Here is a 54348-nt window from a genome sequence, read left to right on the forward strand (position 1 = left end):
ACTGCAGGGGGGACCCTGTGGGAGAGTAGGACGCCGCCGAACAATTCTTAGAAGGGGAAAGCCCCGTGCCATTCGGCACGGGGCTTTCCGCGTTTCCCGTTGTGTTTATGACGGCTCCACCAGCTGTGTGTCGTAGGCCAGGATCACCGCCTGGATGCGGTCCCTCGAGCCCGTCTTCGCGAGGACGCGGCTGACGTGGGTCTTCACCGTCGATTCGGCGAGGTGGAGGCGGGTGGCGATTTCCGTGTTGGTCCAGCCCTGGCCGATGACGGTGAGGATCTCGCGTTCGCGTTCGGTGAGGGTGTTCAGCCGTGGGTCGGTGTACGGGGCCGTGGGTGTGGAGGGGTCCTGGCGGGTGGATGTCGGCAAGTGGTGGGCGTAGGCGTCCAGGAGACGGCGGGTCAGGCTGGGTGCGACGACCGCGTCGCCGGTGGCCACGGAGCGGATGCCGGAGAGGAGTTCCTCCGGTTGGGCGTCCTTGACGAGGAAGCCGGAGGCGCCGGCGCGGAGGCCTGCGTAGGCGTACTCGTCGAGGTCGAACGTGGTGAGGATGAGGACGCGGGTGCGGTCGCCGGCGGCGACGATGTGGCGGGTGGCCTCGATGCCGTCCATGCCGGGCATGCGGATGTCCATCAGGACGACGTCGGGGTGCAGTTCGGCTGTCATGCGGATCGCTTCGCTGCCACCGGACGCCTCGCCGAGGACCGTCATGTCGTCCTGGCTCTCCAGCAGCATGCGGAAACCGAAGCGCTGGAGGGGTTGGTCGTCGGCTATGAGGACGGTGGTCACTGCGGGGTTTCCTCCGGGAGGTGCAGGTGGACGCGCCAGCCCTGTTCGGGGCGGGGGCGTGGGCCGGCCTCAAGTGTGCCGCCGTACAGGGCGGTTCGCTCACGCATTCCCGGGAGGCCGCGGCCGTCGGCGGGAGTGTCCGTTCCGGCGGTGCCGGTTCTGGTGCCGGTGTCGGTGATCGTGGCCGTGACGGCGCCCTGGTCGCCGTAGACGAGGGTGATCTCGGCGGTGGTGTCCGGGCCGGCGTGTTTGAGGGTGTTGGTGAGGGCTTCCTGAATGACGCGGTAGACGGTGAGCTGGCGGCCGGCGGGGAGGTCGGCCCGGCCTTCGACCGTGGTGTGGACGGGGAGGCCCGCGGCGCGGACGCCGTTGATGAGGTGTTCGAGGTCGGTGAGGGTGGGCTGGGGGGTCAGCTCGGCGGGGTGAGGGCCGGTCTCGTCGTCCCGCAGGACGTCCAGGAGGCGGCGGAGTTCGCTCATGGCCTGGCGGCTGGTGGTGCCGATGGCGTCCAGTGCCTGGGCGGCGCGTTCCGGGGACTTGGTGGTCGCGTACTTGCCGCCGTCGGCCAGGCCCGTGATGACGGAGAGGTTGTGGCCGATGATGTCGTGCATCTCGCGGGCGATACGGGCGCGTTCCGCGGCGGTGGCGAGCTGGGCCTGCTGGTCGCGTTCGGTCTCCAGACGGCGGGCGCGGTCCTCCAGGGCCTCGGTGTAGTTCTGGCGGGTGCGGACCGTGACGCCGATGAGGGCCACCACGACGACGGAGGTCAGCTGCGAGCCGATCTGCTGACTCCACTCGCCCTCTCCGTGGCGGGCCGTGGAAACCGCGACCGGGGTGAGGACGAGGGCGGTCGTCCACCACAGGTTGCGCAGCGGGAGGCGCAGGGCGACGTGGTAGACGGCGACGAGTTGCAGCAGGGCCGCCTGGAGGGCGGCGCCGGTCCAGGCGTTGACCAGCGCGAACGGGGCCATGGCGAGCAGGATTGCCGCAGGGTGGGTGCGACGCCGCAGAAGAGGGGCGGACAGGCCGAGGCTCAGGACGAGCAGGAGCCAGCCGGGGGTGTCCGGGTTGTGAGTGATGTTGCGCCAGCCGCCGCTGGTGTAGTCGATGAGGGCGGCCATCACCCAGAAACCGGTGAAGTGCAGGTCCCACAGCAGCGGGTGGCGCCGGTCGAAGGCGCGCACCCGCTGGTTGAGGCGTTGAATGTACTGGGTGAGGGGCTCTGCCGGTGGTTCCTCCGTCGGCGCCTCCAGGTCGTCGTTCGCCACGGGGTTCATGGTGGTGGGCCCGTCGGCCGGAGGGAACCCGAGGGGTGGCACGGGTCAGACGTCCCGGCGGCGCAGGGTCACCGCCGCTGCGGCGAGGGAGGCCGCCGCCCACAGGGTCAGGGCGAGCAGCGCGGCGCCCGGTGCGGCCGCACCCGGGCCGTGCTGGGCCGCGGTGAGGGATTCCAGGGCCTTGGCGGGGAAGTAGCGGACGGCGTCGTCGACGGCGTACGGGAGCATCCGCAGGACCTCCGGGACGATCATGACGAGGCCGATGTAGGCGCCGGTCGCGAGGGGGATCGAGCGGGCGACGGCGCCGAGTCCGAGGGCCATGACGGCGAGGAGGGTGAGGCCGGCCGCGTTGCCGGCCAGGCCGCGCAGGACGCCCGGGTCGCTGAGGGCCGCGGCCTGGTCGGTGCCGGTGAGGAAGAACTGGGCCAGGGGGAAGGTGAGCAGGTTGGTCCACAGGCTGAGGACGAAGGCGACCGCGGCCAGTACGGCGGCCTTGGACCACAGGACGGGCAGGCGGCGGGGGACCGCGGTCATCGTGGCGCGGATCTGGCCGGTGGAGTACTCGCCCGCGGTGGCGAGTATGCCGAGGACGGCGAGGTTGATGGTGGCGAACTGGGTGCCGAGGAGAACGAAGACGACCGTGTCGAGGCCGCCTTCGCCACTGCCGTCGTAGGCGGCGCTGATGCCCGCGCCCATGCCGAGGGTCAGGACGGCGGTGGCGGCGAGGTTGATCCAGGTGGAGCGGAGCGTCCACAGCTTGTGCCATTCGGAGCGCAGGACGCGGTACGGGGTCACTCGGTGCGCGGAAGTGATGGCGACAGAGGCGGTGGTGGTCATGCTGCCGCTCCTTCCATGGTGGCGGTGTACTCGACCGTGTCGTGGGTGAGGTTCATGAAGGCATCCTCCAGGGAGGCCGTGTTCGGGGTGAGTTCGTACAGGGGGATGCCGTGGGCCGCGGCGGTTCGGCCGATGTGTTCGGCGTTTGTGCCGCGTACGGCGAGGCTGCCGGGGGCGTCGGTGGTGAGGGTGACGCCGGGGGCGGCGAGGAGGCCGGCCAGGGCGGCGGCGTCCGGGGTGACGACCTTGACGGTGCCCGTGCCGGACCGGCGGACGAAGTCGGTGACGGTGGTGTCGGCGAGGAGCCGGCCGCGCCCGATGATGACGAGGTGGTCGGCGGTGAGGGCCATCTCGCTCATCAGGTGGGACGAGACGAGGACCGTACGGCCCTCCGCGGCCAGGGACTTGAGCAGGGTGCGGATCCACAGGACGCCCTCGGGGTCGAGGCCGTTGACCGGTTCGTCGAGGACGAGGGCGGCCGGGTCGCCGAGCAGCGCGGCGGCGATGCCGAGGCGCTGGCCCATGCCGAGGGAGAAGCCCTTGACCCGGCGGTGGGCGACCTCGGTGAGGCCGGTCCGGTCGAGGACGTGCTCGACGCGGCTCCGGGGGATGCCGTGGGTGTGGGCGAGGGCCTGGAGGTGGTGGTGGGCGGTGCGGCCAGGGTGGACGGAGCGGGCCTCCAGCAACGCGCCGACCTCGGTGAGCGGCGCGGGGTGGGCGGCGTAGGAGCGGCCGGACACGGTGGCGTGGCCGCGGGTGGGGGCGTCCAGGCCGAGGAGCATGCGCAGGGTGGTGGACTTGCCGGCGCCGTTCGGGCCGAGGAAGCCGGTGACGGTGCCGGGGCGGACGGTGAAGGACAGGTCGGTGACGACGGTCCGGTCGCCGTAGCGTTTGGTGAGTTCCTGTGCCGTAATCATGCTTCGATGCTCGTCCGCGAGGCGGCACCGGGCGTCGGACCAGGGGCAGTATTCCGGGTGAGGACGGTCGTACTCGGGTACTACGGTGGCCGGTATGAGTACTACGCCTTCCGGGGAAGCTCTCAGCACCGTTTTCGGGGAGTACGTGGTCCGGTCCGTGCGGTCCGGGGAGTGGGCCGCGGTGAAGGCGTTGCGGCTGGCCGCGCTGCGGGACCCGGTCGCGGACATCGCGTACATGGACACCTACGAGGGGGCGGCTGTGCGTCCCGACGCTTACTGGCGGGAGCGGACGGCGAACGCCGCCGAAGGGACGGGCGGGGTGCGGCAGTTCGTCGCCCAGACGGCGGACGGTGCGCTGGTGGGCACGGTGGCCGTGGTGGTCGAGGAGGCCGGTACGACGGACTGGGCCGGGATGTCTGTCGAGCGTCGGCAGGGGCATCTCGTCGGGGTGTACGTGGCGCCCGAGCACCGGGGGAGCGGGCCCAGCGGGGCACTGTTCGAGGCCGCGCTGGAGTGGGCCTGGAGGGAGGGCCTGGACAGGGTGCGGCTCATTGTGCACTCGGAGAACGCGCGGGCTCTGGGCTTCTACCGGAAGGCGGGGTTCACCGAGAGCGGGGTGACTGTGCCGCTGGAGGGGAAGCCCGACGAGCACGAGCTGGAGATGGTGGTCGAGCGCTGAACGCTCCCGCTCGGCCTGTCTTCGTCGTTCACACCGGGAGTTCGTCGTGGGGCCAGCGGGAGCGGGACTGTTCTCGGGAGCGGAGGAGGGCCAGGGTGGGCATGCCCCGGTCCGGGCCGGTGGTGAGGAGGTCCGGGAGCTGGGGGAGGGGGGCCACGGCCGCCACGTCGTCCAGGATCAGGGTGAATGGTGGGTCGAGCCGACCGAAGGATGACCGTTCGGCCATGCGTCGGCCGTGCTCGACCACGCTTGAGGTGAGGGCCGTCAGTAACGGCATCGCACCCGGACGGGTGCGGGGATCCTCGATGGATTCACCCACCACATAAAGTGTGCCCCCTTCGTGGACGAAGGAATCCAGGGCGAGCGCATCAGTTCGGTTGGGTGTGCAGGCCTCACGGACGTTGACCGTGGACAGGGCCGACAACGCACGCGTCGTCAGCTGCTGGGCGATGTCCCGGCGTTCGGGGTACGCGGTGAGGGTCGCCTCGAGTTCGCCCGCGGCGCCCGGGGCGGCCTTCGGGTGGGTGCGCAGGATGCGTACGGCGTCCTGGACCTGGGTGCCCTGCGCCCAGCGGTGGATGTGGCGGACGGTACGGCCGTCGATGGCGGCGGCGTGCAGATAGCTCCGCAGGAGGAGCTGGGCGGTGTCGCTGACGGCCTGGTCGAGCCGGGAGGCGGGGCGGACCGGGGCCAGCAGGGCGGCGGCGCGTGCGACGGCCGTGTCCTTGTTCTCGCAGCCGCTCGTGGGCGACCAGTGCAGACGGGCCGGGGTGTCGCAGCGGTGGGTCGGGTCGTAGAGGCGGGTGGGGCCGAGCTTGGCCCGTCCGTCCTTCGTCTCCTCCCAGAGGGCGGGATTCGAGGTGAGGACGAGGACGGGGCCCTCCGCGTCCCGTACGGCCGCTGCGGCGGTGGTGCGACGGGTGTCCGGGGGGCCGTAGAACACCGGATGGACCGAGGGCGTCGAGACCGTCGAGGGCGCCGGAGGTGCCGGGTGCGGCGACTCCTTCGAGTTCGCCGAGTTCCCTGAGAAAGAGCGGGTTTCGGCGGGGGCGGCTTCCTGCGGCGGTGTCATGACGGTCAGCGGTGCGGTGACGGGTGGCGGTGCCGTTTCCCGCTCCCGTACGGGTTCAGGACCGGGCTCGGGGGCCGTTCTCGGGGTCGGTACCTCGTGCTGGATCGGCTTCGGTTCCGGCTCTGGTGCCGCGGTCGCGGCCGCCGCGCGTCCTGCCGCCCGCTCCGCCTTCTGCCGGGCTCGTACGGCCCGCCAGCGGGCCACCGTGCCCAGGACGAAGACGGTGAGGACGACGAGCAGCATCAGCTGGCCGATGAACAGGCCCCAGAACAGCCCGTACCCCGAGAGGGCGGAGGCCGGGGTGTCCGGCCAGGCGCCCGGGATGTCGTGGGGTTCGGAGATGAGGTGGCGTATGGCGACCGGGGCGCGGGTGAAGGTGACGCCGGACGGCCAGGAGCCGCGGGCGAAGAGGCCCGCGAGGCCCGTGGCCGTCCACACCAGCAGGGTGATGCCGAGCAGGAACGCGAGCAGCCCGACCAGCAGCCCGTCCGGGATGCCGCCCTGGCCGCTCCGTCCCTGGCCCTGTCCGCCGCCGTGACCGTCCGGTCTCACGTGGATCCCTTCCCCCTACGCCACCGTCGATTCGGAGTCGCCGACGTGCTGTTCCACGAAGGCCGCCGCCCGCTGCTCCGCCTCCAGCTCGGCGGCGCGCAGGGCGTCGTCGGCGGCGGCGAAGTCGAGGGAGGACTCGGTCATCGCGCGGTCGGTGAAGACCAGGGGGCGTTCGGTGTCGGTGATGAGGTGTTTGACGACCTGGACGTTGCCGTTGACGTCCCAGACGGCGATGCCCGGGGTGAGCGAGGGGATGATCTCCACCGCCCACCGGGGCAGGCCCAGCACTCTGCCCGTCGCCCGTGCCTCGTCGGCCTTCTGGGCGTAGATGGTCCGGGTCGACGCCATCTTGAGGATGGCCGCCGCCTCCTTCGCCGCCGCCCCGTCCACGACGTCGGACAGGTGGTGGACGACCGCGACGAACGACAGGCCCAGCCGGCGTCCGAACTTGAGCAGCCGCTGGAACAGCTGGGCCACGAACGGGCTGTTGATGATGTGCCAGGCCTCCTCGACCAGGAAGATGCGCTTCTTCCGGTCGGGGCGGATCCAGGTGTGCTCCAGCCACACGCCGACGATCGCCATCAGGATCGGCATCGCGATGGAGTTGCGGTCGATGTGGGACAGGTCGAAGACGATCAGCGGTGCGTCCAGGTCGATGCCGACCGTCGTCGGGCCGTCGAACATGCCGCGCAGGTCACCGTCGACGAGCCGGTCCAGCACCAGGGCGACGTCCAGGCCCCAGGCCCGTACGTCGTCTATGGCGACGTTCATCGCCTCCGCCGACTCCGCCTCGGGGTGGCGCAGCCGCTCGACGATGTCGGTGAGGACCGGCTGGCGTTCGACGATCGTCTCGGTGACGAAGGCGTGCGCGACCTTCAGCGCGAAGCCGGCGCGCTCGTCCAGACCGTGCCCCATCGCGACCTCGATGATGGTGCGCAGCAGGGCGAGCTGACCGGTCGTGGTGATCGACGGGTCGAGCGGGTTGAGCCGGATGCCGTGGTCCAGGGCGGCCGTCGGGTCCAGCCGGATGGGAGTGATGCCGAGTTCCTGCGCGATGAGGTTCCACTCGCCGACACCGTCCTCGCCCTGGGCGTCCAGGACGACGACCTGGCGGTCGCGGAAGCGCAGCTGGCGCATGACGTACGTCTTCTCCAGCGCCGACTTGCCGTTGCCGGACTCGCCGAGGACCAGCCAGTGCGGTGCGGGCAGCTGCTGGCCGTAGAGCTGGAACGGATCGTAGATGTAGCCCTTGCCGGAGTAGACCTCGCGGCCGATGATCACGCCGGAGTCGCCGAGGCCGGGGGCGGCGGTCGGGAGGTAGACGGCCTGTGCCTGGCCCGTGGAGGTGCGCACCGGCAGCCGTGTCGTCTCGACCTTCCCGAACAGGAACGACGTGAAGGCGTCGGTGACGACGGACAGCGGATCCCGCATCAGAACTCAGCCCCTACCTTCGAATGCCGGTGGCGAACGGGAGTGTGTTCACGAAGGCGCGGTGGTGCTCGCGGTCGCACCACTCCAGCTTCAGGTACGACTTTCCGGCCGAGGCCCTGATGGTCCGCTTGTCGCGGGCCAGCGCCTCGGGATTGCGGGAGGAGACGGTGATGTAGCCGACGAGGTTGACGCCGGCCGCGCCGCTGGCGAGGTCCTCGCCGCGCTGGTCGAGCCGGCCGTGGGCGGCGATGTCGCGCGGGTCGACCGTGCGGTTCATCTTCGCGGCGCGGGACGCCTCGGCCTCGTCGTTGGTCTTCTCCGTCAGCATGCGCTCGATGGCGACCTCGGTGGGTTCCAGGTCCATCGTCACGGCGACCGTGCGGATCACGTCCGGGGTGTGGACGAGGAGCGGCGCCAGGAAGTTGACGCCCACCGGGGTCATCGGCCATTCCTTCACCCAGGCCGTGGCGTGGCACCAGGGGGCGCGGGTGGAGGACTCGCGGGTCTTGGCCTGGAGGTAGGTGGGCTCCATGGCGTCGAGTTCGGCCGGCCAGGCGTTGCGCTTCGTCATCGCCTGGATGTGGTCGATCGGGTGGTCCGGGTCGTACATGGAGTGGATCAGCGAGGACAGGCGGCTCTGGCCGAGCGGCTGCCGTACGCGGATGTCGGCCTCCTGGAGCCGGGAGCAGATGTCGGTCAGCTCACGGGCCATGACGACGGCCAGCCCGGCGTCCCGGTCCACCTTGCGGCGGCTCTGGGTGCGCACCGCGCGCGCCATCGCGTTGGCCTCGGCGGCCAGCTCGCGCGTGTAGTGCATGCAGGCGACGAGGTACGCGCGGTGCTGCTCGCTGCTGGTCGACACCATGGACTGCAGCTGGTCGTACGACTGCTGGAGCCAGTACGGCGCCTTGTCGTCCCCGCGCTGGGAGACGTCCTTGGCGTGCGCGTCGGGGTCGGCGGGCAGCGTGCGGGCGAGCATCTGGATGCGGGTGACGAAGCCGTCGCCGTTGGCCACGTGCTTGAGCAGCGTGCCGAAGCGGTCGACGAGCGCCTCCTGGTCCTCGGAGTCGCGCAGGCCGACGCCGGGGCCCTCGATCTCGATGGCGGCGGTCACCGTCTTGCGGTCCGCGTGCAGCTGTACGGCGATCTCGTCGGGCCCGAAGGGGGCGGCGAGCCAGGTGATCCGGCCGATCCCGGGCGGCGGCCCGACCTCGACCTCCCGGCCGTCGAGCCGGATGCCGGCCTCGACGACGCCCGAGCGGTACGTCGTGCCCTGGCGCAGGGTCCGCTTGTAACTGCGGTTGATTTCGAACCACTTGTAGAAGGTGCGGCCCTTGTACGGGACGTACACGGCCGCCAGCGCGATCATCGGGAGGCCTGCGAGCAGCACGATCCGCAGGGTCAGGACGGGGACGAGGAGACCGGCCATCATGCCGAGGAACGCGCCCACGACGATCAGCGCGATCTCGCCGGTCTCACGATTGCGGCCGACGATCGCGTTCGGCCGGGCCCGGCCGATCAGATACGTACGGCGGGGCGTGACCGGATGGGACACGTGTGCTTCGGTCGTCAACGCCCTTCACCTCCCGTGCTGTTGTTGCTGCTGTTGCGGTTCCCGTGGGGCGTGCTCACCGGGCTGCCCTGACGGGGGGCGGGTGCGGCGGAGGGGACAGATCCGCCGCCGCCGTTCGAGGTGCGCGCGCTGTGCGCGGCGACTCCGCCGGAGACGGGGTTGGACGAGCGGGCGCCGCCGCCGGACGACTGGCCGCCGCCCGAGCCGTTGTTGTCGGCGCGCGTGCTGTGGGTCTTGATGCCCTGCGCGACCATGGTCGCCGGGGAGCTCATCACGGCGGCGGCCTTGCCTTCGGCGCCCTGCATGAGACGGTTGTTGCGCGAGTTCGCGATCTCGTCGCCGAAGCCCGGCACGAAGCGGTAGATCATCGCACTGGCGAAAATGGCGAGCAGGATGATCGCCAGGCCGGACACCACGGCGGAGAACGCGTTCGGGCCGTCCTCGTTGGACAGCGCGCCCGCCAGGCCCAGCACTATGACGATGACCGGCTTCACCAGGATCACCGCGATCATGATGCCCGCCCAGCGCCGGACGTGGCCCCACAGGTTCTTGTCGACCAGACCCGCGTACACGACCGTGCCCAGCAGCGCGCCCACGTAGAGCAGCGCCGCGCGGATGACCAGCTCCAGCCACAGCACACCGGCCGCGACGATCGACACCAGCGAGACGACGATCAGCATGATCGGGCCGCCGCCGATGTCCTCGCCCTTCTCCAGGGCGCCGGCGAACGTGCCGAAGAACGTGCTCGTCTGGTCGCCGGTCGCCTTCGCCAGCACGTCCGTCACGCCGTCCGTGGCCGACACGATGGTGTAGAGGATCAGCGGGGTGAACGCCGAGGCCAGCACCGTGAGCCACAGGAAGCCGATCGCCTCGGACAGGGCCGTCGTGAGGGGGACACCTCGTACGGCCCGCTTGGCGACCGCCATCAGCCACAGGAGCAGCGTCAGGATCGTCGACGCGGCGAAGACGACCGCGTACTGCTTCAGGAACGTCGGGTTGGTGAAGTCCACGGTCGCCGTCTCGTCGACGGCGGCGCTGAGCTTCTTGATCGTCCAGCCGGCGGCGTCGGCGCAGCCCTGGGCGAGGGAGCCGAGGGGGTCGAGGGCGGAGGTGGGGTCGTTGAGGGAGCCGGCTCCGCCGCCGGAGCCGCCGGAGCCGCCGCCGTCTCCTCGGTCGCAGTAGTCCTTGGCGGGTCCGCGAATCAAGTCGCAGGGGTCGTTGCTGTCCTCGGGGGTAGGCGTGGGCGCAGCGACGGCGCGTGTGGCGAGCAACACCGCGGCGGCTTGTACGACGGCGATAGCGGCTGTGAGTTTGAGGAAGCGGTGGTTAGCGCGCATACGTGAACCCTCCGAATTCCTCGACAGCCTTCGTCATGTCGTCGGCGGTGGAGGCTTGCTGGTCGCGCCCGACTGGGACGGGGCCGTCCTTCTGCTGGAAGTCCGTGATCTTCCAATCGTCCTCCACCCATGACAGCTGATACGTGGTGGTGTACCAGCTCTCCGTCACAGGGTTGGTCGAACCCTCGCCGGAGAGACCGAACAGGGAGGTGTACCAGACCTCGACAGTGGCATCGTTCTCGGTCGATTTCGTGACCTTGGTTCCCACTGGGATCACACGAGAGACGAAGGTCTGTCCGGCGGGAGCCTTGCCGGCCTTGTCGAGGCCGATGTTCGTCAGGAACTCCTCGTTGGAGTACGCCCGGTCAAGGTCCGCCTGCCGAGCCGCGGCGACATCGGGGGCATAGACGGCCGTGACGATGTCACGCCGACGGCCGGCATCGAACAACTCCGCCGAGCCAAGCACGACGGAGTAGTTCGCCGCCGCGCTCTCCGCCCCCTGGCGGTCGTGGGCGAAGCCGGAGGGGATGCCGGCGTTCGCCGACCGGACCGGCTTCTCCCCGGAGGGGGCCGTTGCCGCCGTCTTCGGGGAGTCGTCGCCCTCGTCCGTTGAGGAATCCTCTCCTCCACGGTTCGCGAAGGCGATCGCGGCGATCAGGAGCACCACCACGCCGACCACCGTGACCAGGCTGCGGGACGACGTGCGGCCGCCTCTGCGCCCGCCGCCGTGCGGACCGCCGCCGCTCTCCGGCATGCGGGTGCGGGTCTGGCCCGTGCCGCCGTACCCGCTGGTGTTCTCGTACTCGTCCCCGAGACTCATACCGCGTGCGCCCCCTCAGCGTGGTGCGGAAACACCTCGTACTCCGCGTACTCCTGGTACGACGGTAGCCGTGCTGGTCCCCGCGCGGACGCGGTGTTATGAGTCGACATCAGGGAAACGCAACCTCAGGCGGTGGGCGCGACGGACGGGTGGGGTGGAGGGGAGGCCGGGCATGCCCGGTCAGACGCATGAGGCGGCGCCCTACACGGCCATTCCGTACACGATGGTGAACACCGTGCCCAGTGAACCGATGATGAAGACGCCTGTGAGGCCGGCGATGATCAGGCCCTTGCCCTGCTCCGCGCTGAACGTGTCCCGCAGCGCCGTCGCACCGATGCGCTGCTTCGCCGCGCCCCAGATCGCGATGCCGAGGCAGATCAGGATGGCGAGCGCCATGACCACTTCGATCATGACCTTGGCCTCGTTGCCCAGGCTGCCGAAGGGACCCCAGTCGGGAGCGATCCCGCCGATGATGGTGTTGATGTCTCCCTCGTCGGCCGCGAAGAACATGTAAGTCACCGCCCCTGTCGGGTTGTTCCGTGCCTCTGCGGGCATGCAGAGGTCAGGGCCCATTGTCGCCGACGATGACGCCGTCGCATGCCGACTCGACGTCATTAGTTGGCGGGTTTCGTATGAACAATGGCTGTCACCGGCGCGCGCCGGTCCCCGAGAGGGGCGCGGGTCGGTGGGTGATGAATCGTATCGTCACTCTGTGTATCACGGTCGTGCCGCGAAATGCTCGAACTCACCCACGCGCACGCCCAGGACAGGCCCAGGACAAGGTGTCCCACTCACGTCGGTCCGTGGTGACGGTGGTGTCGGGGGCCGCGGTGGCGCGGATACGGACCGTGTCGTCGTCGCCGACGACCACCTCGATGCCGGTACGCCGGCCCTCCGCCATCTGCCGCTCCGCCTTGAGCGACTGAATGAGGGTCAGGGAATCGTCAGGGGTGGCGGTGCGTATCGCTCCGCCGGGGTCGGTGGACTCCGTCGTGCGTCCCGGCCCGCGTGACGCGTCCGTTGCTCCCTTCACATGATCACCCCGGAGAGGGGTGCCCGCCTCTACACTGACCCCGGACGTGGGCGGCGGACTCCTGGACGACGAGGGGCGGTTGACGGTGCGTAAGGCATGGATCGCGGCAGGGGTGGCCGGGGGTTCCGTACTCGCCTTCGTCATGCTGCTCGCCGTCGGGGTCTATGTCGTCGCGGGGAACCTCGCGGGCGGGGTCGGCGGCGGGGCCGCCAAGGCGCTGGCGAAGGGCGCCGTACCGGCCGCGTACCAGCAGCTCGTGCAGACCTGGGGCAATCTCTGCCCGGCCATCAACCCGGCGCTGCTCGCCGCCCAGCTCTACCAGGAGAGCGGGTTCAACCCGAAGGCGCAGAGCCACGCGGCGGCGCAGGGCATCGCCCAGTTCATCCCCGGCACCTGGGCCACCCACGGGGTGGACGGGGACGGGGACGGGGACCGGGACGTATGGGACCCGAACGACGCGATTCCGTCGGCCGCGACGTACGACTGCGCCCTCGCGGGCTATGTGAAGGACGTCCCGGGGAATCCGACCGAAAACATGCTGGCCTCCTACAACGCGGGGGCGTACGCGGTCATCAAGTACAGCGGGGTGCCGCCGTACAAGGAGACGCAGAACTACGTCCAGCGCATCCTCTCGCTGGAGAAGAGTTTCGCCGCTCCGGTCGGCCGCGTCGACCCGTCCAAGCAGGCCGCCGGAGCCATCGCCTACGCTCAGAAGAAGCTCGGCACGCTCTACCTCTGGGGTGGTAACGGCACCGCTGACCAGGGAGGACGCTTCGACTGCTCGGGGTTGACGAAGGCCGCGTACGAGAGTGTGGGGATCACGCTGCCGCGGGTGGCGAACGACCAGTACAACGCGGGACCGCATCCCGCGCGGGACGAACTGCTCCCCGGCGATCTGGTCTTCTTCTCGGACGACCTCACCAATTCGCGGGCGATCCGGCATGTGGGCATGTATGTCGGTGGCGGGTACATGATCAATGCGCCCCGTCCGGGAGCGGTGATCCGATTCGACCCGATCGACACACCTGATTACTTTGGTGCCACCCGCGTCACCGAAGATGGCGCGAAAGCGCTCCCCACGACGGTCTGAGCAGCCGCTGAAGCACCCCTCTGAGCTGCGAAGACGTATCTCTCTTCGATAACGTCTGCGTGATCATTCAGTGGAGTTGGAACGTACGGGCAAGAGTCATGCGTTCCTGTTGTCGTAGCCCGAACAGTCAGCGGAACTACACACCACGGGGGTGGCGGAGCGGCGTATCTCACTGTGCGCCGAGAGAGATGACGAAGGGGCCTCAGCACCAATGGCTGGACTCGCCGACTCCGGGTCGAACCCCGACGTCGACCTGCTGTATGACATCAACGGCCTGGCGAAGGCCGCGCCACCGTGGCTCGACCACACCATGGAGTTCGTGGGCGAGTTCGGCCTGCTGTTCGCCCTGCTGGCGATGCTGGTGTGGTGCTGGTGGGGTGTCAGGAAGCGGGGCGGCGAGGACGCGGCTCCGACGGTGGCGGCCCTGGTGTGGGCTCCGCTCGCGGCGGGCGTCGCGGTCCTGATCAACGTGCCGATCCGCGAGTTCGTGGAACGGCGCAGACCCTTCCTCGATCACGAGGGGCTCGAGGTCCTGGTCGACGGCAAGACCGACTATTCGTTCGTCAGCGACCACGCGACGCTCTGCATGGCGCTGGCGGTGGGGTTGTTCCTGGCCAACCGCCGACTCGGGATCATCGGCCTGGCGTTCGGCGTGCTGGGCGGGTTCATCCGGGTCTACATGGGCGTGCACTACCCGACGGACGTCGTGGGCGGACTCGCGCTCGGCACGGCGGTCGCGCTGCTCCTGTCGCCGCCCGCCATGGCGCTGTTGACCCCGCTGATGCGGTCGGTCGAGCAGTCGCGCCGGGGGGCGTGGCTGATCAAAGGACGGCAGGCCGACGCACGGATGATGCCCGGAGAGTCGCGGTCGTCGGAGACGGGGAGGCGGGACCTGGCGGCGTAGGCCGCGCGGCGCGCCTCCCCCCGTACTGATCGCAGATCATGGGGGAGCAGGGCGCGGACCTGTCGGTGGGGTGACCCCCGGGTGCGTACCCGGGAAGGTCACCCCATCGCGTGTTTCCGGCCCTCGGTGCGGGCGAGACTCCTGGCTCTTCGCGCGGGGCCGCGCCAGCCGCAACTGCAGCGGGCGAAGCAGAAAGGTCCCAGTTCGGCGGTGGTGATCCGGTGCTCCGGGGAGTGCTCCTTGGTGTCCTGCTGTTCCACCCGACCACGGTACCGCCCGGCCGGGGCCGCGTGACACGGCCCGTGAAACGGCCCGCGACGGGGTCCGTGACGGGGTTCCCTACCGGTCGTTAACCCTGAAAAAGGGATAGCCCGTGTCGGACGTAGCGGGGGTGGGCGGACCATGGCTGGACGGCAACTGCGGCGTACGCGAATCGGTGATGCGGCCGTTGTTCTCGGGGTGGCCGGCGGGCTGGCCCTCGTGGGTGTCTCGGGGTGCGGCCGCAGCGGGGCCGCGACCGGGGGCGGGGGCGGCGGCACGGCCGCCGGGGAGGTGGCGGCGGCCGTGCGGGAGGCCGCGGACGTGCTGGTGGACGCGGGCAGCTCCAAGGCGCGTACGTCCATGGAGATGGCCACCGGCGGCACCCGCGTGACCATCCGCGGAGAGGGCGTCTACGACTACCGGAAGAGGATCGGCCGGCTGAAGGTGCTGCTGCCGCAGGACCCGTCCGGGGCGCCGGTGCGCCGGCCCATCACCGAGCTGCTCGCGCCGGGCGCGTTGTTCATGAAGAACCGGGGCGCCGGAGTGCCCGCCGACAAGTGGGTGCGGGTGGACACCGGGACCCTGTCCGACGGGAACCTCGTCACCGGCGGCGTCACCGACCCGTTCACCGCCGCCGAACTGCTGCGCGGGGTGCGGACGGCGACGTACGTGGGGAGGACGGAGCTCGCGGGTGCCGCGGTGCGCCACTACCGGGGCACCGCGGATCTGCACGAGGCCGCGCAGGCCGCCTCGGAGGCGAACAGGAAACCGCTCGGCGCTGCGGCGAGCGGGTTCGCCACCCCCGAGGTCCTCTTCGACGTCTACCTCGACGACCAGGGGCGCATCCGCAAGGTCCGGCACCGCTTCAGCTTCGTGAACGAGGAGCGGTCCACCCCGGTCGCGGTCGCCTCCACCACCCTGCTCTACGACTTCGGCACCCCGGTCGACGTACGCCTCCCGAAGGCCGGCGACATCTACGCGGGCCGGATCGCGGAGGAGCGGGCCGGGGGAGTGGGCCGGAGCGCGAGCCGAGAGTGACCGGCGTGAACTAGCCCTTACGTGCCATGCGCGGGGCCCATGAGGCTGCCTACGCTAGGGAGTCTCTGGCCGTATGACCGTATGGACGAGGTGACGTGCGTGGCTCCGCTCGGCGGTGGGATGGTTCAGGACCATGTGGCCCTCGCCGAGATCGAGCTGTGCGGAGAGCTGATCATCGCCGCTTCCGCCGCCCAGGGGCCGCTCAGCCTGGAGAGCATCGACAAGGTGCTGCGGGTGGCCGAGGTGCGTACGGAGCCGGTGGCCGGGGTGCGGGTGCGTCGCCCGTACCGGTCCGGCCCGTACCGGCCCGGCTCGTAGGTCGGGTCCGGAGCCGGGGGGTCAGGTGCGGAGCATGCGGGCGATGGCCTGGGTGGCTTCCTTCACCTTGGCGTCGATCTCGTCGCCGCCCTTGAGGGCCGCGTCCGCCACGCAGTGGCGCAGGTGCTCCTCCAGCAGTTGCAGCGCGAAGGACTGCAGGGCCTTGGTGGAGGCGGACACCTGCGTGAGTATGTCGATGCAGTAGACGTCCTCGTCGACCATCCGCTGGAGGCCCCGGATCTGGCCCTCGATGCGGCGCAGACGCTTGAGGTGTTCCTGCTTCTCGTGGTGGTAGCCGTGGATGCCCCGGTCGTGATCGGTCACGACGCCGGGGGCGGAGCCGGGTGCGGAGCCGGCCGACACGCCGGAGGACTTGTCCGTCGGATCGATCACATTCGGGGCATCATTGATGCTTTTCGTTCCGGTGGTGGCCGTTACGTGCGTCACGTCCGTCCCGTCCGGGGAGGGGGGCACGTCCGCGCCGGTCTCGGTGGTCGTCATCGCGTCCTCCTGTGCAATGGCGGGCGACATATACCCCTGGTGGGTATATGGTACCGAACTTTGCTGGGTATAGGGACTGTGGCCGGTGCCGTCGGTACCGGCCGTGGCACAGCCGGGGCCGCCCCCGTGTCTGTCGTGCTGTCTGATGGGTGACACTGGTGGGCGGCCCGTAGTCGTGGCTGGATGGTGCGCCTAGCATCAGCCACACCGAACCCGATGCACCCCGAGGACCCCACGTGCGCTTTCGTCTGACCCCCCGGGAGACGAGCTTCTACGACATGTTCGCCGCCTCCGCGGACAACATCGTCACGGGCTCGAAACTCCTCATGGAACTGCTCGGGGCGGACACCCCTGCCCGGGGTGAGATCGCCGAGCGTATGCGGGCTGCGGAACACGCAGGTGACGACGCCACCCATGCGATCTTCCACCAGTTGAACTCCTCGTTCATCACGCCCTTCGACCGCGAGGACATCTACTCCCTCGCGTCGTCCCTCGACGACATCATGGACTTCATGGAGGAGGCCGTCGACCTGGTCGTCCTCTACAAGGTCGAGGAACTTCCCAAGGGCGTCGACCAGCAGATCGAGGTCCTGGTGCGAGCCGCCGAGCTCACCGCCGAGGCCATGCCGAACCTGCGCACCATGGACAGCCTCACCGAGTACTGGATCGAGATCAACCGCCTGGAGAACCAGGCCGACCAGATCCACCGCAAGCTCCTGGCCCACCTCTTCAGCGGCAAGTACGACGCCATCGAGGTGCTCAAGCTGAAGCAGATCGTGGATGTACTCGAGGAGGCGGCCGACGCCTTCGAGCATGTGGCGAACACGGTGGAGACCATCGCCGTCAAGGAGTCCTGAGCCCCTTCATGGACACCTTCGCTCTGATCGTGACCATCGGGGTCGCGCTCTTCTTCACGTACACGAACGGCTTCCACGACTCGGCGAACGCCATCGCCACCTCGGTGTCGACCCGTGCGCTCACCCCGCGGGTGGCGCTCGCGATGGCAGCCGTCATGAACCTGGCCGGCGCGTTCCTCGGGTCCGGGGTCGCCAAGACCGTCAGTGAGGGGCTGATCCAGACCCCCGAGGGCTCGACGGGCATGGGAATCCTGTTCGCCGCGCTGGTCGGCGCGATCACCTGGAACCTCATCACCTGGTACTACGGCCTCCCGTCCTCCTCCTCGCACGCCCTGTTCGGCGGCATGGTCGGAGCGGCGCTGGCCGGCGGGACGACGGTGTACTGGGACGGGGTGCTCGAGAAGATCGTCATCCCGATGTTCGTGTCGCCGGTCGTGGGCCTCCTCGCGGGGTACCTGGTCATGACCGGAATCATGTGGATCTTCCGGAACTCCAATCCGCACAAAGCCAAGCGGGGCTTCCGCATCGCGCAGACCGTGTCGGCGGCCGGCATGGCGCTCGGCCACGGTCTCCAGGACGCGCAGAAGACGATGGGCATCGTGGTGATGGCCCTCGTCATCGCCGACGTCGAGGAGTACAGCGACCCGATCCCGGTGTGGGTGAAGCTCGCCTGCGCCCTGATGCTGTCGGCGGGTACCTACGCCGGCGGCTGGCGCATCATGCGGACGCTCGGGCGGAAGATCATCGAGCTGGATCCGCCGCAGGGCTTCGCGGCGGAGGCCACCGGCGCGACGATCATGTTCGGGTCGGCGTACCTGTTCCACGCCCCGATCTCGACGACGCACGTGATCACCTCGGCGATCATGGGTGTCGGCGCGACGAAGCGGGTGAACGCGGTGCGCTGGGGCGTCGCCAAGAACATCATCCTGGGCTGGTTCATCACCATGCCCGCGGCGGCCCTGGTGGCGGCGGCCTCGTACGGGCTCGTGTACCTGGCATTCCTGTAGCCGGCGCCGGCGCCTGACATCGCCCGGCATTTCGCGCCTCGCGTCCGGCACCGTACGGACCAAGGAAGGGGCCCGCCCCCGGTAGTGGGGGGCGGGCCCTTTTCGTCCTCGCGGTGGCACCGCCATGCAGCACCGCGAGGGGTTCGGATCAGCCGAAGCGGCCGGAGATGTAGTCCTCGGTGGCCTGGACCGACGGGTTGGAGAAGATGCGCTCCGTGTCGTCGATCTCGATCAGCCTGCCCGGCTGGCCGACGGCCGCCAGGTTGAAGAACGCCGTGCGGTCCGAGACGCGCGCGGCCTGCTGCATGTTGTGCGTCACGATGACGATCGTGAACTGCTCCTTGAGCTCACCGATCAGGTCCTCGATGGCGAGGGTGGAGATCGGGTCCAGGGCGGAGCAGGGCTCGTCCATCAGGAGCACCTTCGGCTCGACCGCGATCGCGCGGGCGATGCACAGCCGCTGCTGCTGACCGCCGGAGAGGCCCGAGCCGGGCTTGTTCAGGCGGTCCTTGACCTCGTTCCAGAGGTTGGCGCCCTTGAGGGACTTCTCGACGACATCGTCCAGTTCGGACTTCTTGTACTTGCCGTTCAGGCGCAGACCGGCCGCCACGTTGTCGTAGACCGACATGGTGGGGAACGGGTTGGGACGCTGGAAGACCATGCCGACCTCGCGCCGCACGGCGACCGGGTCGATGCCGGCGCCGTAGAGGTTCTCGTCGTCGAGCATGACCTTGCCCTCGACCCTGCCGCCGGGCGTGACCTCGTGCATGCGGTTGAGCGTGCGCAGGAAGGTCGACTTGCCGCAGCCGGACGGGCCGATGAAGGCGGTCACGGAGCGGGGCTCGACGGTCATCGAGATGTCCTCGATGGCGAGGAAGGAACTGTAGTAGGCGTTGAGGCCGCTGATGTCGATGCGCTTGGCCATGGGGATCACTGCTTCTTTCGGGTCCGAGTCGCTGATGGCCGCGTCAGCGACCGGTCTTCGGGGCCTTCCAGCGGGCGATGCCGCGGGCCACGAGGTTGAGGATCATGATGAACGCGATGAGCGTCAGGGCCGCCGCCCAGGCACGGTCGTAGGCCGCGCCGGATCCGCCGCTGTTCTGGTACTGCAGATAGATGTACATCGGCAGTGACGCCTGCGGGTCCTGGAAGGGGTTGGCGTTGATCACGCTCGTACCCCAGACCAGCAGCAGCACGGGAGCGGTCTCACCGGTGATGCGGGCGATGGCCAGCATGACGCCGGTGGTGATGCCGCCGAGGGACGTCGGCAGGACGACCTTCAGGATCGTGCGCCACTTCGGGATGCCGAGTGCCAGGGACGCCTCGCGCAGCTCGTTCGGGACGAGCTTGAGCATCTCCTCCGTGGAGCGGACGACCACCGGGATCATCAGGATGCACAGGGCGAGCGACCCGGCGAAGCCGGAGTAGCCCATGTCCAGGATGATGATCCACAGGCTGAGGATGAACAGACCGGCGACGATGGACGGAATACCCGTCATGACGTCGACGAAGAAGGTGACGGCCTGGGCGAGCTTGCCGCGCCCGTACTCGACCAGGTAGATCGCGGTCAGCACACCGACCGGGACCGAGATCAGGGAGGCGATGCCGACCTGCTCCAGGGTGCCGAGGATGGCGTGGTAGATACCGCCGCCCGGCTCGCTGTCGGCGACGACGCCCATGGAGTGGCTGAGGAAGTAGCCGTCGAGGACCTTCACGCCGCGCTTGAGGGTCTCCCAGATGAGGGAGGCCAGCGGGATGACGGCGATGATGAAGGCGACCCAGACCAGGCTGGTCGCGGTGCGGTCCTTGGCCTGGCGCTTGCCCTCGACCGTGGCCGACAGGGCGTAGGAGCCGACGACGAAGAGGAGCGCGGCGATCAGTGCCCACTGGATGCTGCTGTCCAGGCCGACCACGGCGCTGATACCGAGGCCCAGCGCGACGGAGCCGGCGGCGACGGCGACGGCGTACCACTTGGGGAGCCGGGCACCGTGCAGGGAGTGCGCGGACTTGGGGGTGATCGTTGCGTGGCTCATGCGTTGGCCCCCGAGTACTCCTTGCGACGGGCGATGATCAGGCGGGCGCCGCCGTTGACCAGCAGGGTGATCACGAAGAGCACCAGACCGGACGCGATCAGCGCGTCCCGGCCCATGACGGTGGCCTCGTTGAACTTGCTGGCGATGTTCTGCGCGAACGTGCCGCCGCCCGGGTCGAGCAGGCTGGCGTTGATGTCGAAGGACGGCGAGAGGATCATGGCCACGGCCATCGTCTCGCCGAGCGCGCGGCCGAGGCCCAGCATCGAGGCGGAGATCACGCCGGAGCGGCCGAAGGGGAGCACCGACATGCGGATGACCTCCCAGCGGGTGGCGCCCAGCGCGAGGGCGGCCTCCTGGTGCATCTGCGGCGCCTGCCGGAAGACCTCACGGCTGACGCTGGTGATGATCGGAAGGATCATCAGGGCGAGCAGGATGCCCACGGTGAACAGCGAGCGCCCGGCGCCGCCGTTCCACTCGAAGATGCCGGTCCAGCCGAGGTAGTCGTTCAGCCAGCCGTAGAGGCCGTCCATGTGCGGCACCAGGACGAGCGCGCCCCACAGGCCGTAGACGATGGACGGCACGGCGGCGAGCAGGTCGATCACGTACGCGATGGGGCCGCCGAGTCTGCGCGGGGCGTAGTGCGTGATGAACAGCGCGATGCCCACCGAGACCGGGACCGCGATGACCATGGCGATGATCGACGACACGACGGTGCCGTAGACCAGGACCGCGATGCCGAACTCCGGCGGGTTGCCGCTGGGGTTCCAGTCGAACGAGGTGAAGAAGTTGGCCTCGTTGTTGCTGAGCGCGAGGACGGCGCGGTACGTGAGGAAGCCCGCGATCGCGGCCATGATCGCGAGAACGAGGATGCCGGACCCGCGGGAGAGCCCGAGGAAGATCCGGTCGCCGGGCCGGGTGGCGCCGCGGGCGGCGCGCTTCTGCTCGGTCGGCGAGGGCAGGGGGGTGGGGGGCGGGGGTGGGGCGGTCTGCTGTGTGGATATGTCCATCAGGGTCTCCGGTCTGCGGGATCCCTCGCTGTTCGAGGGCCCCCTGGCGGCGGTGCACCGGACGGTGCGGTCCGGCCCCGGGTGGCGGGGCCGGACCGCACTCGGGTCAGCTCAGGCTCGAGACGGTCTCGCGAACCTTGGTGATGATCTCCTCGGGCATCGGGGCGTAGCCGGCGTCGGCCAGCAGGCCCTGACCGTCCTCGGAGGCCATGTAGTTCAGGAAGGACTTCGTGGCGGGCAGGGTGTCCGCCTTGTTGCCCTTGTCGCAGGCGATCTCGTACGTCACCAGGACGAGCGGGTAGGCGCCCTCGGCCTCGGGGGTGTAGTCCAGCTCCAGCGCGAGGTCCTTGCCGGTGCCGACGACCTTGGCGGCGCCGATGGCGGCCGTGGCGTTCTCGATCGTGGCCTTGACCGGCTCGGCGGCCTCGGTCTTCACGTCGACGGTCTTGATGTCCTTGGCGTAGGAGAGCTCGAAGTACGAGATCGCACCCGAGGTCTGCTTCACCTGCTGCGCGACACCGGAGGAGCCCTGCGCGGACTGGCCGCCCTTGGCCTCCCACGACTTGCCGGGCTCGTAGGGCCAGGCCTTCGGAGCGGCGGCCTTCAGGTACTTGGTGAAGTTGTCCGTGGTGCCGGACTCGTCCGAGCGGTGGAAGGCCTGGATCTTGAGGTCGGGGAGCTTCGCGTCGGGGTTGAGCTTCGCGATCTTCTCGTCGTTCCAGTTGGTGATCTTGCTGTCGAAGATCTCCGAGAGGGTCGCGGCGTCCAGGACCAGGGTGTCGACACCCGGGACGTTGAAGCCGACGGCGATCGGGCCGCCGACCATCGGCAGGTCGATGGCCTGGCCGTCGGTGCAGATCTTCTTGGAGTCCTCGATCTCCTCCGGCTTGAGAGCCGAGTCGGAGCCGGCGAACGCGGTCTGACCCTGGAGGAAGGCGGTGATGCCGGCGCCGGAACCGTCGGGACGGTAGTTGATCTGCACGTCCTTGCAGGCAGCCGTGTAGTTCTTGACCCAGGCGTCGATCGCGTTCTTCTGGGCGGACGAACCGGAGGCCTGGAGCTGGCCGCTGGCGTCGGCGCAGTCGATGTTGCCGGCCTGAGCGGCGGCGGAGCTGTCGCCGCCGTTGCCGCCGGTGCCACCGCTGGTGTCGTCCGAGCCGCACGCCGTGAGGGCCAGGGCGCCGGAGACGGCGAGAGCACCGAGAGCGAGGGCCCGCCGGTTCTTGCGCTGAAGCTTCACTTGAGTTCCTTCCAGGAGCCGCCGTCCTGAATTCCGGCGGCGTGCGAACTTCAAAGGTGATCCGAGTGGTGCGAGTGCCCGTTCGGCAGGCGGTTCGCATCCCGTAAGGCCGAAAGTAGGCAGAACAGGTGAAGCGGCCCGTGGTCGTACATGAACGGGAGGTGAACCCCTATGGACGGTGCGGTGAGGTCACGGAACGCTTACGTCGAGGACACAGGCTGATACCGGGCCGATGTCGGACAGGAGCGGGACACCGGGACAGTGCGGACCGGTGCGGACCACTGCGGACCAGCGCGGACCGGTGCGGACGGGCAGGAGGCGGGCAGGGGGCGGGCGAGACGTCGGCAGGCGCAGGCAGCCGCCGGCAGCCGCTATGCCGTCGGGCGGAACGTGGCGAGGAGGGCGTCCACCAGGTCCGCGTCCCTCGGCTCGGTGAGCCGGCGGCGGGCCATGTGCGGGGGGAGCCACAGGACGCGGTCCACCTCGTCGTTGGGGGTGAACGTGCCGGAGACCGCCTCGGCGGCCCAGTAGCGGACGCGCTTCGGGCGGCCGTTCGCCAGATAGTGCGCCGACGGGAGCTCGGCGGTCGCCACGGCGGAGTGTCCCGTCTCCTCGGCGACCTCGCGCAGCGCACCCGCGAGAGCGTCCTCGCCGCGCTTCAGCTTTCCCTTGGGCCAGGACCAGTCGTCGTACTTGGGACGGTGGACGAGACACACTTCGAGCGTGCCCGTGACCGGGGAACGGCGCCACAGGACGCAGCCTGCCGCCTGGACGGTCAGGCGGCAGGCCGTGCGCGGGCCGCGGTAGCCGTGGCCGGACGGGGTCGGGTCCACCGGGGCCTCCCTACAACGTGCCGAGAACGTCCTTCTGCCAGCTGCGCTGGAACGCGTACCGTGCCGCTTCCACCTCGTGCCGCTGGTCCGCGTGGAGCACCCCGAGCGCGTACGCCGTGGCCGGGGCGATGCGCGGGGTGCGGGCGGCGTGCGCCGCGGCCGCCGATGCCTCGGACGCGTCCCGGTGCCGGTCGAGGGTCTCGCCGGCGGCGAGCAGACGGAGGTCGGGGGGCGGGGCGGGGAAGGCGGTACTGCGGGCGGTGGCGATGGCGATGGCGGGAGCGGTGGGCTCCGCGGCCGTCGCGGTTTCCCCGGTTCGGGTGGCCTCGGCGGCTCGGTGCAGCACCTCGCGGGCGTACCGGTGCAGGCGCAGCAGCAGGCGGACCTGGTGCCAGGGGGCGTCCTGCGGATGCGGAGCCGGGTCCGGGGACAGCCCGTGGACCAGCGCCTCCGCGTTGTAGGGGCTGCCCGCGGTGAGCAGGGGCAGCGCCGCGACGGCGTCGACGAGCCGTTCCCGCGCGGCCTCGGCCAGCGGGCGCAGGTCGGCGGTGCCGGCGGCCGGCGTCAGCGGAACCTCGCTGGCCAGCACGGCGACCTTGTCGGCGACGGCGTGGAACCGGGAGGAGCCGAGGGCCTGGAGCGCCGTGGAGTGCGCCCGGGTCCGGGCCAGGGTGAGCTGCCGGTCCAGCAGGGCACCGGCCTTGGCGGCACCCACCGTGAGGCTGCCGCGCTCGGGGGCGGCGGTGGTGGTGGTCCCGGTCCCGGCTGTGGCGGCGGGGGAGGCGGAGCCGGGGGCGCCCCTGGTGGCGACGGTGGCCGGGACGGAGGACCGGGCGGGCCCGCCGGGCCCGCAGGGTCCGTCCGTCGAACCGGTCCCGGCCGGTCCCTGGGCCGGGAGCGCCGCCGTGCCGGACAGCCGGTGCAGTGCCTGGAGCAACCGCTCCAGGCGTGCCGAGCAGGCGTGTTCCAGTGCCAGGGTGCCGGAGACCCAGGCCAGCTCCGGGCGCATCGCCTCGGACCAGCCGGGGTCCAGGACCGCCTGGAAGGTGTGCAGGCTGCCGCTGATCCGGCGGGCCGAACGGCGCAGCGCGAGCGCCGCTTCGGCGGAACCCTCCGAGGCCGCCGCGCCCACCCCCGCCTCCCGGTGGAGACGCAGCGCGCGCAGGAACTCGGTGGCCTGGGCCCGCAGATAGCCCGCCAGGGCCTCCGCGGACACCGGACCGGCCGTCGGGCCGACTGTCGGACCGGCCGTCGGGCCGGTGGTGAGTCCGGTTGTCAGTCCGGCCCTGGGGTCCGTCGGGTCAAGGTGTTGCTGTGCCACGCCGGCGCCTCCGGGCGTCTATGAGCATCTCCTGAATGTGTCGCAGGGGCCGGCCGTCCGCGTCCGTCGCGTGCCGTGTCCACTCGCCGTCCGGGCCGAGGTGCCAGGACGTGGTGGTGTCGGACATGCCGGACTCCAGCAGCCGGTTCAAGGACGCCCGGTGGGCGGGGTCGGTGACCCTGACCAGCGCCTCGATACGGCGGTCCAGGTTGCGGTGCATCATGTCCGCGCTGCCGAACCACACCTCGGGCTCGCCGCCGTTGCCGAAGGAGAAGATGCGGGAGTGTTCGAGGAAGCGGCCGAGGACGGAACGGACCCGGATGTTCTCCGACAGCCCTTCGACGCCCGGCCGGATCGCGCAGATGCCGCGCACCCACACGTCCACCGGCACCCCCGCCTGCGAGGCCCGGTACAGGGCGTCGATGATCGCCTCGTCCACCATCGAGTTGACCTTGATGCGGACGTACGCGGGGCGTCCGGCGCGGTGGTGCTGGGCCTCCTTGTCGATCCGGGAGATCAGCCCGTCGCGCAGGGACTTGGGGGCGACCAGCAGCCGCCGGTACGTCTCGCGGCGGGAGTAGCCGGAGAGGCGGTTGAACAGGTCCGAGAGGTCCGCGCCGACCTGCGGGTCGGCGGTGAGCAGGCCGAGGTCCTCGTAGAGCCGGGCCGTCTTCGGGTGGTAGTTGCCGGTGCCGACGTGGCTGTACCGCCGGAGCGTCTCGCCCTCCTGGCGGACCACCAGGGACAGTTTGCAGTGGGTCTTCAGACCGACCAGACCGTAGACGACGTGGCAGCCGGCCTCCTCCAGCTTGCGCGCCCACTTGATGTTGGCGGACTCGTCGAAGCGGGCCTTGAGCTCGACCAGGACGAGGACCTGCTTGCCGGACTCGGCCGCGTCGATGAGCGCGTCGACGATCGGGGAGTCGCCGGAGGTCCGGTACAGGGTCTGCTTGATCGCCAGGACGTCCGGGTCGGCCGCCGCCTGCTCCAGGAAGGCCTGCACGGACGTGGAGAACGAGTCGTACGGGTGGTGCAGCAGCACGTCCCGGCTGCGGAGCGCGGCGAAGACGTCCGGCGCGGACGCCGACTCGACCTCGGCGAGATCGCGGTGCGTGCCGGCGATGAACGCCCGGTACTTCAGCTCCGGCCGGTCGAGCCCGTGGATGCGGAAGAGACCGGTGAGGTCGAGCGGTCCCGGCAGCGGGTACACCTCGGCCTCGCTGATCTTCAGTTCGCGCACCAGGAGGTCCAGGACGTCGCGGTCGATGGACTCCTCGACCTCGAGCCGCACCGGCGGCCCGAAACGGCGCCGCATGAGCTCCTTCTCCAGGGCGATGAGGAGGTTCTCGGTGTCGTCCTCCTCGACCTCCAGGTCCTCGTTGCGGGTGAGCCGGAAGGCGTGGTGCTGGAGCACCTCCATGCCCGGGAACAGCTCCTCCAGGTGGGCGGCGATGACGTCCTCGACGGGGACGTAACGGCCCGGGGAGCTCTCCAGGAAGCGGGACAGCAGCGGCGGCACCTTGACCCGGGCGAAGTGCCGGTGACCGGTGACCGGGTTGCGCACGATCACGGCCAGGTTCAGTGACAGGCCCGATATGTACGGGAAGGGGTGCGCCGGGTCGACCGCCAGGGGGGTCAGCACGGGGAAGATCTGGTGCCGGAAGAGGGTGAACAGGCGGGCCTGCTCCTTCTCCGCCAGCTCGCTCCAGCGGACCAGGTGGATGCCCGCCTCCGCCAGCCCGGGGAGGACGTCCTCGTGGAAGCAGGCGGCGTGCCGTGCCATCAGCTCACGCGAACGGGACCAGATCATCTCCAGCACCTCGCGCGGCTGGAGGCCGGACGCGGAGCGGGTGGCGACACCGGTGGCGATACGGCGCTTGAGACCGGCCACCCGGACCATGAAGAACTCGTCCAGGTTGCTGGCGAAGATCGCGAGGAAGTTGGCCCGCTCGAGGAGGGGGGTGCTCGGGTCCTCGGCGAGCTCCAGAACGCGCTCGTTGAAGGCGAGCCAGCTGCGCTCCCGGTCGAGGAACCTGCCCTGGGGGAGCGGTTCGCCGCCCGTGTCCGACTCCTCGTAGACGTCCAGGTCCGAGTCGATGTCCGGTTCCAGATCGGAGACCGTCCCGGCCACGGTGTGCGGCCGGTGGGCGGCGATCGAGCCCACGGAGGGCTGCGCGTGTTGTACCTGACCCTCGGCTTGTACCTGACCCTTGACGCTGGCGCCAATTTTGGCGTTCGACTGGCTCATGGATCCATTGTTCCGCGCCACAGGCCTTATGGGCGCGCCGGACAGCGAGGACGGGAGGGATCGTGCCCCTGGGACGGCCCCGTTCCCCCTGGGGGACGGGGGCGGCTCTGGCGCGACGGGATGCATTCGCCGAGCGTCGCAAGACTGTCTGAATCCCCGGTTACGGAGACATGACGTGCGGGCTATCGGGGCGCGGACCGCCGGGGCCGGGGCGGGCGCGCGGAGACCGGGCCCCGGCGCGCGCAGCGGGCGCCCGCCCGCCGGTGGGGTGCAGCTCCGGCCGGGTGTCCCTGGACCGACCGTATGTGCTGGGTCGCCCGCATGCGCTGAGTGGGGGGAGGTGGGAGGAGGGATCGGAGCGGGGGAGGGGGCGGCGGGGGTTCGGGCGGGGCGAGGGCTCGGGCGGGTCGCGAAAGACGGCTGCGGCGGTGTGAACCGATCCGCGGGGCTCGTCCGATGAGGGGACGTGAGCGAAACGAGAAGCGATGGTGAGCTGCTGCGTGCCGTTGCCGAGGACGCCGACCGGCGTGCCTTCGAGGAGCTGTACCGGCGCTACGCCCCGTGGCTGACCGCCCGGATGCGCAGCCGGTGCGCCGACGCGGGGATCGTCGACGACGTCGTGCAGGAGACGTTCCTCGCGGTGTGGCGGGGGACGGCCCGGTACCGGGAGGACGCGGCGGCTGCGGCGGGCGCCGCCGGCACGTCGGAGGGGGCGCGTGGGGCGCGTGGGGACGCCGCCGGGTGGCTGTGGCGGATCGCCTCGCGCCGGCTGATCGACGCGCTGCGCGGTGCCGGGGCACGCGGCCGGCTGCGGCAGACGCTGGCCCGGCTGCGGCACCGGAACGAGGTCTCGGCGGAGGAACGCGTGCTCGCGGGGGTGGAGCACGGGGACCTGGCCGGTGCTCTGGTCCGGCTGTCGCCGGAACTGCGCGCGGTGCTCCAGGCCACCGTCGTCGACGGGTTGACCACCCGTGAGGCGGCCGTGCTGCTCGGCATACCGCCGGGGACGGTCAAGACGCGGGCGATGCGGGCCCGCAAGCAACTGCGGGAGGCGCTGGCATGACGTACGACTCGACGGACGGCGCGAACGGTGGTTCCGGGGGGACAGGGGGCGGCTCGCGCTGGCATGTGCCGGCGGAGGACCTGCGGGCGTACGCGCGGGGTGAACTGGCGGCGCCGATGCTGTGGTCCGCCGACACCCACCTCACCGCCTGCGCGCACTGCCGGGGCGTCCTCGCCGAGGCCACGGACCCCGTCGTGCTCGACGCGGGCTGGGAACGGCTCGACGCCGAGCTGGACGCGCCCCGGCCGGGCTTCCTGGAGTCCCTGCTGCTGCGCCTCGGCGTCGCCGATCACACCGTGCGTCTCCTCGCGGCCACGCCGGTACTGCGCCGCTCCTGGCTGGGCGCGGTCGCCGCCGTGCTGCTGCTGACCGTGGCCGCGGCCCATTCCGGCGCGGCCACCGGTTCGCCCACCCTCTTCCTCGCCCTCGCGCCGATGCTGCCGCTCCTCGGGGTCGCGCTGTCGTACGGGCCCGGGCTGGACCCGACGTACGAGATGGCGGTCGTCGCCCCGATGCACGGGTTCCGGCTGCTGATGATCCGTACGGTGGCGGTGCTCGGCGCGGTGCTCGGCCTCAACGGCCTGGCCACGCTGGCCCTGCCCTGGTACGGCGCGGCAGCGCTGGCGTGGCTGCTGCCCGCCCTCGCGCTCAGTGCCACCGGCCTCGCCCTGGCGGCCCGCCTGGGCCCGGTGCCGGCGGCGTCCCTCGTCGGCGGCGGCTGGGTCGCGCTGCTGCTCGTCGCGCGGGCGGGCCGGGAGGCCGTGACCGACCCGCTCGCCCCGTTCACCGCGGCCGGGCAGGGAGTGTCGGCGCTGGTCGCCGTACTCGCGGCCGGGCTGCTCTTCCTGTTCCGCGACCGTTTCGACCTCAACCGGGTGAGGAGCGCAGGCGGTGGCGGCGGCAGCACGGCCTGAGGACCGCTTCCGCCGTCCCGCTTCACCGGCTGCGTCGCCCTGTTCTCTCTCTTTCCCCTTCCTTCCCTTCCTTCCCTTCCTTCCCTTCTGCTTCTTCCACGACCCGTACGGGAGTTCTGCATGATCCCGACCGTTTCCGCCTCCGGGCTGAGTCTCCACTTCGGTGGCACCCGGGCCCTCGACGACGTGTCGCTGCGGCTGTCCACCGGTGTCACCGGCCTGCTCGGGCCCAACGGCGCGGGCAAGACCACCCTGTTGAGGGTGCTCGCCACCGCCGTACCGGCCGACCGGGGCGTGTTCACGGTGCTCGGCCACGACCCCGGCACCTCGCGCGGCCGTCAGGAGGTCCGGCGCCGGCTCGGCTATCTGCCGCAGGTGCCCGGTTTCCACCCCGGCTTCACCGCCTTCGAGTTCGTCGACTACGTGGCGATCCTCAAGGAGCTCACCGACCGCACCGCCCGGCACCGTGAGGTGCGGCGCGTACTGGACGAGGTCGGGCTCACCGACGTACGCGGAAAGCGGCTGCGGAAGCTGTCCGGCGGGATGCGCCAGCGGACCGCCCTCGCCGCTGCCCTGGTCGGCGACCCCGCCTTCCTCGTCCTCGACGAGCCGACCGTCGGCCTGGACCCCGAACAGCGCATGCGGTTCCGCGAGCTGATCGCCCACGCCGGTGAGGGGCGGACCGTGCTCCTGTCCACCCACCAGACCGAGGACGTGGCGATGCTCTGCAACCGGGTGGTGGTCATGGCCGCCGGTACCGTCCACTTCGACGGCACTCCCGCCGAACTGACCGCCCGGGCCGGCGGACGGGTGTGGAGCAGTGCCGAACGCGACCCCGGCGCGAAGGCGGGATGGCGCACCGGCCTCGGCACCTACCGCAACGTGGGCGATCCGCCCGACGGCGCCGACCTCCTCGAACCCACCCTGGAGGACGGCTACCTGCTCACCCTCGACGGCATCGACGGCATCGACGGCATCGACGGCACCGGTGGCGTCGGCAGTGTCGGCGCGGAGGTGGCGGCATGACCACGACGACCACCGCGACCGTGGCCCCGCCCGCGGAGACCGCGCCGGCCGGACCGCGCGCGTCCTGGGCGGCCGTGCTCGCCCTCGCCGGCTTCGAGACCCGCAGACTGCTGACGCGCCTGCCGGTCCTCCTCGCCTTCGCCGTGTACATCGGCTGGACCGTGTGGCGTACGCGCACCTCCTACGAGGGCTTCCCCGCCCTTCAGGACGCCGACCGCGCTACCCAGGCCGCCCCCCTGCTCGTGGGACTCGCGGTGCTGCTCTCCGCCAACCAGGCCATGCTGCGTTCGCGTCGGTACGACACCGAGCGGCACTTCGCCGTGCTGGTGCTGCCGCCGTGGCGCCGTACCGTCGCACATCTGCTGTCCCTCGTACCGGCGGTGCTGCTCGTCGCGGTGTGCGTGACAGGGCAGTTCGGCTGGGAGGCGCTCAAGCCCGGTGCGGTCGGGAACGGTTCGCCCGGCGAACTCCTCGTCGGGCCGCTGTCCGTGCTGCTGCTCGGGGCCCTCGGGGTGCTGTTCGCCCGGCTGTCCGACTCCGCCTTCGTGGCGCCGCTGCTGCTCGTCGTGCTGCTCTTCTTCTCCCTGTTCGCCGCGGCGCCCCAGGACGGCGGCGCGACCCGGTGGCTGATGCCGGTGGTCGACGAGTACAGCACCAGGACCCTGCCGTCCGAACTGCTGGGCCGTCCGGCCGCCTGGCACGCCCTGTACCTCGCCGGGCTCGCGCTGAGCGTGGCGCTGGCGGCGGTGCTGGTCTCCGGCGAGGGCGCCGGTGCCCGCTCCGGTTCCGGTTCCGGCGTGGGGCGGGTCCTCCGGGGCCGGTTCGTCGGCAACCGGGGTGTTCCTGCCGGGCTCGCCGGGGCGGTCGCGCTGACGCTGCTGGGCGCGGTGATGCAGGCCGGCGACGTGCCGGCACAGACGGAGAAGGCCCGTACGCGGTACTCGACCGCCCCGCAGGACCTGCAGAAGTGCGTCGAACGGGACGGCACGACGTACTGCGCCTTCCCGGAGTGGACCCCGCGCACCGACGACTGGGCCGAGGTCGTGGACCGGGTGCGCTCCCTCGCGGGCGACGCCGTGCAGGACCGGCCGCTGGTCGTACGGCAGCGGGTCGAGGCCCGGTACGGACCGACCGGCGACGCGGCGATGGCCCCGCTCACCGACCCGAACCAGGTGAGCGTCGGTACGACGTGGGGCGGCAACCGCGTTCCCGAGTTCGCCGTCGCCGTGGCCGGTGTGCTGGTCACCGGGAAGGAGGCGGAGGCGGGTCCCCTGTGCGACGGCCGGCTCGTCACCGTGATGTGGCTGGCGCTGGCCGGCGGATCCGACCCGATGTCCGACCTGAGCAACATCCGCCTCGACGACAGCACGTCCGGCTCGGCGGTCGTCATCTCGGAGACGGAGCCGCTGTCCATGACCGCGGCGCACACCGAACTCGTCCGCGAACTGCTGGACCGGCCGCGGGAGGAGATCGGCGCGAAGGTCACGGCGAACTGGGCCGAGCTGACGGCCCCGAAGGTGACGACGGACCGGACCGCGCGACTGCTGGGTCTGGACGCGCCGGAGGAGGCGGACGAGTGCCTGGAGTGAGCGGGGACGTGAACAGGGCTCCGGGGGTGTCGCGCGCGCTGCTGCGGCCGGTCGTACGGACGCTGCCGTGGCGGGCGCTCGGAGTGGCGGGCGGCCTCGGGCTGCTGTTCGCCGCCGGGCCCCGGCTGATGGGGGAGGACACGACCGGCCGGCCGGCGCTGAACGCGCTGCGGCTGTCCGCCGTCGTCTTCGCGCTCGGCGCGGCCTTCCTGCTGGACGACTCGGCCCGGCACACCACCGCCGTCGTACCGACCCGGCGTGCCGTGCGGCACACCCTGCGCCTCGCCCTCGTCGTGCCGGTCGCGGCCCTGTGGTGGACGGCCGCACTGCTGCTGGTCCCGGCGGACGTACGGCCCCCGGCCGGCGGCGTCACCCTCGAAGCGGCGGCGACCCTCGCCCTCGCCCTGGCCGGAGCGGCGTTCGCCGTCCGCCGGTCGGACGGCACGCGGCCGGGCCAGGCCGTCGCGGGCGCCCTGTTCGCGACGGCGGTGCTGGCGTCCCTGCTGTGGCCGGAGCGCTGGGCACTGTTCGTGGCACCGGACGACGAGAGGTGGGCGGCGGCCCACGACCGGTGGGCGGTCCTGCTGTGCGCGGCCCTGGCGGTGTGGGCGGTGTGCGGGGCGGAACCGGTACGGAGGCGGATCGGCGGAGGTCTCGGGTTCCGCTCCTGAGATCCGCGGGGGCGGGACCGGGCCCGGGGCGGAGGACGTGGCTCCGGGCCCGGGCCCGGGCGCGCGGGCCGACCGGGCTTCAGGTCTCAGGTCTCAGGTCTCGGAGCGGTACATCAGGTCCGTCTCGTGGGTGAGGAAGCCCAGCCGCTCGTAGACGGCCACCGCCGCCTTGTTGTCGGCGTCGACGTACAGCATGGCGGTCGGCAGTCCCTGCCCCGCCAGATGCCGCAGCCCGATCGTCGTGAGGGACTTGCCGAGCCCGCCGCCCTGGGCCTGCGGGCTCACCCCGAGGACGTACACCTCGCCGAGGTTCTCCGCCCGGTGCACCTTGGTCCAGTGGAAGCCGACGAGGCGGCCGTCCCGTTCGGCGAGGAAGAAGCCCTTCGGGTCGAACCAGGGCTCGGCCTTGCGGTCGTCGAGGTCGCGCTGGGTGAGGGAGCCCTGCTCGGGGTGGTGGGCGAACGCGGCGGCGTTCAGCGCGAGCCAGGCGGCGTCGTCCCGGCCGGGGACGAAGGAGCGTACGGTCACGCCGTCGGGGAGCACCGGGTCGGGCAGGGCCAGGTCTGCCAACGGCCGCCGCATCTGCCGCAGTTCGCGGAAGAGGGTGAGGCCGAGGACCTGGGCGAGGTGCCGGGCGGCGGAGTGGCCGCCGTGCGCCCACACCCGCATCCGCTTGCCGGAGGCGGCGAGCAGCGCGGACCCGAGCGCCCGCCCGTGCCCCTGTCCCCGGTGCGAAGGGTGCACGACCAGTTCGGCGGTCGGGGGCTCGATCGGGTCGGTGTCCTCCAACTGGGCGTAGCCGACGAGTTCACCGGCGTCGGTGCTGTCCCCTTCGCCCGTGAGGGAGAGCAGCAGGTGCGAGACACCCGCCCGCTCCCCGCCGCGCAACTGCAACCGCCCCTGCTCGGACACCGCCTGCTGTCCGTCGGTCCCGGCGGCCTCGTCGAGCAGGGCGAGCACCGCCTCGACCTGCTCCGGGGAGAGCGCGGCGTACGTCTGGAGCGAGCGGGTGCGGCCGGAGCGTGCGATGTCGTCGCTGGTCATGCGTACGAGGGTAAGCCGAGCCCGCCGAAAACGGACGGGACACGGAGAACGCCGTGACGGCCGATCGGGCCCGGCAGCCATCGGCGGCGGGAAAGATAACCAGGATGTAACCACGAAACCCCTGTCGCGCTACGCGCGTTGACCTTAGGCTTCCGGGCGGTCGGCGCGCCTCACCCGGATCCCCCTCGGACCCCCGTGGACTGGTCCCGGCCGACCCCGACGCAGCTCGAAGCATCTCGAAGCACGCACACTCACCGGACCCACGCAGACCCACTGGGGGGCACATGCCAGCCACACCCGCATCGCCGGCCTCGTCGGTACAGCGCCGCAGACGCCGTACGAACCGTCTTCTCGCGACCGCGGCCGGTGTGCTCACCGTCGGCGCGCTGACCGCGGCCGCCCTGCCCGCCGGTGCGGCGAGCGCCGGTGAGGGCAAGGGCGGCACGTCGCACGGCCACCACAAGGGCCACGACGGCGGCAAGGGCGGCAAGGGCCGCTACCAGGACGTGCAGTTGCTGTCCTTCAACGACCTGCACGGCAACCTCGAACCCCCGACGGGATCCTCGGGCCGGGTCACCCATCTCCACGAGGACGGGACGACGGAGAACATCGACGCCGGTGGTGTGGAGTACCTCGCCACGCACCTGCGCGAGGCCCGCAAGGGCAACCGCTACTCCGTCACCGCGGCCGGCGGCGACATGGTCGGCGCGTCCCCGCTGATCTCGGGCCTGTTCCACGACGAGCCCACCATCGAGGCGCTGAACAAGCTCGACCTGGACGTCACGTCCGTCGGCAACCACGAGTTCGACGAGGGCGCGCAGGAGCTGGCCCGGCTGCAGAACGGCGGCTGCCACCCCGCCGACGGCTGCTACACGGACAAGAAGTTCAAGGGCGCCGACTTCCCGTACCTGGCGGCCAACGTCCTGGACGAGAAGACCGGGAAGCCCGTCCTGAAGCCGTACTGGGTGTGGAAGCGGAACGGCGTCGAGGTCGGCTTCATCGGCGTGACGCTGGAGGGCACCCCGGACATCGTCTCGGCCGAGGGCGTCAAGGGCCTGTCCTTCAAGGACGAGGTCGAGACGATCAACAAGTACGCCAGGGAGCTCCAGCGCCAGGGCGTGAAGTCGGTCGTCGCCCTGGTCCACGAGGGCGGCTTCCCGGCCTCGTCCTCCTACAACTACGACTGCGACTCCCCGGGCGCGGGCGACGGCGTCTCCGGCCCGATCGCGGACATCGCCAAGAACGTGTCGCCCCAGGTGGACGCGCTGGTCACCGGCCACACCCACGCGGCGTACGTCTGCACGATCCCGGACCCGGCGGGCAACCCCCGCATGGTCACCTCGGCCGCCTCCTTCGGCCGCCTCTACACGGACACCACACTGACGTACGACCGCCGCACGGGGGACATCGCCCGTACGGCCGTGAAGTCGGCGAACCACGTGGTGACGCGGGACGTCCCCAGGGCGCCGGACATGACCCGGCTGATCGGCAAGTGGAACACCCTCGCCGCCCCCATCGGCAACCGCGCCATCGGTCACATCTCCGGTGACATCGCCAAGGACGGCACCGAGTCCCCGCTCGGCGACCTGATCGCCGACGCCCAGCTGGAGTACGGCAGGACGCTGGACCCGGAGACCGACCTGGCCCTGATGAACCCGGGCGGCATCCGCGCGTCCCTCACCCACGCGGCGAGCGCCGCCGAGGGCGACGGCGTGGTCACCTACGCCGAGGGCTTCACCGTCCAGCCCTTCGCCAACACGGTCAACCTCCAGGACTTCACCGGCGCCCAGCTGATCCAGGTCCTCAAGGAGCAGGTGAGCGGTCCGAACGAGGCCTCGATGAAGATCCTCCAGATCTCCTCCGGCCTGACCTACACCCTGGACCTGACGAAGACGGGCGCGGACCGGGTGGTCACGGACTCCATCAGGCTGAACGGCGAGCCGATCGACGAGACCGCCACCTACCGCGTGGCCACGAACAGCTTCCTCGCGGGCGGCGGCGACGGCTTCACCACCCTCGGCGAGGGCACGGGCGACCTGGTCGGCGAGGACGACCTGACGGCCCTGGAGCAGTACCTGACGGCCAACTCCTCGGCCTCGGAACCGCTCGCCCCGCCGGCGGCGGACCGCATCACGATCGTGCAGTAGCCGACGGACGTCCTCGGGGAGGGGCCCGGCACACCCGGCAGGCCGTGCGAGGCCTACGGGTACCGGGCCCCTTTTGGGATGTCGGCATGACCGGGTGGGACGACGCCCACCCCGGCCGAAGCCCCCGCGGACGATGACACCGCATCTCCCGTCGGCACCGACGGGAAGCGAGCGGGGACGGGCGGCCGCGTGCCGATCCCGCGCGCACGCCCGGCGCGGACCCGTCACGCCGAGGCGGCGTCCCCCGCCCCGGACCACACGACCGCCTGCGCGACGATCACCCGGTCGCCGTCGAACGTGACCGACGGCCCTTCGTGGAGGTGGTAGCCCATCGCCAGGGCCTCGCTCACACGATGACAGAACGCCACATCATCAGGACCGGTCAGTACGCGGTACGCAGGCAGCCCATCCGGTGGTGTTTTCATGATCCAAGCGTGTCATACGCGCCCTCGGTGTCAGAGGGCCACGAGGTCGATGACGTTGACGACGACGTGGCGGTTGGACACGACGTACGTGACGAAGCCGCCCCGGAAGGCCGCCGACCAGCTGTTGTCGCGGTTGCTGAGCGCCGGCGGACCGAACGGGTTGAGAGTGAGCAGTTTCTCGAGGATCTCGAGCGACGTTCGCTGGGAGTCCGGTAAAGCGGTCTTTCGCTCCGCCGCACGGTCCACGTAGCGGATGAGGTAGGCGCTCACCGACGCCCGCCCGCGTCGACGGACCGGCCGTCCGCGTCATAGGCGTGGCCCTCCGCGTCGCGGAACACGAGGCCTTCGGTGTCGTCCTCCGTCATGCGTTTGACGGTGTGCTCCACGGCGTCGAGATACCCGGGTGTGGCGCAGGCGCAGGCGAAGGGGAACCACTTGTCGGTCGCGGCGTCGAGCGCCGGCCGGTCGAAGTCGGCGGCAGCGCTCAGCCACTCCTGCTCGAAGGCCCGCAGCCAGTCCGGGCGCCGTTGCAGGGCCGATCGGATCGCCTCCGGTGTTCTTTCGCAGGAGTTCGGATCCACTTCGTGGGCCATGGTCGGCTCCTCCTCTGCGGCCTTGTGCGACATGGGGGCCGGAGGTCCACGGTAGAGCGCGCGGGGTGCCGGACGGAGCCGGTCGGACGTGTCACCCGCCACCCCCCACCCTGACGTGTCCTCCCCGGCCGACCGCGACACGCAGTACGTCCTCCAGGGACTCCGTCGCCCTGGTGAGCGCGAACCCGGAGACGTGGGAGGGCCAGTTGAGGCACATCGAAGCGGTCGCGCAGTGGCCCAGCATCGTCATTCACGTACTGCCGTTCTCCGCGGGGATCCAGCACCTCATGGGGAAGGGATCGCTGACCCTGCTGTGGCAGAAGGACGGAGCTCCGTGGCCTACACGGAAGGCGGCAGCAGCGGTGTACTGATGGATGATCCGGAAGGCGTACTGCACCACCGCTTGTCCTACGATCGGCTGCGGGATCTGGCGCTGGCCCCGTCGGACTCGCTGACGTTCATCCGGGACGTACTGGAGGAGCACAGACCATGAAGCAGGCTCCTGACCTCAGCAAAGCCGCCTGGCGAAAGTCGAGTTACAGCGACGGGGGAGCCAACAACTGCGTCGAGGTCGCCGACGGCTGCGCCGGCCTCGCCCCGGTCCGCGACAGCAAGGTGCGGGACGGCGGGGTGCTGGTCTTCGGCTCGGTCGCGTGGGCGCTGTTCCTGACGGGGATCAGGAACGAATCGAATCCTTGGTGAGGTGCCGCCCCTCCCCTCCGGCTACGGAACCCTCGGCTACGGCACCTCCGGCTACGGCACCCCGGGCGGCGGGGTCGGTGCCCCCGGGAGGCGGACCGTGGCCGTCGTGCCCCCGGCGCCGTCCTCCGCGCGGGTCAGGGTGACCGTGCCGCCCGCCTGCTGGACCGTGCGGGCCACGATCGACAGGCCGAGGCCCGAACCGGGGAGCGCGCGGGCGGTCGGGGAGCGCCAGAAGCGGTCGAAGACATAGGGGAGTTCGTCGGCGGCGATGCCGGGCCCGTGGTCGCGGACGGTGAGGACGCCGTCGGCGAGGCGGACCTCGATCGTGCCGCCCTCCGGGCTGAACTTCACCGCGTTGTCCAGGATGTTGACCACGGCCCGCTCCAGCGCGGAGGGCTCCGCGCGGACGTACCACGGTCGGACGTCCGCCGTGATGGTCAGCTCCGGGCCGCGCAGCCGGGCGCGGCGCAGCGCCGACTCCACGACGTCCTGCCAGGCGACGATCTGCGCAGGGTCGGCGTGCTGGCCGGTGTCCGGGCGGGACAGTTCCTGCAGGTCGCCGATGAGTGACGCCAGTTCGGTCATCTGCGCCTTCACCGAGGCGAGGAGGGCCTTGCGGTCGTCGGGAGGGATCGGGCGGCCGATCTCCTCGCTGCGGGTGAGGAGTTCGATGTTGGTCCGCAGGGAGGTGAGCGGGGTGCGCAGCTCGTGGCCGGCGTCCGCGATGAGCTGCTGCTGCAGGTCGCGGGAGCTGGCCAGGGCGGACGTCATGGAGTTGAAGGAGCGGGAGAGGCGGGCGACCTCGTCCTCGGCGTCGTCCTCGACGGGGATGCGGATGTCCAGGTCCTCCGTACGGGCCACGTGTTCCACGGCCTCGGTGAGCTTGTCGACGGGGCGCAGGCCCGCACGGGCGACCGCGAGGCCGGCGGCGGCCGCGCCCAGTACTCCGACGCCGGAGACGAGGAGCAGGATCAGGGCGAGGTCGTTGAGCGTCGACCGGGTGCTGTCGAGAGGGACGGCGGCGACGTAGGCGTAGCCATTGGCCACGCCCTGGCCCAGGGGCACCTTGACGGTGACCGCGGTGGTCAGCACGCGTACCTCGTCGCCGTCGCTGTCGAGGCCGTTGCGGAACCGCGCGGAGCGGGGGTCAGGGTTCTTCGCCACGTCCTTGTCGCCGCCGGTGACCTTGACCGCGGCCGAGGCGAAGGGCAGCAGGCACACGGTGCCGTCCGTGCTCACCAACTGGCCGTAGCTCCCGCTCTGCGGGCCGATGGAGTCCGTCTGCGAAGGCGTCCGGCCACAGGTGTCGACGACTCTGTCGAGCTGGTTCTCGTCCAGCGCGACGACCGAGGACCGCAGGTCGTCGTCGAGCTCCGCGTACAGCTTCCCCTGCACGATGAACCAGCACGTCACCGACACCGCCGCCACCGCGAACGCCACCGCCGCCGCCACCAGCAGCGACAGCCGTGCCCGGATCGGGAGCGAGCGGTACCTGCGGACCAGCCTGTTCACTCAGCGCCGCCCTGCCGCAGGGCATAGCCGACGCCCCTCACCGTGTGCACCAGACGCGGTTCGCCCCCGGCCTCGGTCTTGCGGCGCAGGTACATGACGTACACGTCGAGGGAGTTCGACGACGGCTCGAAGTCGAAGCCCCAGACCGCCTTCAGGATCTGCTCCCGGGTGAGGACCTGGCGCGGGTGCGCCATGAACATCTCCAGCAGCGTGAACTCCGTACGGGTCAGCTCCACCTGGCGGGCGCCCCGCGTCACCTCGCGGGTCGACAGGTCCATGCGCAGGTCGGCGAAGGTGAGGACGTCGCTGTGGTCGGTGGCACCGGCCACGGCGGCCGCGTACGAGCTGCGGCGCAGCAGCGCGCGGATACGGGCGAACAGCTCGTCCAGCTCGAACGGCTTGACCAGGTAGTCGTCCGCCCCGGCGTCCAGTCCCGTCACCCGGTCGCCGACCGTGTCCCGGGCGGTCAGCATCAGGATGGGCGTGGTGTCGCCGGTGGCCCGGATGCGGCGGGCGGCGGTCAGGCCGTCCATCCGGGGCATCTGGATGTCGAGGACGATCAGGTCGGGCCGGTACGCCGCAGCCTTCTCCAGGGCGTCCGCGCCGTCGACGGCGACCTCGGTGCCGTATCCCTCGAAGGCGAGGCTGCGCCGGAGCGCTTCGCGCACCGCCGGCTCGTCGTCGACGATCAGGATGCGCTGGGGGTCACGGTCGCCTTCTGCGGGGCTCATGGGCTCGGGTTCCTCTGTCTGCACGGGGCGGGGGCGCGGGGGCAGGGCTTGGAGCTTGCGGGCTTCAGCCTCTCAAGCTCTCAGGCTCGCACGATCCCCCGGGGCGCGGACGGCCCCGGTCGGCTGCCGGTCGGCCGCGGGTCAGCCGCGCACGGTACGGCGGTGGCCGCCGCGACCGGGGCCGGGCCTCCGGTGGGGCGGGGGCGGGGCGACTTCCGGGGCCCGCCGGGCCGGCGCGTGCAGCTCGACCGCGACCTCCAGCGCGAGGGCGAGCCCGGCGGGATCGGTACCGGCGTCGGGCACGTGGTGGGTGACCTGCGGCATCTGCTGGGTCATGGCGGACTCCTCGGGTGGGCGCCGCGTCGTCGCGTCAGTTCATGGAGCCGGCCCGCAGCGTCGAGAGGTCCGACTTGACCGTGTTGACCGGGATGGCGAAGCCCAGGCCCACGCTGCCGGCGTCGGCCGAGGAGGAGCCACTGCCGCTCGACGAGTACATCGCGGAGTTGATGCCGATGATGTCGCCGTTCATGTCGATCAGCGCGCCGCCGGAGTTGCCGGGGTTCAGGGACGCGTCGGTCTGGATCGCCTTGTACGTCGTCGTCGACCCGCCGGTGTCGCCGTTGAACTCCTGGCCGTCGAACTCGAACGGCCAGCCGCCGGGCTGCCCCTGCTGCTGTTGCTGCCCCTGGCTCTCGTCCGTGGAGACGGTCACGTCACGGTCGAGCGCCGAGACGATGCCGCTGGTGACGGTGCCGGTCAGGCCCTCGGGGGAGCCGATCGCCACGACCTCGTCGCCGACCTGCACCTTGTCCGAGTCGCCGAGGGTGGCCGTCGGCAGGCCCGAGGCGTCCCGCAGCTTGATCAGTGCGAGGTCCTTCGAGCTCTCCGTGCCGACGACGTCCGCGGTGTACGTCTTCCCGTCGCTGGTCCGCACCTCGACGGAGGAGGCACCGGCGACGACGTGGTTGTTGGTGATGATCTCGCCGTCGTCCGTGATGATCACGCCGGATCCGGTGGACGATCCCGCGCTGGACTCGGCGTTGATCTCGACGATGCTCGGGCTGACCGTCTTGGCGACGCCGGCCACCGTGCCCTTCTGGCCGGCCGGCACCACGCTGGTGCCGGCCGAGCCGGCGGACGCGACGGTGTTGCCGCCGGTCAGCTCCTGGACGCCGTACGCGGTGCCGCCGCCCACGGCCGCCGCCACGATCGCCACGGCGGCGAGCAGCGAGACCGGGCCCCGGTTCCGCTTCCGGCGGGGGCGGGGAGCGGCCGGCTCGGACGCGTGGACCGAACCGGCGTGGACCGAACCGGCGTGGGCCGGGCCCGCGGGGTCCGTCGGGTGCCCGTCGGCGATCGGGTGCGTTGCCGTCATCGGGTCCGCCACCGGTCTCGGGCGCGTTGCCGTCATCGGGTCCGTCGGGTCCGTCGAGTGCGCGGCGGTGGCCTGCTGCCCCGGTGCGTACGCCGGCGGGGCCGGCCACTCCGGGTTCACCGGGGAGGAGCAGGGCTGGTGGCCGCCCGTCCGGGGGCTCTCGTACTCGCTGCTGCGGCGGTGGCTCTCGGTCATGTCGACGAGCCTGACGCCCGACGATGAGAGCACCCTGAGTGCTCGCTGAGAAGTCCGACAGAACCTCGTATGCCCGGTATAAAGACGGCGGGCCGCCCCATGGCATGGAGAGAGCGGGGCCGCCGGAGGTCCGGTGTTACCCGCAGCCGCAGGAGCGGCGGATCACCAGTTCGGACGGGAAGATCTTCAGCCGCTCGCGCTGCGAGCCGGCCACCCGCAGCCCGTCGTCGAGGACGAGGTCGACCGCCGCGCGCGCCATCGCCGGGCGGTCGGAGGCGACCGTCGTCATCGGCGGGTCGGCGAGCGCCGCCTCCTTGATGTCGTCGAACCCGACGACCGCCAGCTCACCGGGCACGTCGATGCGCAGCTCGCGCGCCGCGCGCAGCACGCCGATGGCCTGGTCGTCGGTGGAGCAGAAGATCGCGGGCGGGCGGTCCGGCCCGGAGAGGATGTCGAGCCCGACGCGATAGGCGTCGTAGCGGTTGTACGGGGCCTCGAAAAGGCGGCCCTCGGTCGGGACGCCCGCGTCCTCCATGGCCCGCCGCCAGCCCTCGACGTGGTCGGAGACGGGGTCGCCCACCGCGGGGGTCTCCGCGGTGCCGCCGACGCAGGCGACGTACGCGTTGCCGTGTTCCAGCAGGTGGCGGACGGCGAGCTGGGCGCCGCCGAGGTCGTCGGTGACGACGGCGACGTCGTCGATGGCCTCGGGGCGCTCGTGCAGCAGGACTATCCGGGCGTCCCAGGCGTCTATCTCCGCGGCGGCGAGGTCGTTCAGCGCGTGGCTGACCAGGATCAGCCCGGAGACGCGCATGCCGAGGAATGCCCGCAGATAGTGGACCTCGCGCTCGGCCACGTAGTCGGAGTTCCCGACCAGCACCATTTTTCCGCGCTCGGACGCGGCCTGTTCGACCGCGTGCGCCATCTCCCCGAAGAAGGGCTGGCGCGCGTCCGGCACGATCAGGCCTATGAGATCCGTCCGCCGCGACGCCATGGCCTGGGCGACCCGGTCCGGCCGGTATCCCAGCTGTTTGATCGCGGCGAGTACGCGTTCGCGCGTGGCCGGGGCGACCGGCCTCGGTCCGTTGTTGATGACATAGCTGACGACGGCGGTGGAAGTACCCGCCAGCCGAGCCACGTCATCCCTAGTCACCTTGGCCACGCGCGGAGTCTACGCGGATATAACCGGTCGGGGCAGGGCGTGAACGACCTTGTGAACAGCACGGGAACGGCTCGCGTGTGCGGGCGCGGCGCTCGTGCGGATGCCGTTCACGCCTGGCTCGGGGCCTCGGCGGTGTCCAGGGCGGCCGTCTCGTCCGCATCCGCCGCCTTTTGGCGGTCGGACCCGGCCTGCTGGCGGTCGGCCTTCGCCTTGGCCTCCTCGGTGGCCCGCTCGCCCTTCTCCGGCGTAACGAATCGGTAACCCACGTTCCGCACGGTGCCGATCAGCGACTCGTGCTCGGGGCCGAGCTTGGCGCGCAGGCGCCGCACGTGGACGTCGACCGTTCGGGTGCCGCCGAAGTAGTCGTAGCCCCAGACCTCCTGCAGCAGCTGGGCGCGGGTGAAGACGCGGCCGGGGTGCTGGGCGAGGTACTTCAGGAGCTCGAACTCCTTGAACGTGAGATCGAGGACGCGGCCCTTGAGCTTGGCGCTGTAGGTCGCCTCGTCGACGGACAGGTCGCCGTTGCGGATCTCCATGGGGGAGTCGTCGCTGACGATCTGCTGCCGGCCCATGGCGAGCCGCAGCCGGGCCTCCACCTCCGCCGGTCCCGCGGTGTCGAGGAGGACGTCGTCGATGCCCCAGTCCGCGGTGACGGCGGCGAGGCCGCCCTCGGTCACCACGAGGACGAGGGGGCAGCCGGGGCCGGTGGACCGCAGCAGCTGGCACAGGTTGCGGACCTGCGGGAGGTCGCGCCGGCCGTCGACGAGGATGACGTCGGCGCCGGGGGTGTCGACCAGGGCGGGGCCTTCGGCGGGGGCCACGCGCACATGGTGGAGCAGCAGGCCGAGGGCGGGAAGTACCTCCGCCGACGGCTGGAGGGCGTTGGTCAGCAGGAGCAGTGAACTCATCGCACCCCTCCTTCGAGACCGTCGAGGACGCGGTCCTGGCCCCGGGGCTCGGGTCGCGGTGCTGCCCACGACCGGGTCGTCATTCGTACGTGCACGGTTCGCTCGCCCATAACGTCTGGTTCCTCCTCGGTCCCTGCGAGGACGTTTACGGCACTGCTTCGTGCGTTTCGACGGCCCGTACACCGGCGGTTTCCCGCGTCGTATACAACGCTTCCGAAAGCACAAAAGGACCCGGGGGCTTCGCTGCCCGAGTCCTCTTCCCAGGAGAATAGCCGACATGAGCACCGGTCCGTCAGGTCATGTGGCACGTTCCACCAATGGTCCGCATTTCAAGACACGTGGTGTGACGCGTGAAGTTACACAGGACGGTACGTCTTTTCGGGCGTTTTTGCGCACGGTGGACGGCGTGCGGATCGATTCCGTATACAACCCGGCTGCGGCCGAAAAGGTGATCGGGAAGGACATCCCACGGCCCCCTTCCCGTGACCTCGTGTTCGTGATCGCGCACGGGTTCACGGGGGGCGTGGACCGGCCGCATGTACGGCGGGTTGCGCGGGCGTTCGCACGGCACGGAGCCGTGGTGGCCTTCTCCTTCCGCGGGCACGGTGCCTCGGGCGGACGGTCCACGCTCGGGGACCGCGAGGTGCTGGATCTGGCGGCTGCGGTGGCGTGGGCACGGGAACTGGGGCACACGCGCGTGGCGACCGTCGGGTTCTCGATGGGCGGCTCGGTGGTGCTGCGGCACGCTGCGCTGGGCGGGGAGGGGGACAGCCCGCCTTCCGCCGGTGCCGGTGCCGGTGCCGGTGTCGATGTCGGCGCCGGTGTCGGCGCCGGTGGTCCCGATGCCGTGGTGTCGGTGAGCGGTCCGGCCCGGTGGTTCTACCGGGGGACGGCTCCGATGCGGCGGGTGCACTGGCTGGCGACCCGGCCGTCGGGCCGGCTCGTGGGGCGCTACGGGCTGCGGACCCGGATCCATCACCGGGACTGGGACCCCGTACCGCTGTCCCCGGTCGAGGCGGTGCCGAGGATCGCGCCGACGCCGTTGCTGGTCGTGCACGGCGACCGCGACCACTACTTCCCGCTCGACCACCCGCGCATGCTGGCGGCCGCCGCGGGCGAGCACGGGGAGCTGTGGGTGGAGCCGGGCATGGGACACGCGGAGAACGCGGCCCCCGACGGACTGCTGCACCGGATAGGGGACTGGGCCGTGGCCCGGGCGGGCTAGCCTGACCGTGTCCACTGTCAAACATTGAGGAACCAGCAGATGGCAAAGGTCACGGTGCGGTACTGGGCCGCAGCCAAGGCCGCGGCCGGGACGGCCGAGGAGTCGTACGAGGCGGTCACGCTCGCCGACGCGCTCGACGCGGTGCGCGAGAGGCACCCCGGCGAACTCACGCGTGTCCTGCGGCGATGCTCGTTCCTCGTCGACAGTGATCCCGTGGGCACCCGCGCACATGAGACGGTACGGCTGGCCGACGGCGGCACGGTCGAGGTGCTCCCGCCGTTCGCAGGAGGGTGAGCGATGACCAACCAGCCGTATCAGGGCTACGACGGGTACGACGGACGCCGCGAGGGCCACGACCCCTATGGCACGCCCCCGCCCCAGCACCAGAACCAGCGGCCTGAAGAGCAGGCGCAGGGGCCGTCGCAGGCGTGGCCCGGAGGACAGCAGGCGTACGACGATCCGCACGCCGCCCAGCAGTACACGCAGCAGTGGCAGGGACAGACCTGGGAGACGCAGATGCAGCCCCCGGTCCCGCCGGCGGCCGCGGAGGAGACGTCGTACCTGCCCCAGCACACCGGACACACCGGACAGGCTCCGCAGCCCCCGGCGGCCCCGCAGACCCCTCCGGGACATGCCGGGTACGCGGGTCGGGGTGACGGCGGCGCGCTCGGCGGGCCCGCGGTGTACGCGGGGTACGGGGTGGCCTCCACCTACGGGGCACCGATCCCCGATACCCATGCCCATGCCGGCGCAGGCGCCCCTGCCGGGGCCGTGCACCCGCCGGCCTCCGCAGCCTCCGCCCCGCCCGCCGCGGCCTCGGCCCCCGTGACCCCCGCCCCCGAGGCTCCGGACGGTCCCGGGTACGGGCCCGCCACCCTCGCCGGGAACACCCGGGTCACGGACGCGCAGCGTGCCCGCGCGGAGGGGCGTTCGCCGATCATCGAGCCCGGCATGCAGCCGGCGGCGCTCACCGCGCTGCTGGGGCTGCTGCTCGCCGGCGGGGCGGCGCTGGGCACGTACGCCCTGCTCGTGCCGCTGGTGGCCCTCCAGGGGCTCACCGCGGCCGGCTGGTTCCGGCTGAACGGCATGTGGCCCGCACGGCAGGGCATCGCGCTGGGCTTCCTCGGAGCGCTGGTCGCGGACGTGGCACTGCTCGCGTCCGACCGGTCGCCGTCGGCCATTCTCGGCACGCTCGGTGTGTGGGTACTGCTGTCGCTGGTGCTCCAGCTCCGGTCGCACGCCGATCCCGACGAGCGGATGTACGGCCTGACGGCGACGGTCGCCGCGGCCGCGCTGGCGATCGTGGCGAGCGGCTACCTGGCGGCCGGCGCCGACGCGGTGACGGTCGGCGGGATCGCGGTGGCGGCGGCAGTCGTGGCGCGGGCGCTGCCGTTGCCCACGCCGGCGTCCGTGGTGGCCGCGCTGCTCGTGGCGGCCGGTGCGGGTGCGCTGGCCGGCGGGATGACGGAGTTCGGTGCCTCGGGCGCGCTGATCGGCGCGGGCGCGGCGGTCTGCGCCCTGATCGGCCACCGCGCCGCGAGCTACGACTACCCGTCCCGGTTCGTCCACTTCACGGCCGGAGTGGCCCTGCCCCTGGCCGCGGCGGCACCGGCGGTGTACGTCCTGGGCCGCGTCGCCGGCTGACGTCCCGGCCGCCTCCCGCGGTCCCGTGTCCCGCGGCCCCGTGTTCCGTGCTCCCGCGTTCCGCCTCTCCCCGCCGACAGTTGTCGGCGGGGAGAGGCGCGTTCCGGGTGCCTGTCACAGCTGATCAACAATCCCGGGGTTCTCCTTGCCGTGCGGGTTACTCTCGCGCAGGACGGCTGCCCGGTCGTCGGGGACTGTCGTCGAAACGCACCTAGGTGGGGGAACCAACCGCATGCGCGCATTGCGAATACTGCTGATCATCGCCGTGGTCCTGGGCGGCATCTTCGTGATCGTGGACCGCCTCGCGGTCAATTTCGCGGAGGGCGAGGTGGCCGACCGGCTCAAGACGGCCGAGAACCTCGGCACCACCCCCGACGTGTCCATCAACGGTTTCCCCTTCCTCACCCAGCTCGCCGGCGGCTCCCTCGACGAGGTGCGGATCGGGATCCCGGAGTACGAGGCCGGCACCGGCGACGGCAAGCAGAACATCCGGATCGAGGACCTGCGCGCCGACATGAAGGGCGTCGAGTTCTCCGGCGACTTCAGCTCCGCCACCGCCGCCGGCGCGACCGGCACCGCGAGCGTGACCTACGACGAGCTGCTCAAGACCGCCAAGTCCGAGCCCACCCGGGTCGGCCCCGGTGTCACCGCCAGCGTCGTCGGCCTCTCCGACGGCGGCAACGGGAAGATCGAGGTCGCGGTGGAGGCCACCGTGCTCGGCACCAAGCTGCCCGAGCCGGTCTCCGTCCTCAGCTCCGTGACCGTCGTGGACGGCGACACCGTGCGGGTCCACGCGGATGCGCTGCCCTCGTTCGGCGGCATCGAGATGGCCGAGACGCGGGTGCGGGAGATCACCGACTTCGAGCAGAGGATCGACGGCCTGCCCGGCGGGATCAAGCTCGACAAGGTCGAGGCGGGGAAGTCCGGCGTCGACATCACCGTGCAGGGTTCCGACGTCCGGCTCGCCGGGTAGGTAGGTGGTCGGCAGGACCACTCCGCCCCTGAGGGGGCCCGGGGCCCGGTGGACCCAGGATGTCCGACAGGCGAGACGGAGACGTCCGTAGAGCAGATGCGAGGGCGGGCGCCGTCGGGTGCGGGGCGGGCGGAAGTGGGTCCGCCCCTCCCGTGATCCCATAGTGCGGACAATCTTGTCTCAGCATGCGACACGGCGGTGACATGCCCACCCTGTCCTCCCTACGATCGACGACATGCAGTGTCAGACGAGCGTCCTCCGAGCGCGGGGACAGGCGGATCTCACGAAGCGGCGGGCAGTGGACCTCTGCCGCGTCGCCGCCATGCTCTGTCGACCTTTCTGAGCGGGCGTCCCGCCGCCTGCATCCCCACCTCGCCCCGCCGAGGGGCATCCGTGCGCCCGCTCCCGCAGGAGTGCCGCGCACCCGCATACCCGCACGCCTCGCCGTAACTGCCCCGGAGGAGACAAGAGCATGAGCCGCAACGACGTACTGGTCGACGCCGACTGGGTCCAGGAACACCTGGACGACCCGACCATCGCCATCGTCGAGGTGGACGAGGACACCACCGCGTACGAGAAGAACCACATCAAGAACGCCATCCGGATCGACTGGACCAAGGACCTCCAGGACCCGGTCCGCCGTGACTTCGTCGACCAGGAGGGCTTCGAGAAGCTCCTGTCGGAGAAGGGCATCTCCAACGACCACACGGTTGTCCTCTACGGCGGCAACAACAACTGGTTCGCCGCGTACGCCTACTGGTACTTCAAGCTGTACGGCCACGAGAACGTCAAGCTCCTCGACGGCGGCCGCAAGAAGTGGGAGCTGGACGCCCGCGAGCTGGTCCCCGGCGACGAGGTGCCGCAGCGGGCGAAGACCGAGTACAAGGCCAAGCCGCAGGACCTGTCCATCCGTGCCTTCCGCGACGAGGTCGTGGACGCCATCGGCACGCAGAACATCGTCGACGTGCGCTCGCCCGACGAGTTCTCCGGCAAGCTGCTCGCGCCGGCGCACCTGCCGCAGGAGCAGTCGCAGCGCCCCGGCCACGTGCCGACCTCCCGCAACATCCCGTGGTCCAAGAACGCCAACGACGACGGCACCTTCAAGTCCGACGAAGAGCTCAAGGCGCTCTACGAGGACGAGCAGATCGACCTGGCCAAGGACACCATCGCCCTGTGCCGCATCGGTGAGCGCTCCGCGCTGTCCTGGTTCGTGCTGCACGAGCTGCTGGGCGTGGAGAACGTCAAGAACTACGACGGCTCCTGGACCGAGTACGGCTCCCTCGTCGGCGTGCCGATCGAGCTCGGCCCCGCCAAGTAGGCCCCCGCCCGGACCACGACCCGACCAGACCACTAGACCAGTTCAGGAGTACGCCATGTGCGGTGCGAAGGCCGGTGGCCCGGACGCCTCGACGATCAAGCCCGGCGAGACCACCATCCAGGGTCATCTGACCCGTGACGGCGAGCCGGTGACGGGCTACGTCCGTCTGCTGGACTCGACCGGCGAGTTCACCGCGGAGGTCCCGACCTCCGCGACCGGGCAGTTCCGCTTCTACGCGGCGGAGGGCACCTGGACGGTCCGCGCCCTGGTGCCCGGCGGTACCGCCGACCGCACGGTCGTCGCCCAGCAGGGCGGTCTGGCCGAGGTCGCCATCGCGGTGTGAGGGCTCTTCGGAGGGCCGCATCCCACGGACCGGACACCGGCACCGGAATGCGGCCCTTCGGCATGTCTGCGTACCCGCGTCATGCCCGCGTATCCGCGTATCCGTGCACCTGCATGCCTGCGGGTCCGGTTCTACGCTGGAGGTATGTACGCGCGCAGGCGCCATACCTACTTCGTCATGATGGGCACGTGCATCGCGCTGTTCGTCCTGGCCTGCGCCGTCGTGCGGCTCTGGTCGGTCCCGGTGGCCGTGGGGATGTGCGTGGTGGCCATGGTCATCCCGCCGTTCGCCGCCGTGGTCGCCAACCGGCGCGGCCCCGACGACCACTGGTGGGACGACCCCTCCGGCGACCCCGAGTCCGACGCGTGGTGGGACGAACTGGACGGGAAGAAGAGGCCCGGGCCCCGGTGAGCCCTCCGTGTCATCCGTCTCAGTAGACGAGCGCCTGCGTGTCGTCCGCGAGCGCCTCCTGGACGAACACCTGCGCCCCCGCGATGCGTACGCCCTCGATGACGTCCTTCTCCGTGATGTCCCGGCGCGCCGCGCACTGGGTGCACAGGGTGAGACGGCCCCCCGCGACGATCGAGTCCAGCAGGTCCGGCAGCGGCGCCGCGTGCGGCAGTTCGAACTCCGCTGCCCTGCCCGGCAGCGCGAACCACGCCGACTCCCCGGTCAGCCACAGCGAGACGTCCACACCACTGGCCACGGCCACCGCCGCCACCGTGAAGGCCTGCGAGCAGCGTTCCGGGGCATCGGCCCCGGCGGTCACCTTGATCACGAGCTTCTTCGCCATGTCCGGATCGTAGTCATCCCCCCGTCCTGCCCGTACCCGGGAGCCCGTGGCGGGACCGGCCACCGGCCCCGGTCTCCCCCGGCCACCGGGCCCGGTCTCCCCCGGCCACCGGCCCCGGCCTCCCCCGGCCACCGGGCCCGTCGTCACTCCCGCCACCGGGTGGGTGCACGTCGGGGGCGAGGGCCGGCCGCGTAAGCTGGGTGCGGTTCCGTGCACACGAACCGCACCGCACCCCGCTCAAGGAGCATCCCGTGGTTCTCTTCTACGAAATCCTGCTGGTCCTGGTCGCCGTCGGCGTTCTCGCCTTCGCCGGGCTGGCCGTGAAGAAGCTGTACCAGGGTCAGCGCTGACCGCCCACTCCAGGAACTGCCACTGATGATCGAGATCCCGTCCGACCTCCACAAGGACCTCGTACCGCTCGCCTTCCTGCTCGGCGACTGGGCGGGCGCAGGCGTGCACGACTTCCCCGGCTCCGAGAAGTGCAACTTCGGGCAGGAGGTCTCCTTCACCCACGACGGCCGTGACTTCCTGGAGTACTCCTCCCGCACCTGGGTGCTCGACGAGAACGGCGGCAAGGTACGGCCGCTCGAGTCCGAGCACGGCTTCTGGCGGATCGACGCCGACCGCAAGGTCGAGGTCACGATGACCCGCGACGACGGCGTCATCGAGATCTGGTACGGCGAGCTGGCCGACCAGAAGCCGCAGATCGACCTGGTGACGGACGCGGTCGCGCGCACCGCCGCCGCCCGGCCCTACACCGGCGGCAAGCGGCTGTACGGCTACGTCAAGAGCGACCTGATGTGGGTCGGTGAGAAGCAGACCCCCGAGGTCGAGCTGCGCCCCTACATGTCGGCGCACCTGAAGAAGGTCGTCACCCCCGAGGACGTCGAGCGCTGGGCCAAGGCCCTGCCCGACGACATGCCGGACGACGGGATCGCCTTCTTCAAGTGAGCCACCGGGCCGCCGGGCCCTTGGGCGTACGGCCCGCGGGCCCGGCGTGATCCACACCCGAGGCCCTAGACTCGTGGTGTGGTGAGCACCGACTGGAAGAGCGATCTCAGGCAGCGCGGCTACCGGCTGACGCCGCAGCGCCAACTCGTGCTCGAAGCCGTCGACACGCTGGAGCACGCGACCCCCGACGACATCCTCGTGGAAGTGCGGAAAACGGCGTCGGGGGTCAACATCTCGACCGTCTACCGCACCCTGGAGCTCCTGGAGGAGCTGGGCCTGGTCAGCCATGCCCACCTCGGGCACGGCGCCCCGACCTACCACCTCGCCGACCGGCACCACCACCTCCACCTCGTCTGCCGTGACTGCACCGAGGTCATCGAGGCGGACGTGGAGGTGGCCGCCGACTTCACGGCGAAGCTGCGCGACACCTTCGGCTTCGACACCGACATGAAGCACTTCGCGATCTTCGGCCGCTGCAAGGACTGCTCCCTGAAGGGTTCAACTACCGAGACGTAGGCTGGGGAGTATGAAGAGCCCCCTGCTGACCCTGCCCGGCGCCGTTCCCGCCGAGGGCGTGGACGAAGGCGTCGCCGCCCACTACGGCGACCTGTTCCGCGAGCAGCGTGCCCTCGCCGAAGGCACCGGCTTCGTCGACCTGTCCCACCGCGGGGTCGTCACCGTCTCCGGGCCGGAGCGGCTGAGCTGGCTGCATCTGCTGCTCACCCAGCATGTCAGCGACCTCCCGCCGCACCAGGCCACCGAGGCGCTGATCCTCTCCGCGAACGGCCACATCGAGCACGCGCTCTACCTCGTCGACGACGGCGAGACGGTCTGGGCCCACGTCGAACCCGGCACCCAGGAGGCGCTGCTCGCCTACCTGGAGTCGATGAAGTTCTTCTACCGGGTCGAAACCGCCGACCGCACCGCCGACTTCGCGGTGGTGCACCTGCCCGCCGGTTCCATCGCGGAGGTGCCCGAGGGCGTCGCCGTCCGCGAGACGGCGTACGGCCGTGATCTGTTCCTGCCCCGCGCCGAACTGGAGTCGTTCGCCGAAAAGGCCGGGCCGCCCGCCGGCATCCTCGCCCACGAGGCGCTGCGGGTCGAGCAGCACCGCCCCCGGCTCGGCTTCGAGACCGACCACCGCACCATCCCGCACGAGCTGGGCTGGATCGGCGGTGCGGTGCATCTGCAGAAGGGCTGCTACCGGGGCCAGGAGACGGTCGCCCGGGTCCAGAACCTGGGCAAGCCGCCGCGCAGGATGGTCTTCCTGCACCTGGACGGCAGCGAGGTCCATCTGCCGCCGGCCGGCACCGACCTCCGGATCGCCGACGACGGCCCGGACGGCCGCCGGATCGGCTTCGTCACCACGTCCGTACGCCACCACGAGCTGGGCCCGGTCGCCCTCGCGCTGGTCAAGCGGAACGTCCCGGTCGACGCCCGCCTGATGGCCGGGGACACGGCGGCGGCCCAGGAGACCGTGGTCGAGCCCTGATCCGCGTCGAACCCTGATCCACGTCGAGCCCCCATCGGTGTCCGGCGCGGGCCATGTCCGGTGCGGGCCGGGTCCGACGTGACGTGGATCAGATCTCGAGGAGAACGGTGAACGGGCCGTCGTTGGTCAGCGACACCCGCATCTGCGCGCCGAAGCGGCCCGTCGCCACCGTCGCGCCCAGCGCACGCAGCTGGGCGACCACCTCGTCCACCAGCGGTTCGGCGACGTCCCCGGGGGCGGCGGCGTTCCAGGTGGGGCGCCGGCCCTTTCGGGCGTCGCCGTAAAGGGTGAACTGGCTGATCACCAGAAGCGGGGCGTCGATGTCGCTGCACGACTTCTCGTCCTGGAGCATCCGCACCGACCAGAGTTTGCGGGCGAGCTGCGCCGCCTTCTCCTTGGTGTCCTCATGGGTGACGCCGACAAGGGCGCACAGCCCCTCGCCCTCGATCGCCCCCACCGTCTCGCCGTCCACGACGACGCTCGCGCCGTCCACCCTCTGCACCACTGCACGCATACGCCCATCATGCCGGTCGGCGAACAGATGACTGACGGCGGTCCGCGGAGGCCCCCAGGCGGGCTATTTTTACTCCTTACCCCCCATCTGGGGCGGATCAGGAGCACTCGGTCACACAGTGGCCGCCGGAGGTGGCACGATGCTGGCACACACCGGTCGAGGGGACGGTCGAAGCACATGAGCACACCAGGAACCGGGCAGCAGTCCGGGCCTGTCCTGCCGGCCCGGGCGGGGGTGGGAGAACGCGAGTTCCACCGCCCGCCCGCACAGCGCACGGACAGCCCGGACCTGCCCGAGGAGCACCCGGGGCCCGAGCCCGCCCTGTCCGTGCGCAGCCTGCCCGAGCTGCGCACGCTGCGCCGCGACGCCCAGCGCGACGAGGCCGACCTCAGTTATGTGCGGCGGCTGCTCCAGGGACGGATCGACATCCTGAGGGCGGAACTGGCCCGGCGTACGCCGGTGGACACGGCCTCGGTCGCCACGCCGGTGGAGGCGTCCGTCGTGGAGCGGCTCGCGGAGATCCTGCGGGACACCCCGGTGCGCCGGCGTTCGTCCGCCCGCCACGTGACCCTGGGGACGCCGCAGAGCGAGGAGTACGGGCGGCTGGCGGCGGAGATGCTCGCCGAGGTGGAGCTCTCGGACCTGGGTGCGCGTACGGACGGGGAGCTGACGGCCGCGATGGGGCGGCTGGTGCGCTACGAGCAGGAGGTCTCCCGGAGCCGGCAGCGCCTGCAGCGCACCGCCGACGACTGCAGTGCGGAGATCACGCGCCGGTACCGTGAGGGGGAGGCCCAGGTCGACGACCTGCTGGTGTGAGGCGGGCTGAGCGGGGCCGGGCCGGATGCCGGGCGGGCGGCCTGCGTCCGGTGGCCGGGCGGGCCGGGGCCGCGGGGCGGTCGGAAAAGCGCGCGACACCTCCTCAGGAGGCGACCTACGGTGAAACCATGACCCCCAGCGCCGGAACGCCCCGCACCGACATCGACGTACGCCCGATCGCCGAGACCGAGTTCGCCGACTGGAACCGGGCCCTGAACATCGGGTTCCTGCGGGAGCCCACCCCTTCCCCGGAGGCCCTCGACATACGCCGCCTGCAGTTCCTGCCGGGCCGGTCGCTGGGGGCCTTCGACGGCGGCCGCTGCGTCGCGACGTTCCGATCCTTCTCGCAGGAGCTCACCGCGGTCGGCGGGGCCGCGGTGCCGGCCGACGCCATCACGAACGTCAGCGTGACCTCCACGCACCGTCGGCGCGGTCTGCTCACCCGCATGATGGCGCAGGACCTCGCCGCCGCGAAGGAGCGCGGGGACGTCGTCGCGACCCTCATCGCCGCCGAGTACCCGATCTACGGCCGCTACGGTTTCGGCCCCGCCACCTGGGCCACCGAGTGGACCGTCGACGTTCCGCGCACCGGTCTCGACCCGCGCCGGTCCCGCCCGGAGGACGGCGGACGGGTGGACCTCGTGGACGCGGAGGACGTGAGCAAGCTCGGCCCGGAGCTGCACGAACGGGTGCGCGGGGTCCAGCCGGGCGCGGTCGACCGGAACGACCTGTGGTGGAAGACCACCACCGGAGCCATTCGCTTCCCCCTGCCGTGGAACGAGCCCTTCTTCGCGGTGTACCGCTCGGCGGGCGGCGAGGTCGAGGGCATGGTCTCCTACGCGGCGGACGACAAGTGGGGCGACTCCAAGCAGCCGTTGAACACGGCGCGGGTGCACTGGCTGCTCGCGGTGAGCCCGGCCGCGGAACGGGCGCTGTGGCGCTACCTGTGCTCGATCGACTGGGTCGTGAAGGTGAAGAGCGGCTGGCGGGCCCCCGACGACCTGCTCCCGTTCCTCCTGCCGGACCCGCGGGCCGCCGCCGTGACGACGCACGCGGACTGGCTGTGGGTGCGCGTCCTGGACGTCGTACGGGCGCTGGAGGCCCGGACGTACGAGGCGGCCGGGTCGCTGGTGCTGGAGGTGGCCGACGGTGCGGGGCTGGCCGGCGGGCGCTACCGGCTGGAGGCGTCGGCGGACGGTACCGGGACGTGCGCGGCGACCACCGAGGACGCCGATCTGACCTTGGACGTC

At 71.2% G+C, this 54348-nt stretch carries 62 protein-coding genes (1 of these 62 only partly in view); 29 read left to right on the forward strand and 33 right to left on the reverse strand.

Annotation, left to right across the window (positions count from 1 at the left end):
- Positions 1 to 105: 105 nt before the first annotated feature.
- The 4 genes from ACIF80_RS08885 to ACIF80_RS08900 are packed head-to-tail and all read right to left on the reverse strand — an operon-like array spanning position 106 to position 3820.
- Positions 106 to 789, reverse strand: a complete 684-nt coding sequence (locus tag ACIF80_RS08885; protein WP_399801281.1) for a response regulator — start codon at positions 787 to 789, stop codon at positions 106 to 108.
- On the reverse strand, positions 786 to 2066 hold the full coding sequence (locus ACIF80_RS08890; protein ID WP_399801283.1) for a sensor histidine kinase: 1281 nt from the start codon (positions 2064 to 2066) through the stop codon (positions 786 to 788). Before ACIF80_RS08890 ends, ACIF80_RS08885 begins: the two co-directional genes overlap by 4 nt.
- Before the next feature lie 45 nt (positions 2067 to 2111).
- Complete coding sequence (locus ACIF80_RS08895) at positions 2112 to 2903, reverse strand: ABC transporter permease (RefSeq protein ID WP_399801286.1); 792 nt, start codon at positions 2901 to 2903, stop codon at positions 2112 to 2114.
- The gene (locus tag ACIF80_RS08900; RefSeq protein ID WP_399801289.1) at positions 2900 to 3820 is read right to left on the reverse strand and encodes an ABC transporter ATP-binding protein; all 921 of its coding nucleotides are present in this window, start codon (positions 3818 to 3820) and stop codon (positions 2900 to 2902) included. Before ACIF80_RS08900 ends, ACIF80_RS08895 begins: the two co-directional genes overlap by 4 nt.
- A 94-nt stretch (positions 3821 to 3914) precedes the next feature.
- Here ACIF80_RS08900 and ACIF80_RS08905 point away from each other — a divergent pair, with 94 nt between their 5' ends.
- On the forward strand, positions 3915 to 4499 hold the full coding sequence (locus ACIF80_RS08905) for a GNAT family N-acetyltransferase (protein ID WP_399801291.1): 585 nt from the start codon (positions 3915 to 3917) through the stop codon (positions 4497 to 4499).
- A 28-nt stretch (positions 4500 to 4527) separates the two neighbouring features.
- Here ACIF80_RS08905 and ACIF80_RS08910 read toward each other — a convergent pair whose 3' ends face one another.
- The 7 genes from ACIF80_RS08910 to ACIF80_RS08940 all read right to left on the reverse strand — a co-directional run bounded on the left by ACIF80_RS08910 (position 4528) and on the right by ACIF80_RS08940 (position 12317).
- Complete coding sequence (locus ACIF80_RS08910) at positions 4528 to 6123, reverse strand: type VI secretion protein (protein ID WP_399801294.1); 1596 nt, start codon at positions 6121 to 6123, stop codon at positions 4528 to 4530.
- A 15-nt stretch (positions 6124 to 6138) separates the two neighbouring features.
- Positions 6139 to 7554, reverse strand: a complete 1416-nt coding sequence (locus tag ACIF80_RS08915; RefSeq protein ID WP_399801297.1) for an ATP-binding protein — start codon at positions 7552 to 7554, stop codon at positions 6139 to 6141.
- Positions 7555 to 7567: 13 nt separating this feature from the next.
- Positions 7568 to 9127 (reverse strand): SCO6880 family protein, encoded by a 1560-nt coding sequence (locus ACIF80_RS08920; protein WP_399801300.1) that lies wholly within the window; start codon positions 9125 to 9127, stop codon positions 7568 to 7570.
- Positions 9124 to 10464, reverse strand: a complete 1341-nt coding sequence (locus ACIF80_RS08925; protein ID WP_399801302.1) for a hypothetical protein — start codon at positions 10462 to 10464, stop codon at positions 9124 to 9126. The genes ACIF80_RS08920 and ACIF80_RS08925 overlap by 4 nt, the downstream gene beginning before the upstream one ends.
- A complete protein-coding gene (locus ACIF80_RS08930) occupies positions 10454 to 11284 on the reverse strand; it encodes a hypothetical protein (RefSeq protein WP_399801305.1) in 831 nt (276 codons plus the stop codon). Before ACIF80_RS08930 ends, ACIF80_RS08925 begins: the two co-directional genes overlap by 11 nt.
- A gap of 201 nt (positions 11285 to 11485) precedes the next feature.
- Positions 11486 to 11794, reverse strand: coding sequence for a hypothetical protein (locus ACIF80_RS08935; RefSeq protein WP_042174769.1), 309 nt, complete (start codon positions 11792 to 11794; stop codon positions 11486 to 11488).
- 235 nt (positions 11795 to 12029) lie between these two features.
- Positions 12030 to 12317: a hypothetical protein gene (locus ACIF80_RS08940; RefSeq protein ID WP_399801308.1), complete on the reverse strand. Its 288-nt coding sequence runs from the start codon at positions 12315 to 12317 to the stop codon at positions 12030 to 12032.
- A gap of 79 nt (positions 12318 to 12396) precedes the next feature.
- Here ACIF80_RS08940 and ACIF80_RS08945 point away from each other — a divergent pair, with 79 nt between their 5' ends.
- Together ACIF80_RS08945 and ACIF80_RS08950 are read left to right on the forward strand one after the other, a co-directional pair.
- On the forward strand, positions 12397 to 13407 hold the full coding sequence (locus tag ACIF80_RS08945; RefSeq protein ID WP_399802583.1) for an NlpC/P60 family protein: 1011 nt from the start codon (positions 12397 to 12399) through the stop codon (positions 13405 to 13407).
- Positions 13408 to 13618: 211 nt separating this feature from the next.
- Positions 13619 to 14311 carry a phosphatase PAP2 family protein gene (locus ACIF80_RS08950; protein ID WP_399801311.1) on the forward strand — a complete coding sequence of 231 codons (693 nt, stop codon included), beginning with the start codon at positions 13619 to 13621 and terminating at the stop codon, positions 14309 to 14311.
- A 98-nt stretch (positions 14312 to 14409) separates the two neighbouring features.
- On the opposite strand, the gene ACIF80_RS08955 is transcribed toward ACIF80_RS08950, so the two are convergent.
- Positions 14410 to 14571, reverse strand: coding sequence for a hypothetical protein (locus ACIF80_RS08955; RefSeq protein WP_399801313.1), 162 nt, complete (start codon positions 14569 to 14571; stop codon positions 14410 to 14412).
- A 142-nt stretch (positions 14572 to 14713) separates the two neighbouring features.
- Here ACIF80_RS08955 and ACIF80_RS08960 point away from each other — a divergent pair, with 142 nt between their 5' ends.
- Complete coding sequence (locus tag ACIF80_RS08960; protein ID WP_399801315.1) at positions 14714 to 15610, forward strand: hypothetical protein; 897 nt, start codon at positions 14714 to 14716, stop codon at positions 15608 to 15610.
- 90 nt (positions 15611 to 15700) lie between these two features.
- Positions 15701 to 15928: a hypothetical protein gene (locus ACIF80_RS08965; protein WP_399802585.1), complete on the forward strand. Its 228-nt coding sequence runs from the start codon at positions 15701 to 15703 to the stop codon at positions 15926 to 15928.
- 21 nt (positions 15929 to 15949) lie between these two features.
- Here ACIF80_RS08965 and ACIF80_RS08970 read toward each other — a convergent pair whose 3' ends face one another.
- Complete coding sequence (locus ACIF80_RS08970) at positions 15950 to 16429, reverse strand: metal-sensitive transcriptional regulator (protein ID WP_399801317.1); 480 nt, start codon at positions 16427 to 16429, stop codon at positions 15950 to 15952.
- 236 nt (positions 16430 to 16665) lie between these two features.
- Between ACIF80_RS08970 and ACIF80_RS08975 the strand changes: the two genes are divergently transcribed.
- Both ACIF80_RS08975 and ACIF80_RS08980 read left to right on the forward strand, forming a co-directional pair.
- Complete coding sequence (locus ACIF80_RS08975; RefSeq protein WP_065003953.1) at positions 16666 to 17286, forward strand: DUF47 domain-containing protein; 621 nt, start codon at positions 16666 to 16668, stop codon at positions 17284 to 17286.
- An 8-nt stretch (positions 17287 to 17294) separates the two neighbouring features.
- Positions 17295 to 18293: an anion permease gene (locus ACIF80_RS08980; protein WP_399801321.1), complete on the forward strand. Its 999-nt coding sequence runs from the start codon at positions 17295 to 17297 to the stop codon at positions 18291 to 18293.
- Between the two features lie 148 nt (positions 18294 to 18441).
- On the opposite strand, the gene pstB is transcribed toward ACIF80_RS08980, so the two are convergent.
- From pstB to ACIF80_RS09015, 7 genes are all read right to left on the reverse strand, one after another.
- Entirely contained in the window at positions 18442 to 19218 is a 777-nt protein-coding gene (gene pstB, locus ACIF80_RS08985; RefSeq protein ID WP_399801324.1) for a phosphate ABC transporter ATP-binding protein PstB, read from the reverse strand.
- Between the two features lie 43 nt (positions 19219 to 19261).
- Positions 19262 to 20326 carry a phosphate ABC transporter permease PstA gene (gene pstA / locus ACIF80_RS08990; protein WP_399801326.1) on the reverse strand — a complete coding sequence of 355 codons (1065 nt, stop codon included), beginning with the start codon at positions 20324 to 20326 and terminating at the stop codon, positions 19262 to 19264.
- Positions 20323 to 21333, reverse strand: coding sequence for a phosphate ABC transporter permease subunit PstC (gene pstC, locus ACIF80_RS08995; RefSeq protein ID WP_399801328.1), 1011 nt, complete (start codon positions 21331 to 21333; stop codon positions 20323 to 20325). The genes pstA and pstC overlap by 4 nt, the downstream gene beginning before the upstream one ends.
- 106 nt (positions 21334 to 21439) lie before the next feature.
- Complete coding sequence (gene pstS / locus ACIF80_RS09000) at positions 21440 to 22573, reverse strand: phosphate ABC transporter substrate-binding protein PstS (RefSeq protein ID WP_399801330.1); 1134 nt, start codon at positions 22571 to 22573, stop codon at positions 21440 to 21442.
- Positions 22574 to 22944: 371 nt separating this feature from the next.
- Positions 22945 to 23406 (reverse strand): NUDIX hydrolase, encoded by a 462-nt coding sequence (locus ACIF80_RS09005; RefSeq protein ID WP_399801332.1) that lies wholly within the window; start codon positions 23404 to 23406, stop codon positions 22945 to 22947.
- Between the two features lie 10 nt (positions 23407 to 23416).
- Positions 23417 to 24727, reverse strand: coding sequence for a CHAD domain-containing protein (locus ACIF80_RS09010; RefSeq protein WP_399801334.1), 1311 nt, complete (start codon positions 24725 to 24727; stop codon positions 23417 to 23419).
- Positions 24708 to 27101: an RNA degradosome polyphosphate kinase gene (locus ACIF80_RS09015; protein ID WP_399801337.1), complete on the reverse strand. Its 2394-nt coding sequence runs from the start codon at positions 27099 to 27101 to the stop codon at positions 24708 to 24710. Before ACIF80_RS09015 ends, ACIF80_RS09010 begins: the two co-directional genes overlap by 20 nt.
- 340 nt (positions 27102 to 27441) lie before the next feature.
- On the opposite strand from ACIF80_RS09015, the gene ACIF80_RS09020 reads away from it, so the two are divergent.
- The 5 genes from ACIF80_RS09020 (at position 27442) to ACIF80_RS09040 (ending at position 32238) form a co-directional block, all read left to right on the forward strand.
- Complete coding sequence (locus tag ACIF80_RS09020; RefSeq protein WP_399801339.1) at positions 27442 to 28038, forward strand: RNA polymerase sigma factor; 597 nt, start codon at positions 27442 to 27444, stop codon at positions 28036 to 28038.
- Positions 28035 to 28952, forward strand: coding sequence for a zf-HC2 domain-containing protein (locus tag ACIF80_RS09025; protein ID WP_399801342.1), 918 nt, complete (start codon positions 28035 to 28037; stop codon positions 28950 to 28952). Before ACIF80_RS09020 ends, ACIF80_RS09025 begins: the two co-directional genes overlap by 4 nt.
- Positions 28953 to 29072: 120 nt before the next feature.
- Complete coding sequence (locus ACIF80_RS09030; protein ID WP_399801345.1) at positions 29073 to 29978, forward strand: ABC transporter ATP-binding protein; 906 nt, start codon at positions 29073 to 29075, stop codon at positions 29976 to 29978.
- On the forward strand, positions 29975 to 31567 hold the full coding sequence (locus ACIF80_RS09035; protein ID WP_399801348.1) for an ABC transporter permease: 1593 nt from the start codon (positions 29975 to 29977) through the stop codon (positions 31565 to 31567). The genes ACIF80_RS09030 and ACIF80_RS09035 overlap by 4 nt, the downstream gene beginning before the upstream one ends.
- Positions 31568 to 31575: 8 nt before the next feature.
- Positions 31576 to 32238 (forward strand): ABC transporter, encoded by a 663-nt coding sequence (locus ACIF80_RS09040; protein WP_399801352.1) that lies wholly within the window; start codon positions 31576 to 31578, stop codon positions 32236 to 32238.
- A gap of 93 nt (positions 32239 to 32331) precedes the next feature.
- Here the strand turns inward: ACIF80_RS09040 and mshD are convergent, their stop codons facing one another.
- On the reverse strand, positions 32332 to 33282 hold the full coding sequence (mshD, locus tag ACIF80_RS09045; protein WP_399801355.1) for a mycothiol synthase: 951 nt from the start codon (positions 33280 to 33282) through the stop codon (positions 32332 to 32334).
- Between the two features lie 284 nt (positions 33283 to 33566).
- Here mshD and ACIF80_RS09050 point away from each other — a divergent pair, with 284 nt between their 5' ends.
- Complete coding sequence (locus ACIF80_RS09050; protein WP_399801357.1) at positions 33567 to 35429, forward strand: bifunctional metallophosphatase/5'-nucleotidase; 1863 nt, start codon at positions 33567 to 33569, stop codon at positions 35427 to 35429.
- A 224-nt stretch (positions 35430 to 35653) separates the two neighbouring features.
- Here ACIF80_RS09050 and ACIF80_RS09055 read toward each other — a convergent pair whose 3' ends face one another.
- The 4 genes from ACIF80_RS09055 to ACIF80_RS09070 all read right to left on the reverse strand — a co-directional run bounded on the left by ACIF80_RS09055 (position 35654) and on the right by ACIF80_RS09070 (position 36697).
- The gene (locus ACIF80_RS09055) at positions 35654 to 35854 is read right to left on the reverse strand and encodes a DUF1737 domain-containing protein (protein WP_399801360.1); all 201 of its coding nucleotides are present in this window, start codon (positions 35852 to 35854) and stop codon (positions 35654 to 35656) included.
- Positions 35855 to 35884: 30 nt separating this feature from the next.
- Positions 35885 to 36124, reverse strand: coding sequence for a hypothetical protein (locus ACIF80_RS09060; RefSeq protein ID WP_399801363.1), 240 nt, complete (start codon positions 36122 to 36124; stop codon positions 35885 to 35887).
- Positions 36121 to 36447, reverse strand: a complete 327-nt coding sequence (locus ACIF80_RS09065; protein ID WP_399801364.1) for a hypothetical protein — start codon at positions 36445 to 36447, stop codon at positions 36121 to 36123. Before ACIF80_RS09065 ends, ACIF80_RS09060 begins: the two co-directional genes overlap by 4 nt.
- Before the next feature lie 91 nt (positions 36448 to 36538).
- Entirely contained in the window at positions 36539 to 36697 is a 159-nt protein-coding gene (locus ACIF80_RS09070) for a hypothetical protein (RefSeq protein ID WP_399802665.1), read from the reverse strand.
- Here ACIF80_RS09070 and ACIF80_RS09075 point away from each other — a divergent pair.
- The 3 genes from ACIF80_RS09075 to ACIF80_RS09085 are packed head-to-tail and all read left to right on the forward strand — an operon-like array spanning position 36621 to position 37149.
- The gene (locus ACIF80_RS09075; RefSeq protein ID WP_399801367.1) at positions 36621 to 36818 is read left to right on the forward strand and encodes a Scr1 family TA system antitoxin-like transcriptional regulator; all 198 of its coding nucleotides are present in this window, start codon (positions 36621 to 36623) and stop codon (positions 36816 to 36818) included. The genes ACIF80_RS09070 and ACIF80_RS09075 overlap by 77 nt on opposite strands.
- Positions 36782 to 36940, forward strand: a complete 159-nt coding sequence (locus tag ACIF80_RS09080) for a Scr1 family TA system antitoxin-like transcriptional regulator (protein WP_399801370.1) — start codon at positions 36782 to 36784, stop codon at positions 36938 to 36940. The genes ACIF80_RS09075 and ACIF80_RS09080 overlap by 37 nt, the downstream gene beginning before the upstream one ends.
- The gene (locus ACIF80_RS09085) at positions 36937 to 37149 is read left to right on the forward strand and encodes a DUF397 domain-containing protein (RefSeq protein ID WP_399801374.1); all 213 of its coding nucleotides are present in this window, start codon (positions 36937 to 36939) and stop codon (positions 37147 to 37149) included. The genes ACIF80_RS09080 and ACIF80_RS09085 overlap by 4 nt, the downstream gene beginning before the upstream one ends.
- A gap of 51 nt (positions 37150 to 37200) precedes the next feature.
- Here ACIF80_RS09085 and ACIF80_RS09090 read toward each other — a convergent pair whose 3' ends face one another.
- From ACIF80_RS09090 to ACIF80_RS09115, 6 genes are all read right to left on the reverse strand, one after another.
- Positions 37201 to 38661: a sensor histidine kinase gene (locus ACIF80_RS09090; RefSeq protein ID WP_399801377.1), complete on the reverse strand. Its 1461-nt coding sequence runs from the start codon at positions 38659 to 38661 to the stop codon at positions 37201 to 37203.
- Positions 38658 to 39392 (reverse strand): response regulator transcription factor, encoded by a 735-nt coding sequence (locus ACIF80_RS09095; RefSeq protein WP_399801380.1) that lies wholly within the window; start codon positions 39390 to 39392, stop codon positions 38658 to 38660. Before ACIF80_RS09095 ends, ACIF80_RS09090 begins: the two co-directional genes overlap by 4 nt.
- A gap of 141 nt (positions 39393 to 39533) precedes the next feature.
- On the reverse strand, positions 39534 to 39728 hold the full coding sequence (locus ACIF80_RS09100; protein WP_399801383.1) for a hypothetical protein: 195 nt from the start codon (positions 39726 to 39728) through the stop codon (positions 39534 to 39536).
- Between the two features lie 34 nt (positions 39729 to 39762).
- The gene (locus ACIF80_RS09105) at positions 39763 to 40962 is read right to left on the reverse strand and encodes a trypsin-like peptidase domain-containing protein (protein WP_399801386.1); all 1200 of its coding nucleotides are present in this window, start codon (positions 40960 to 40962) and stop codon (positions 39763 to 39765) included.
- A gap of 136 nt (positions 40963 to 41098) precedes the next feature.
- Positions 41099 to 42121: a LacI family DNA-binding transcriptional regulator gene (locus ACIF80_RS09110; protein ID WP_399801389.1), complete on the reverse strand. Its 1023-nt coding sequence runs from the start codon at positions 42119 to 42121 to the stop codon at positions 41099 to 41101.
- 107 nt (positions 42122 to 42228) lie between these two features.
- Positions 42229 to 43029: a winged-helix domain-containing protein gene (locus ACIF80_RS09115; protein ID WP_399801392.1), complete on the reverse strand. Its 801-nt coding sequence runs from the start codon at positions 43027 to 43029 to the stop codon at positions 42229 to 42231.
- Between the two features lie 277 nt (positions 43030 to 43306).
- Between ACIF80_RS09115 and ACIF80_RS09120 the strand changes: the two genes are divergently transcribed.
- From ACIF80_RS09120 to ACIF80_RS09155, 8 genes are all read left to right on the forward strand, one after another.
- A complete protein-coding gene (locus tag ACIF80_RS09120) occupies positions 43307 to 44254 on the forward strand; it encodes an alpha/beta hydrolase (protein ID WP_399801395.1) in 948 nt (315 codons plus the stop codon).
- A 39-nt stretch (positions 44255 to 44293) separates the two neighbouring features.
- Entirely contained in the window at positions 44294 to 44548 is a 255-nt protein-coding gene (locus ACIF80_RS09125; RefSeq protein ID WP_055597800.1) for a MoaD/ThiS family protein, read from the forward strand.
- A gap of 3 nt (positions 44549 to 44551) precedes the next feature.
- Positions 44552 to 45898 (forward strand): hypothetical protein, encoded by a 1347-nt coding sequence (locus ACIF80_RS09130; RefSeq protein ID WP_399801400.1) that lies wholly within the window; start codon positions 44552 to 44554, stop codon positions 45896 to 45898.
- A gap of 232 nt (positions 45899 to 46130) precedes the next feature.
- Positions 46131 to 46871, forward strand: a complete 741-nt coding sequence (locus ACIF80_RS09135) for a DUF2993 domain-containing protein (RefSeq protein WP_399801403.1) — start codon at positions 46131 to 46133, stop codon at positions 46869 to 46871.
- Positions 46872 to 47106: 235 nt separating this feature from the next.
- Entirely contained in the window at positions 47107 to 47214 is a 108-nt protein-coding gene (locus tag ACIF80_RS09140; RefSeq protein WP_350849312.1) for an Ms5788A family Cys-rich leader peptide, read from the forward strand.
- A 129-nt stretch (positions 47215 to 47343) separates the two neighbouring features.
- A complete protein-coding gene (locus ACIF80_RS09145; protein WP_399801406.1) occupies positions 47344 to 48189 on the forward strand; it encodes a sulfurtransferase in 846 nt (281 codons plus the stop codon).
- Positions 48190 to 48244: 55 nt separating this feature from the next.
- Positions 48245 to 48532 (forward strand): DUF1416 domain-containing protein, encoded by a 288-nt coding sequence (locus tag ACIF80_RS09150; protein ID WP_055606626.1) that lies wholly within the window; start codon positions 48245 to 48247, stop codon positions 48530 to 48532.
- A gap of 144 nt (positions 48533 to 48676) precedes the next feature.
- On the forward strand, positions 48677 to 48943 hold the full coding sequence (locus tag ACIF80_RS09155) for a DUF3099 domain-containing protein (RefSeq protein ID WP_399801409.1): 267 nt from the start codon (positions 48677 to 48679) through the stop codon (positions 48941 to 48943).
- A gap of 19 nt (positions 48944 to 48962) precedes the next feature.
- On the opposite strand, the gene ACIF80_RS09160 is transcribed toward ACIF80_RS09155, so the two are convergent.
- On the reverse strand, positions 48963 to 49325 hold the full coding sequence (locus ACIF80_RS09160) for a DsrE family protein (protein WP_042174837.1): 363 nt from the start codon (positions 49323 to 49325) through the stop codon (positions 48963 to 48965).
- Between the two features lie 375 nt (positions 49326 to 49700).
- On the opposite strand from ACIF80_RS09160, the gene ACIF80_RS09165 reads away from it, so the two are divergent.
- The 3 genes from ACIF80_RS09165 to ACIF80_RS09175 all read left to right on the forward strand — a co-directional run bounded on the left by ACIF80_RS09165 (position 49701) and on the right by ACIF80_RS09175 (position 51768).
- The gene (locus ACIF80_RS09165) at positions 49701 to 50276 is read left to right on the forward strand and encodes an FABP family protein (protein WP_399801413.1); all 576 of its coding nucleotides are present in this window, start codon (positions 49701 to 49703) and stop codon (positions 50274 to 50276) included.
- A 78-nt stretch (positions 50277 to 50354) separates the two neighbouring features.
- The gene (locus ACIF80_RS09170; RefSeq protein WP_399801414.1) at positions 50355 to 50792 is read left to right on the forward strand and encodes a Fur family transcriptional regulator; all 438 of its coding nucleotides are present in this window, start codon (positions 50355 to 50357) and stop codon (positions 50790 to 50792) included.
- A 10-nt stretch (positions 50793 to 50802) separates the two neighbouring features.
- Positions 50803 to 51768: a YgfZ/GcvT domain-containing protein gene (locus ACIF80_RS09175; RefSeq protein WP_399801417.1), complete on the forward strand. Its 966-nt coding sequence runs from the start codon at positions 50803 to 50805 to the stop codon at positions 51766 to 51768.
- Positions 51769 to 51856: 88 nt separating this feature from the next.
- Here ACIF80_RS09175 and dtd read toward each other — a convergent pair whose 3' ends face one another.
- Complete coding sequence (dtd, locus tag ACIF80_RS09180; RefSeq protein WP_399801420.1) at positions 51857 to 52282, reverse strand: D-aminoacyl-tRNA deacylase; 426 nt, start codon at positions 52280 to 52282, stop codon at positions 51857 to 51859.
- Positions 52283 to 52459: 177 nt separating this feature from the next.
- Here dtd and ACIF80_RS09185 point away from each other — a divergent pair, with 177 nt between their 5' ends.
- The gene (locus ACIF80_RS09185; protein WP_399801422.1) at positions 52460 to 53098 is read left to right on the forward strand and encodes an aerial mycelium formation protein; all 639 of its coding nucleotides are present in this window, start codon (positions 52460 to 52462) and stop codon (positions 53096 to 53098) included.
- Between the two features lie 128 nt (positions 53099 to 53226).
- Positions 53227 to 54348: the 5' portion of a GNAT family N-acetyltransferase gene (locus ACIF80_RS09190; protein WP_399801425.1), read on the forward strand. 150 nt of this gene lie beyond the right edge of the window; 1122 of the gene's 1272 nt are visible here — the first part of the coding sequence; its start codon is at positions 53227 to 53229; its stop codon lies off the right edge, out of view.

Source organism: Streptomyces sp. NPDC085927 (assembly GCF_044540975.1).
Lineage (GTDB): Bacteria > Actinomycetota > Actinomycetes > Streptomycetales > Streptomycetaceae > Streptomyces > Streptomyces hirsutus.

Coding starts and splice junctions, on each gene's coding strand:
- ACIF80_RS09015 (WP_399801337.1), bottom strand. CDS start 27,101: ATGCATCCCGTCGCGCCAGAGCCGCCCCCGTCCCCCAGGGGGAACGGG.
- ACIF80_RS08960 (WP_399801315.1), top strand. CDS start 14,714: ATGGCTGGACGGCAACTGCGGCGTACGCGAATCGGTGATGCGGCCGTT.
- ACIF80_RS08925 (WP_399801302.1), bottom strand. CDS start 10,464: ATGCGCGCTAACCACCGCTTCCTCAAACTCACAGCCGCTATCGCCGTC.
- ACIF80_RS09130 (WP_399801400.1), top strand. CDS start 44,552: ATGACCAACCAGCCGTATCAGGGCTACGACGGGTACGACGGACGCCGC.
- ACIF80_RS09050 (WP_399801357.1), top strand. CDS start 33,567: ATGCCAGCCACACCCGCATCGCCGGCCTCGTCGGTACAGCGCCGCAGA.
- ACIF80_RS09185 (WP_399801422.1), top strand. CDS start 52,460: ATGAGCACACCAGGAACCGGGCAGCAGTCCGGGCCTGTCCTGCCGGCC.
- ACIF80_RS09125 (WP_055597800.1), top strand. CDS start 44,294: ATGGCAAAGGTCACGGTGCGGTACTGGGCCGCAGCCAAGGCCGCGGCC.
- ACIF80_RS09065 (WP_399801364.1), bottom strand. CDS start 36,447: ATGGCCCACGAAGTGGATCCGAACTCCTGCGAAAGAACACCGGAGGCG.
- mshD (WP_399801355.1), bottom strand. CDS start 33,282: ATGACCAGCGACGACATCGCACGCTCCGGCCGCACCCGCTCGCTCCAG.
- ACIF80_RS09100 (WP_399801383.1), bottom strand. CDS start 39,728: ATGACCCAGCAGATGCCGCAGGTCACCCACCACGTGCCCGACGCCGGT.
- ACIF80_RS09115 (WP_399801392.1), bottom strand. CDS start 43,029: ATGAGTTCACTGCTCCTGCTGACCAACGCCCTCCAGCCGTCGGCGGAG.
- ACIF80_RS09155 (WP_399801409.1), top strand. CDS start 48,677: ATGTACGCGCGCAGGCGCCATACCTACTTCGTCATGATGGGCACGTGC.
- ACIF80_RS08905 (WP_399801291.1), top strand. CDS start 3,915: ATGAGTACTACGCCTTCCGGGGAAGCTCTCAGCACCGTTTTCGGGGAG.
- ACIF80_RS09105 (WP_399801386.1), bottom strand. CDS start 40,962: ATGACCGAGAGCCACCGCCGCAGCAGCGAGTACGAGAGCCCCCGGACG.
- ACIF80_RS08915 (WP_399801297.1), bottom strand. CDS start 7,554: ATGCGGGATCCGCTGTCCGTCGTCACCGACGCCTTCACGTCGTTCCTG.
- pstB (WP_399801324.1), bottom strand. CDS start 19,218: ATGGCCAAGCGCATCGACATCAGCGGCCTCAACGCCTACTACAGTTCC.
- ACIF80_RS08890 (WP_399801283.1), bottom strand. CDS start 2,066: ATGAACCCCGTGGCGAACGACGACCTGGAGGCGCCGACGGAGGAACCA.
- ACIF80_RS08900 (WP_399801289.1), bottom strand. CDS start 3,820: ATGATTACGGCACAGGAACTCACCAAACGCTACGGCGACCGGACCGTC.
- ACIF80_RS09150 (WP_055606626.1), top strand. CDS start 48,245: ATGTGCGGTGCGAAGGCCGGTGGCCCGGACGCCTCGACGATCAAGCCC.
- ACIF80_RS08930 (WP_399801305.1), bottom strand. CDS start 11,284: ATGAGTCTCGGGGACGAGTACGAGAACACCAGCGGGTACGGCGGCACG.
- ACIF80_RS09035 (WP_399801348.1), top strand. CDS start 29,975: ATGACCACGACGACCACCGCGACCGTGGCCCCGCCCGCGGAGACCGCG.
- ACIF80_RS09085 (WP_399801374.1), top strand. CDS start 36,937: ATGAAGCAGGCTCCTGACCTCAGCAAAGCCGCCTGGCGAAAGTCGAGT.
- dtd (WP_399801420.1), bottom strand. CDS start 52,282: ATGCGTGCAGTGGTGCAGAGGGTGGACGGCGCGAGCGTCGTCGTGGAC.
- ACIF80_RS08895 (WP_399801286.1), bottom strand. CDS start 2,903: ATGACCACCACCGCCTCTGTCGCCATCACTTCCGCGCACCGAGTGACC.
- ACIF80_RS09165 (WP_399801413.1), top strand. CDS start 49,701: ATGATCGAGATCCCGTCCGACCTCCACAAGGACCTCGTACCGCTCGCC.
- ACIF80_RS09145 (WP_399801406.1), top strand. CDS start 47,344: ATGAGCCGCAACGACGTACTGGTCGACGCCGACTGGGTCCAGGAACAC.
- ACIF80_RS09030 (WP_399801345.1), top strand. CDS start 29,073: ATGATCCCGACCGTTTCCGCCTCCGGGCTGAGTCTCCACTTCGGTGGC.
- pstA (WP_399801326.1), bottom strand. CDS start 20,326: ATGAGCCACGCAACGATCACCCCCAAGTCCGCGCACTCCCTGCACGGT.
- ACIF80_RS08980 (WP_399801321.1), top strand. CDS start 17,295: ATGGACACCTTCGCTCTGATCGTGACCATCGGGGTCGCGCTCTTCTTC.
- ACIF80_RS08950 (WP_399801311.1), top strand. CDS start 13,619: ATGGCTGGACTCGCCGACTCCGGGTCGAACCCCGACGTCGACCTGCTG.
- ACIF80_RS09140 (WP_350849312.1), top strand. CDS start 47,107: ATGCAGTGTCAGACGAGCGTCCTCCGAGCGCGGGGACAGGCGGATCTC.
- ACIF80_RS09055 (WP_399801360.1), bottom strand. CDS start 35,854: ATGAAAACACCACCGGATGGGCTGCCTGCGTACCGCGTACTGACCGGT.
- ACIF80_RS09175 (WP_399801417.1), top strand. CDS start 50,803: ATGAAGAGCCCCCTGCTGACCCTGCCCGGCGCCGTTCCCGCCGAGGGC.
- ACIF80_RS09135 (WP_399801403.1), top strand. CDS start 46,131: ATGCGCGCATTGCGAATACTGCTGATCATCGCCGTGGTCCTGGGCGGC.
- pstC (WP_399801328.1), bottom strand. CDS start 21,333: ATGGACATATCCACACAGCAGACCGCCCCACCCCCGCCCCCCACCCCC.
- ACIF80_RS09160 (WP_042174837.1), bottom strand. CDS start 49,325: ATGGCGAAGAAGCTCGTGATCAAGGTGACCGCCGGGGCCGATGCCCCG.
- ACIF80_RS08970 (WP_399801317.1), bottom strand. CDS start 16,429: ATGACGACCACCGAGACCGGCGCGGACGTGCCCCCCTCCCCGGACGGG.
- ACIF80_RS09095 (WP_399801380.1), bottom strand. CDS start 39,392: ATGAGCCCCGCAGAAGGCGACCGTGACCCCCAGCGCATCCTGATCGTC.
- ACIF80_RS09070 (WP_399802665.1), bottom strand. CDS start 36,697: ATGACGATGCTGGGCCACTGCGCGACCGCTTCGATGTGCCTCAACTGG.
- ACIF80_RS09120 (WP_399801395.1), top strand. CDS start 43,307: ATGAGCACCGGTCCGTCAGGTCATGTGGCACGTTCCACCAATGGTCCG.
- ACIF80_RS08935 (WP_042174769.1), bottom strand. CDS start 11,794: ATGTTCTTCGCGGCCGACGAGGGAGACATCAACACCATCATCGGCGGG.
- ACIF80_RS09025 (WP_399801342.1), top strand. CDS start 28,035: ATGACGTACGACTCGACGGACGGCGCGAACGGTGGTTCCGGGGGGACA.